The organism is Gordonia araii NBRC 100433 (assembly GCF_000241265.1).
Lineage (GTDB): Bacteria > Actinomycetota > Actinomycetes > Mycobacteriales > Mycobacteriaceae > Gordonia > Gordonia araii.
This window is the reverse complement of the sequence record NZ_BAEE01000051.1, coordinates 1-43,218: the sequence shown is the minus strand read 5'-3', so window position 1 is coordinate 43,218 and position 43,218 is coordinate 1. Positions and strand designations below refer to the sequence as shown.

46 protein-coding genes are annotated in these 43,218 nt (G+C 68.6%); 23 read left to right on the top strand and 23 right to left on the bottom strand.

Going from position 1 to position 43,218, the window contains the following annotated elements; translation table 11 throughout:
* From GOARA_RS20215 to GOARA_RS09660, 5 genes are all read left to right on the top strand, one after another.
* Window positions 1-614, top strand: a 614-nt coding sequence (locus GOARA_RS20215; protein ID WP_007322176.1) for a hypothetical protein, incomplete at its 5' end; no start/stop codon positions are given.
* Complete coding sequence (locus GOARA_RS09675; RefSeq protein ID WP_007322175.1) at window positions 611-1,189, top strand: hypothetical protein; 579 nt, start codon at window positions 611-613, stop codon at window positions 1,187-1,189. The genes GOARA_RS20215 and GOARA_RS09675, both read left to right, overlap by 4 nt.
* On the top strand, window positions 1,186-2,097 hold the full coding sequence (locus tag GOARA_RS09670; RefSeq protein WP_007322174.1) for a M23 family metallopeptidase: 912 nt from the start codon (window positions 1,186-1,188) through the stop codon (window positions 2,095-2,097). The genes GOARA_RS09675 and GOARA_RS09670 overlap by 4 nt, the downstream gene beginning before the upstream one ends.
* Window positions 2,094-3,824, top strand: coding sequence for an ABC transporter transmembrane domain-containing protein (locus GOARA_RS09665; protein WP_007322173.1), 1,731 nt, complete (start codon window positions 2,094-2,096; stop codon window positions 3,822-3,824). The genes GOARA_RS09670 and GOARA_RS09665 overlap by 4 nt, the downstream gene beginning before the upstream one ends.
* Window positions 3,821-5,554, top strand: coding sequence for an ABC transporter ATP-binding protein (locus tag GOARA_RS09660; RefSeq protein WP_007322172.1), 1,734 nt, complete (start codon window positions 3,821-3,823; stop codon window positions 5,552-5,554). Before GOARA_RS09665 ends, GOARA_RS09660 begins: the two co-directional genes overlap by 4 nt.
* On the opposite strand, the gene GOARA_RS20210 is transcribed toward GOARA_RS09660, so the two are convergent.
* The 5 genes from GOARA_RS20210 to GOARA_RS09640 all read right to left on the bottom strand — a co-directional run bounded on the left by GOARA_RS20210 (window position 5,535) and on the right by GOARA_RS09640 (window position 10,273).
* Window positions 5,535-5,699 (bottom strand): hypothetical protein, encoded by a 165-nt coding sequence (locus tag GOARA_RS20210; RefSeq protein ID WP_170265635.1) that lies wholly within the window; start codon window positions 5,697-5,699, stop codon window positions 5,535-5,537. The genes GOARA_RS09660 and GOARA_RS20210 overlap by 20 nt on opposite strands.
* Window positions 5,684-6,460: a crotonase/enoyl-CoA hydratase family protein gene (locus GOARA_RS09655; RefSeq protein ID WP_007322171.1), complete on the bottom strand. Its 777-nt coding sequence runs from the start codon at window positions 6,458-6,460 to the stop codon at window positions 5,684-5,686. Before GOARA_RS09655 ends, GOARA_RS20210 begins: the two co-directional genes overlap by 16 nt.
* Before the next feature lie 9 nt (window positions 6,461-6,469).
* Window positions 6,470-7,375, bottom strand: a complete 906-nt coding sequence (locus GOARA_RS09650) for an oxidoreductase (RefSeq protein ID WP_040522554.1) — start codon at window positions 7,373-7,375, stop codon at window positions 6,470-6,472.
* A 97-nt stretch (window positions 7,376-7,472) separates the two neighbouring features.
* Window positions 7,473-8,600, bottom strand: coding sequence for an NAD(P)H-dependent flavin oxidoreductase (locus GOARA_RS09645; protein WP_007322169.1), 1,128 nt, complete (start codon window positions 8,598-8,600; stop codon window positions 7,473-7,475).
* A 32-nt stretch (window positions 8,601-8,632) separates the two neighbouring features.
* Entirely contained in the window at window positions 8,633-10,273 is a 1,641-nt protein-coding gene (locus tag GOARA_RS09640; protein WP_007322168.1) for an acyl-CoA synthetase, read from the bottom strand.
* A gap of 69 nt (window positions 10,274-10,342) precedes the next feature.
* Between GOARA_RS09640 and GOARA_RS09635 the strand changes: the two genes are divergently transcribed.
* Complete coding sequence (locus GOARA_RS09635) at window positions 10,343-11,149, top strand: crotonase/enoyl-CoA hydratase family protein (RefSeq protein ID WP_007322167.1); 807 nt, start codon at window positions 10,343-10,345, stop codon at window positions 11,147-11,149.
* 479 nt (window positions 11,150-11,628) lie between these two features.
* Here the strand turns inward: GOARA_RS09635 and GOARA_RS09630 are convergent, their stop codons facing one another.
* On the bottom strand, window positions 11,629-12,468 hold the full coding sequence (locus GOARA_RS09630; protein ID WP_007322166.1) for an SDR family NAD(P)-dependent oxidoreductase: 840 nt from the start codon (window positions 12,466-12,468) through the stop codon (window positions 11,629-11,631).
* A 71-nt stretch (window positions 12,469-12,539) separates the two neighbouring features.
* On the opposite strand from GOARA_RS09630, the gene GOARA_RS09625 reads away from it, so the two are divergent.
* Window positions 12,540-12,884 carry a DUF4873 domain-containing protein gene (locus GOARA_RS09625; RefSeq protein WP_007322165.1) on the top strand — a complete coding sequence of 115 codons (345 nt, stop codon included), beginning with the start codon at window positions 12,540-12,542 and terminating at the stop codon, window positions 12,882-12,884.
* 8 nt (window positions 12,885-12,892) lie between these two features.
* Here the strand turns inward: GOARA_RS09625 and GOARA_RS18955 are convergent, their stop codons facing one another.
* The gene (locus GOARA_RS18955) at window positions 12,893-13,588 is read right to left on the bottom strand and encodes a TetR/AcrR family transcriptional regulator (RefSeq protein ID WP_050947232.1); all 696 of its coding nucleotides are present in this window, start codon (window positions 13,586-13,588) and stop codon (window positions 12,893-12,895) included.
* A 171-nt stretch (window positions 13,589-13,759) separates the two neighbouring features.
* On the opposite strand from GOARA_RS18955, the gene GOARA_RS09615 reads away from it, so the two are divergent.
* From GOARA_RS09615 to GOARA_RS09590, 6 genes are all read left to right on the top strand, one after another.
* Window positions 13,760-14,740 (top strand): diiron oxygenase, encoded by a 981-nt coding sequence (locus GOARA_RS09615; protein WP_007322163.1) that lies wholly within the window; start codon window positions 13,760-13,762, stop codon window positions 14,738-14,740.
* A gap of 80 nt (window positions 14,741-14,820) precedes the next feature.
* Entirely contained in the window at window positions 14,821-15,837 is a 1,017-nt protein-coding gene (locus GOARA_RS09610; protein WP_007322162.1) for an AurF N-oxygenase family protein, read from the top strand.
* A gap of 3 nt (window positions 15,838-15,840) precedes the next feature.
* Window positions 15,841-16,908, top strand: a complete 1,068-nt coding sequence (locus GOARA_RS09605) for a ferredoxin--NADP reductase (protein WP_007322161.1) — start codon at window positions 15,841-15,843, stop codon at window positions 16,906-16,908.
* Between the two features lie 84 nt (window positions 16,909-16,992).
* Window positions 16,993-18,015, top strand: a complete 1,023-nt coding sequence (locus GOARA_RS09600) for a Zn-ribbon domain-containing OB-fold protein (RefSeq protein WP_007322160.1) — start codon at window positions 16,993-16,995, stop codon at window positions 18,013-18,015.
* Window positions 18,015-19,070 (top strand): thiolase family protein, encoded by a 1,056-nt coding sequence (locus GOARA_RS09595; protein WP_007322159.1) that lies wholly within the window; start codon window positions 18,015-18,017, stop codon window positions 19,068-19,070. The genes GOARA_RS09600 and GOARA_RS09595 overlap by 1 nt, the downstream gene beginning before the upstream one ends.
* The gene (locus tag GOARA_RS09590) at window positions 19,070-20,248 is read left to right on the top strand and encodes a thiolase family protein (RefSeq protein ID WP_007322158.1); all 1,179 of its coding nucleotides are present in this window, start codon (window positions 19,070-19,072) and stop codon (window positions 20,246-20,248) included. Before GOARA_RS09595 ends, GOARA_RS09590 begins: the two co-directional genes overlap by 1 nt.
* A gap of 172 nt (window positions 20,249-20,420) precedes the next feature.
* Here the strand turns inward: GOARA_RS09590 and GOARA_RS09585 are convergent, their stop codons facing one another.
* The 12 genes from GOARA_RS09585 to GOARA_RS09530 all read right to left on the bottom strand — a co-directional run bounded on the left by GOARA_RS09585 (window position 20,421) and on the right by GOARA_RS09530 (window position 28,752).
* The gene (locus GOARA_RS09585) at window positions 20,421-20,741 is read right to left on the bottom strand and encodes a hypothetical protein (RefSeq protein ID WP_007322157.1); all 321 of its coding nucleotides are present in this window, start codon (window positions 20,739-20,741) and stop codon (window positions 20,421-20,423) included.
* Entirely contained in the window at window positions 20,693-21,151 is a 459-nt protein-coding gene (locus tag GOARA_RS09580) for a hypothetical protein (RefSeq protein WP_007322156.1), read from the bottom strand. The genes GOARA_RS09585 and GOARA_RS09580 overlap by 49 nt, the downstream gene beginning before the upstream one ends.
* 264 nt (window positions 21,152-21,415) lie before the next feature.
* On the bottom strand, window positions 21,416-21,967 hold the full coding sequence (locus GOARA_RS09575) for a carboxymuconolactone decarboxylase family protein (RefSeq protein WP_040522547.1): 552 nt from the start codon (window positions 21,965-21,967) through the stop codon (window positions 21,416-21,418).
* A 93-nt stretch (window positions 21,968-22,060) separates the two neighbouring features.
* Complete coding sequence (locus tag GOARA_RS09570; protein WP_007322154.1) at window positions 22,061-22,969, bottom strand: NAD-dependent epimerase/dehydratase family protein; 909 nt, start codon at window positions 22,967-22,969, stop codon at window positions 22,061-22,063.
* Window positions 22,969-23,595 (bottom strand): hypothetical protein, encoded by a 627-nt coding sequence (locus tag GOARA_RS18950; RefSeq protein ID WP_007322153.1) that lies wholly within the window; start codon window positions 23,593-23,595, stop codon window positions 22,969-22,971. Before GOARA_RS18950 ends, GOARA_RS09570 begins: the two co-directional genes overlap by 1 nt.
* Window positions 23,596-24,084 carry an RNA polymerase sigma factor gene (locus GOARA_RS09560; RefSeq protein WP_007322152.1) on the bottom strand — a complete coding sequence of 163 codons (489 nt, stop codon included), beginning with the start codon at window positions 24,082-24,084 and terminating at the stop codon, window positions 23,596-23,598.
* A 40-nt stretch (window positions 24,085-24,124) separates the two neighbouring features.
* Window positions 24,125-24,574 carry a flavodoxin family protein gene (locus tag GOARA_RS09555; protein ID WP_007322151.1) on the bottom strand — a complete coding sequence of 150 codons (450 nt, stop codon included), beginning with the start codon at window positions 24,572-24,574 and terminating at the stop codon, window positions 24,125-24,127.
* 10 nt (window positions 24,575-24,584) lie between these two features.
* A complete protein-coding gene (gene sigJ, locus GOARA_RS09550; RefSeq protein WP_007322150.1) occupies window positions 24,585-25,481 on the bottom strand; it encodes an RNA polymerase sigma factor SigJ in 897 nt (298 codons plus the stop codon).
* An 8-nt stretch (window positions 25,482-25,489) separates the two neighbouring features.
* On the bottom strand, window positions 25,490-26,644 hold the full coding sequence (locus tag GOARA_RS09545; protein ID WP_007322149.1) for an NAD(P)/FAD-dependent oxidoreductase: 1,155 nt from the start codon (window positions 26,642-26,644) through the stop codon (window positions 25,490-25,492).
* Window positions 26,645-26,726: 82 nt separating this feature from the next.
* Complete coding sequence (locus GOARA_RS09540) at window positions 26,727-27,044, bottom strand: helix-turn-helix domain-containing protein (RefSeq protein ID WP_007322148.1); 318 nt, start codon at window positions 27,042-27,044, stop codon at window positions 26,727-26,729.
* 44 nt (window positions 27,045-27,088) lie between these two features.
* Window positions 27,089-27,526, bottom strand: coding sequence for a nuclear transport factor 2 family protein (locus GOARA_RS09535; RefSeq protein ID WP_007322147.1), 438 nt, complete (start codon window positions 27,524-27,526; stop codon window positions 27,089-27,091).
* Entirely contained in the window at window positions 27,523-28,752 is a 1,230-nt protein-coding gene (locus tag GOARA_RS09530) for a cytochrome P450 (RefSeq protein ID WP_083834838.1), read from the bottom strand. The genes GOARA_RS09535 and GOARA_RS09530 overlap by 4 nt, the downstream gene beginning before the upstream one ends.
* A 221-nt stretch (window positions 28,753-28,973) precedes the next feature.
* Here GOARA_RS09530 and GOARA_RS09525 point away from each other — a divergent pair, with 221 nt between their 5' ends.
* Both GOARA_RS09525 and GOARA_RS09520 read left to right on the top strand, forming a co-directional pair.
* Complete coding sequence (locus GOARA_RS09525) at window positions 28,974-30,137, top strand: steroid 3-ketoacyl-CoA thiolase (RefSeq protein ID WP_007322145.1); 1,164 nt, start codon at window positions 28,974-28,976, stop codon at window positions 30,135-30,137.
* Window positions 30,138-30,147: 10 nt separating this feature from the next.
* Window positions 30,148-30,627, top strand: a complete 480-nt coding sequence (locus tag GOARA_RS09520) for a nitroreductase family deazaflavin-dependent oxidoreductase (RefSeq protein WP_007322144.1) — start codon at window positions 30,148-30,150, stop codon at window positions 30,625-30,627.
* Window positions 30,628-30,675: 48 nt separating this feature from the next.
* Here GOARA_RS09520 and GOARA_RS09515 read toward each other — a convergent pair whose 3' ends face one another.
* Window positions 30,676-31,287: a TetR/AcrR family transcriptional regulator gene (locus GOARA_RS09515; protein WP_007322143.1), complete on the bottom strand. Its 612-nt coding sequence runs from the start codon at window positions 31,285-31,287 to the stop codon at window positions 30,676-30,678.
* A 121-nt stretch (window positions 31,288-31,408) separates the two neighbouring features.
* Here GOARA_RS09515 and GOARA_RS09510 point away from each other — a divergent pair, with 121 nt between their 5' ends.
* Both GOARA_RS09510 and GOARA_RS09505 read left to right on the top strand, forming a co-directional pair.
* A complete protein-coding gene (locus tag GOARA_RS09510) occupies window positions 31,409-32,662 on the top strand; it encodes a cytochrome P450 (RefSeq protein ID WP_007322142.1) in 1,254 nt (417 codons plus the stop codon).
* A 31-nt stretch (window positions 32,663-32,693) separates the two neighbouring features.
* Window positions 32,694-33,251 carry a sugar O-acetyltransferase gene (locus GOARA_RS09505; protein WP_007322141.1) on the top strand — a complete coding sequence of 186 codons (558 nt, stop codon included), beginning with the start codon at window positions 32,694-32,696 and terminating at the stop codon, window positions 33,249-33,251.
* Window positions 33,252-33,283: 32 nt separating this feature from the next.
* Here GOARA_RS09505 and fadD8 read toward each other — a convergent pair whose 3' ends face one another.
* On the bottom strand, window positions 33,284-34,891 hold the full coding sequence (gene fadD8, locus GOARA_RS09500; protein WP_007322140.1) for a fatty-acid--CoA ligase FadD8: 1,608 nt from the start codon (window positions 34,889-34,891) through the stop codon (window positions 33,284-33,286).
* Window positions 34,892-35,064: 173 nt separating this feature from the next.
* Between fadD8 and GOARA_RS09495 the strand changes: the two genes are divergently transcribed.
* Window positions 35,065-35,724, top strand: a complete 660-nt coding sequence (locus tag GOARA_RS09495; RefSeq protein ID WP_007322139.1) for a GNAT family N-acetyltransferase — start codon at window positions 35,065-35,067, stop codon at window positions 35,722-35,724.
* Window positions 35,725-35,805: 81 nt separating this feature from the next.
* Here GOARA_RS09495 and GOARA_RS09490 read toward each other — a convergent pair whose 3' ends face one another.
* Together GOARA_RS09490 and GOARA_RS09485 are read right to left on the bottom strand one after the other, a co-directional pair.
* Entirely contained in the window at window positions 35,806-36,702 is an 897-nt protein-coding gene (locus tag GOARA_RS09490) for an SDR family oxidoreductase (protein ID WP_007322138.1), read from the bottom strand.
* Between the two features lie 53 nt (window positions 36,703-36,755).
* Window positions 36,756-37,568 carry an SDR family oxidoreductase gene (locus GOARA_RS09485; RefSeq protein WP_007322137.1) on the bottom strand — a complete coding sequence of 271 codons (813 nt, stop codon included), beginning with the start codon at window positions 37,566-37,568 and terminating at the stop codon, window positions 36,756-36,758.
* A gap of 82 nt (window positions 37,569-37,650) precedes the next feature.
* Between GOARA_RS09485 and GOARA_RS09480 the strand changes: the two genes are divergently transcribed.
* From GOARA_RS09480 to GOARA_RS09460, 5 genes are all read left to right on the top strand, one after another.
* Window positions 37,651-38,427 carry an enoyl-CoA hydratase family protein gene (locus GOARA_RS09480; protein ID WP_007322136.1) on the top strand — a complete coding sequence of 259 codons (777 nt, stop codon included), beginning with the start codon at window positions 37,651-37,653 and terminating at the stop codon, window positions 38,425-38,427.
* 37 nt (window positions 38,428-38,464) lie between these two features.
* Window positions 38,465-39,355 (top strand): CoA transferase subunit A, encoded by an 891-nt coding sequence (locus GOARA_RS09475; protein ID WP_007322135.1) that lies wholly within the window; start codon window positions 38,465-38,467, stop codon window positions 39,353-39,355.
* The gene (locus GOARA_RS09470; RefSeq protein WP_007322134.1) at window positions 39,352-40,107 is read left to right on the top strand and encodes a CoA-transferase subunit beta; all 756 of its coding nucleotides are present in this window, start codon (window positions 39,352-39,354) and stop codon (window positions 40,105-40,107) included. Before GOARA_RS09475 ends, GOARA_RS09470 begins: the two co-directional genes overlap by 4 nt.
* A complete protein-coding gene (locus GOARA_RS09465; protein ID WP_007322133.1) occupies window positions 40,104-41,192 on the top strand; it encodes an NAD(P)H-dependent flavin oxidoreductase in 1,089 nt (362 codons plus the stop codon). The genes GOARA_RS09470 and GOARA_RS09465 overlap by 4 nt, the downstream gene beginning before the upstream one ends.
* 79 nt (window positions 41,193-41,271) lie before the next feature.
* Window positions 41,272-43,218: acetoacetate--CoA ligase (locus tag GOARA_RS09460; RefSeq protein ID WP_007322132.1), on the top strand; the 1,947-nt coding region annotated here is incomplete at its 3' end.

Sequence of the window (43,218 nt, the reverse complement as noted above, 5' to 3'; positions counted from 1 at the left end):
CCATCGTCGTCGTCGCGCATTCGTTCGCCGCACTGCTCGCGCTCCGCGACCCCGACAGCCAGCTCGTCGCCGGCCGCTCACCGGACGCCCTGCTGCTTCTCGACGCCGTCACCCCGCAGATGGTTTCGGAGGTCCGGATGAACAAGTTCGCGCTCGGCAGGCTGCGCCGCTCGTTCGAAATCACCACGTTCTCGACCGCGCTGGGCCTCGGCCCGTTGTCCGAGCTGCTCGACGGCCCCTATCGCTTCTATCCGAAAGCGGTCCAGCGCCGTTGCAGGAGGTTCCGGTACAGCCCGCGCAACGCGCGCCAGGCGCAACGCGAGTTCAACCGCGTGATCCGCGACGACGAGGCGGCGACACCCGTCGACCTGCCCGACCTCACGCTGGTCGTTCACGCCGAATCCGGACTGCCCGACCCCGAGGGCTACGCCGCCTATCAGCACACGCTGGCCGGCGAACTCGCACTGCCCGAGTCGGCGGTCGTCAAGGTCGGCCAGGTGCGGCAGAAAGGGATGCTCACCTCGCCGGCCGCGATGAACAGCGTCGCCGCGGTGATACAGAACGTGCGGCACGACAACGGCCTCGGATCGACGGTCTCAGGCGGTGAAGGTTGAGCGGCGTCTCCGTCAAGACACTCTCGCGCGGCGCGCTGCTGGCCTGGATTCTCGCGACCGTCGTCTACAACCTCCCCGGCGATCAGGCCAAGCTCTACCACCTGTTCCGGCGGTGCGGCCTGCCGTTGCCCACCTGGAAGTTCTTCGCTCCGGTGCCCGCGACGACCGATCTGGTCCTCGCCTATCGCGACCTCACCGCCGACCGCGATGCGCAGACGCCGTGGAAGACCGTCGACATGAACCGCGCTCGCGGCCGCGACATCTTCTGGCCGCCGCCGAGCCGCGACCGCAAGGCCTACTCCGACCTCACCCAAGAGATGCGGCGGGCCCATTCGGAGTACGACAACGATCTGACCGCGATCCGCGAACTCCCCGTCTACGCGGTCATGACGCGGTTCGTGCGCGGCCTGCCCCGGCTGTCGACGCAGGCGGATCTGCGCGAATTCATGATCGTCGAGGCCCACACCAGCATCGACGATCCGACGGTGGTGCCCCTCTTCTTCTCGGACGCGTTCGAACTGCCGAAGGCGGCGACCGAGTCGGAGCTCAACAGAACGGAGTCGGAGACCCGATGATCAGCAAGCTCGTAGGTGAGTTTCCCCGACCGCGCACGATCGTCGCGCTGAACGCCGGATCGTGGGCCATCCTCTCGGCGTTCTGGATCTATCGGGCCTGGACGGCGGCCGATTTCGCCGCATGGTTCAGCGTGACGGCGGTGGGTGTCGCCGGCATCCTGTTCCTCGCCGTCCTCTCGTCGCCGCCCGGGTGGCTCTTCGGAACGCGCGTCGTCATCGCCCTGCGGTGCGCCGTCATCGTCGCCCTGCTGGCGTCGGCCATCCGGTTCCGGTCGGTCGAGCACATCGGCGACCTAGCCGGACCCGTCGCGGTCACCGTCTTCTGCTCCGCGCTCGTTAGCACCGCCTGGCTGCTGTTCCGCTCGTCCGGGAAAGCCCAGCTGGACCTGCGCTCCCCGGTCGCGGCAGAACTGATCGTGGTCCAGGGCGGACGGTTCGGCAACCATCACAAGCCCTCGGCCGAGCAGCGCTGGGCGGCCGACCTGCTGGCGCTCGGTCCCGGTGGACGGCGCGCGTCGCGGATCGTGGCGACGGAAGCGCAGCAGTGCGTGATCTACGGGATGGATGTGCACGCCCCGTGCGACGGGGTCGTCGTCGAGTGCGGCGACGGGCGACCGGACAATCTCGACCTGGACGCGCCCCCGGCCTTCTCCGACGCCCGCGGCAACTTCGTGTCGATCCGAACGGGTGACGACGTCACCGTGCTGCTGGCTCACCTGCAACGCGACTCGGTCGCCGTCCAGGTCGGCGATCGTGTCGTCGCCGGTCAGCTGATCGGCCGCTGCGGCAACTCCGGCCGGACCACCGAGCCGCACGTGCACCTGCATTGCGAGGTCGACGGCACGGGCGTGCCGTTCACCGTCGACGGGCAGAAGATGTTCCGCGGTGCGAGGCTGCACCGGCGGTGAGCCGTCCGACTGAGCGCGCCGGGGGGAACCGTCGTCTTCTCGCGCTCGTCCGCCTGTGCCTCGACCGCCGCCTGGTGCTGTTGATCGCGGCGACCGTCGCGCTTCAGTCGGCCGCCATCGCGTTCGAACTACTGCTCCCCGTCCTCTACGGCCGGCTGATCGACGGGGGTCTGCTCGTCGGGGACGCGTCGCACACGTTGACCATCGGTCTCTGGATGCTGCTCGCCGTCGTCGCCCAGGCGGTCGTCGCCTACGGCGCAGTCCGGCTGGTCGCGCTGGCGACCATCGCCGTCGGCACGACCCTGCGCCGCAGACTCGTCGACGGGATCGTCGCCGGCGAGAACCATGCCGAACTCGAAGCCGGTGGAATGGTGACGCGTGCCTCGCGCGACGTGATGCAGATCCAGGCGCTCGTCTCCACAGCGCTCAGTTCCTGGTACGCCTCGGCCGCTCTCAGCGTCTTCGGGCTGGTGACCCTGTTCCTCATCGCCCCGAAAGCCGCGCCCCTGGCCGGCGCCTTCGCGGTGGCGTTCGCCATCGCCGGCTACCACTTCGCGCGTCGGATGGCGCCCCGGATGAGAACCATCCTGGGTGTCTCCGATCGGGTGAACACCGCCTTCTCCGACCGGATCCGGGGTAGCCGCACGCTGCGCGTGTTGCCGCGGTTCGGCCCGGTCGTCGATCCCTTCACCTCCCTCAACAAGCGGCTGCGCGACGAGGAGCTCGGGCTGGGCAGGGTCCTGGCGCTGGTCGTGCCGACATCGACGGTCATCACCGCCGCCGGCGCGGTCGCCGTCATCGCCGCCGGTGCGACCGCCGTACACACCGGCAGCATGCAGGTCGGCCACCTGTCGGCGTCGATCACCATCTTCCTCCAGGTCCTCTTCGGCCTCTCCGCGCTTCTCGCGAGCATCATGTCGCTCCCGATCTACCTGGCCAGCGTCGATCGGGTGCACGGGGTAGTCGGCGACGGTGACGACGAGCCCCCCGGGGAGACACCGTCGACCGAGAATCGCGGCCACGCGTTGACGCTGGAGAAGGTGACCGTCGTCGATCCGGCGACCGGACGTCTGGCACTCGACATCCCCGCGCTCGAGATTCCCGCAGGCAGCCGCGTCGGAATAACCGGGCCGATGGGCGCCGGGAAATCGCTGCTGGCCCGAACGATCGCCGGCCTGGTCTCGCCGCACGGCGGCCGGGTGACCGCGACGGCGGCATCGACGGGCGAGGTCGCCAGGCCGTTGACGATCTGCGGGTATCAGGGGCAGGACCCGTACCTGACGACGGGGACGATCCGGACCAACCTGTGCCCCGGCGACGCGATCGCGGAACCCGGCCAGGCCCTGCGCATCGCCGCGATCGACCACCTGGTCGACCAGCGCGGTCTCGACGCTCCCGTCACCGGGGGCGGCGCGGAATTCTCCGGCGGCGAACGGCAGCGCCTCGCGCTGGCCGCCGCGCTGCACCAGTCCCGGGGTCTGGTCGTGCTGGACGAGCCGGTTTCAGCCGTCGATCCGGCCACGCGCACGAGGATCGCGGACGACCTGTTCGACGGCGAACACGGCACGGTCCTCGTCGCGACGACAGACGCGGAGATCCTCGCGCGGTGCGATTCGGTCGTGTTCCTGGAGCGGGGATCGGTGATCGACGTTGCGCCGCACCGGGACCTGCTGGACCGCCATGACGACTACCGGCTTCTCGTCGGCGCGAGGGAATCACAGTCATGAACGGGTCATCGGAGAAGGGGACCAGGCACACCGTCCGGGCGCTGATCGGCCTGACGCGCGCCGACGTCGCCGGGATCCGGGGACGCGTCGCGATAGTGCTCGTGCTGTCCGTCAGCCTCGTCGGGCCGGCCGTCGCGACGCCGTATCTGCTCGGAGCGGCGACCGACATCGTGATCCGCAGCCTTCCCGGCTCAGCCGGGAACGACCCTCTCATCGGCCCCCTCGCCACCGTCTTGGGCGCCGTCGTCGGGATCGCCCTGGTCGCCGCCCTCGTCAACTTCACCCGCGACCGCATTCTCTTCCGGCTCATCGAAGACTGGAACCGCGCGGTTCGGGCCAGACTCGTGGACATCTTCAACCGGAGCCCGGCGAGCCTCGACCGGACACCGCCGGGAGATCTGCTCTCCCGGTGCGTCACCGACCTGGACAACCTCACCCGGACGGCGACGCAATCGCTGTCGTCGGCCGCGACCGCCGTCGTGTCGATAGTCGGGTCGCTCGCCGTGATGCTGTGGCTCGATCCGTGGTTCCCTATCATCGCGATCGCCACGCTCGCCGCGACGGCTTTCGTCGGCCAGGTATTGGCCCGGCGCGCCCGCCCTCACTTCGAGCGCCAGATGCAGGAGTACGGGAACCTGACCGGCGTCGTCCTGGACGCGTACCGCGGCCGGGACTCCTACCGGATCGGCCGCAACGCGGCCGGGCTGAACGCACAGCTGACCGACGTCGACGAGCGCCTTTCGGCGAACGCTTTCCACGCCGCACGCCTCTCCGGCGCGGTCGGGCCCGCGGCAGCCGTCCTCGACAGCATCGGTTTCGTCGTCATCGTCGTGCTCGGCGCCTTCCGGATCGCATCCGGGTCGCTGACCGTCGGCGAAGTGCAGGCGTCCATCCAGTACTTCCGCCAGGCCACCGGGCCGGTCGGCACCCTAACCGCCCTGCTTTACTCGCTGCAGCAGGCGATGACCTCGGCACGCCGGGTCCTCGAGGTGCTCCGCTGCGGCGACGACCCCGCGGCGGATACCGGCGACCCGGCGGTTGCCGAGCAGGCAGGTCCGCTGACGGTCTCCTTCGAGGACGTCTCCTTCGGCTACGACGGTGTGCCCGTGCTGGACGGCTTCTCGCTCGTGCTGCCGGCCGGCTCGCACACCGCGCTCACCGGTCCCTCCGGAGCGGGCAAGAGCACCCTGATCAACCTGCTGCAGAGGCTGCTCCGGCCCACCGGCGGCGTGATCCGTCTGTCCGGGCAGAACCTCGACGAGATGCCGCGCGAGCAGCTGGTCGAGCAGGTGGCAGTGGTACCTCAGGAACCGTGGATCTTCACCGGAACGATCGCCGAGAACATTCGCTGTATGCGTTCGGCGATCACGGCCGAACGCGTCCGCGAAGCCGGTGGCCGGTGCGGCCTCGACCGGTACGTCGCGGCGCTGCCCGACGGCTACGAGACCGTCGTCTCGGCCGACGGGCACGAACTCCCGGGCAACGCTCGGCGCCTGGTGGGGATAGCCCGCGCGCTGGCCGGCACGCCGGGTCTCGTGCTCCTGGACGAGCCGACGGCCGGGATGGATCCGTTGTCCGCGGCCGAGGTCGAATCGCTGATCGCCGATCAGTTCCGCGACGTCACCGTGCTGGTCGTCTCGCATCGGGGCTCGACCGTCGCCGCCCTGGATCGCACAGTCCTCCTTGAGAACGGCCGCGTGGTCTCACCCGCTACGGCCGACGAGCAATAACGACTCCCGCGACCGTGCCCACATTCCCGCCGACCGTGCCCAGTTTTCCGCCGACCGTGCCCAGTTTTCCGCCGACCGTGCCCACATTCCCGCCGACCGTGCCCAGAATCTCGCCGACCGTGCCCATGACTACTCGGTCCGCCACTTGGCGATGCGCGCCTCGTGCTCGGGATCCAGATGCGCGAGCGGTTGCATCGCGGCGGCCATGCCGAGCACGGATTCCAGCGAGCCGGCCTGCGACTCCTGCAGCAACCGCTTGGCCATGCGGAGCGCCTCGCCCGGGTTCTTCGCGATCCGTTCGGCGAGCTGATCGGATTCGGCGATCAGATTCTCGTGCGGTACGACGCGGCTGACCAGTCCCCAGTCCAAGGCGGTCGCGGCGTCGATCCGGTCGCCGGTGAAGGTCATCTCCGCCGCCCGCTCCCATCCGATCGCGCGCGGCAGGAACCACGTCCCGCCGTCGCCCGGGATAAGCCCGATCGACACGAAACTCTCGGCGAAGGACGCGCGGTCGGAGGCGATGCGGATGTCGCACATCATCGCCAGGTCGAGGCCGGCCCCGATGGCTGCGCCGTTGACCGCCGCGATGATCGGGACCTCAAGGCGTTGCAGCGCGCGCGGGATCCGCTGAATCCCGGTGACGTACGCGCGCCGCTTCGCCCGCTCGTCGACGCCGAACATGCCCCGGCCGTCGGCCATCTCCTTGACGTTGCCGCCCGCGGAGAAAATCTTGCCCGCCCCGGTGAGGATGATCGCGCGGATCGCGGTGTCGGCGTTGGCCTCGTCGACCGCGTTCTCGATCGCTTCGATCACGTCGAGACCGGTGATCGCGTTGCCGACCTCGGGCTGATTGATCGTCCAGATCTGGATGTGGCCGGCCGTCGCGACGTCGAGCGGCGTACTCATCGGACGACCTCAGCGCGCGGCGTCGTCGACCGCGCGGGGCAGCCGGTAGGTAACGCCGGTCATGCGCTCCGATTCCTCCCAGAGCTGTCGCCACAGCTCTCGGTTCTGCGAGAGCTTCGACGACGGGGCCGAACGCACCGGTCCGCGGGACTGGCCGATCCCGCCGGTCGGTCCCCAGTACTTGTGCGGATCGGCGTCGGGCTCGGTCGCCCCGAAGAGGATCGACTCCGCGGCCTTCTTCGGCGCGTGGCCCCACACCGCGGCGAAGCCCTTGCCGACCAGGTCGACCGGCGTTTCGGTGTGGGTGAACAGATCCGTCCCCGACACCCCCGGGTGTACCGCGTAGGACCGCAGCGGCGAACCGGCCTCGTCGAGGCGGCGCTGCAGTTCACGGGCGAACATCAGGTTCGCGAGTTTCGACTGCGCATAGGCGAGATTTCGCTGGTACCGACGATTCTCGTAGTTGAGGTCGTCGATCCACAGCTTCGGCGTCTGGCGATGCGCGATGCTGGCGACGGTCACCACCCGGTCGCCGATCTGGTTGAGGAGCAGCCCGGTCAACGCGAAGTGGCCGAGATGGTTGATGCCGAACTGCATCTCGAAACCGTCGGCCGTGCGCCGCAGCGGGAGGTTCATCACGCCCGCGTTGTTGACGAGGACGTCGAAGTCCCCGATCCGGGCGGCGAAGTCGCGGACCGAGGCCAGATTCGCCAGGTCGAGCGGCTTCGTCCGGACGTCGCCGGAGATGCCCTCCGCGATGAGTTCCGCCTTCGCCGTATCGCGACAGGCCATGATGACCGTCGCTCCGCGCTCGGCCAGAGCCCTCGTCGCCACCTCGCCCAACCCGCCGTTCGCGCCGGTGATGACCACCGTCCGTCCGGTTTGATCACCTATCTGGTCAATCGACCATGCCATCGGATTCCCCTTCCGCCGTGCGCGCCCGCGGAGGTCTCCGCGGCGCTGCTTCTGGGGTAATTCGACCACATCACCACGACCGGTGGGCAGATTGCGCCTACAGCGTGGCGTTCATCCGGGCGACCGCGGCCTCATACTCCGCGACGAGATCGGCGATTAGATCGGCCACCGGGGTGATGGCGTTCATCCGGCCGACGATCTGCCCGGCAGGCATCGCGATGACCTCGGGATCGTCGGACGAGGAGATGCGCGCGTGCGCCTCGCCGACGAGAAGGTTCTGCAACGGCATCGGCAGCGGATCCGGCGCGTTCGGGGCATCCCACGCGTCGGTCCAACGCGTCTTGAGCAGACGAGCCGGCTTGCCCGAGTAGATGCGCCTGCGGACCGTGTCGCGCGACGTCGCCTTGAGCAGCGCCTCCTGCACCGTCGACGGTCCGTCGCCGGTCGCCCCGAGCTTGTACTCGGCAGCTGTCAGCCAATAGGTGCCCATCCAAACCCCTTGGGCGCCAAGGGCGATCGCTGCCGCGATCTGCCGTCCGCTGCCCACGCCGCCTGCGGCGAGGACCGGTGCGGTGTCGCCCATGGCATCGACGATCTCCGGCCACAGCACCATCGAGGTCACCTCGCCGGTGTGCCCGCCGCCCTCGTAGCCCTGCGCGATCACGATGTCGACGCCGGCCTGCACGTGGTGCAGCGCATGCTCTTTGGCCCCGGCGAGCGCGGCCACCGCCACCCCGTTCTCGTGGGCGAGCGCGATCACGTCGTCGGGAGGCGAACCGAGCGCGTTCGCGATCAGCTTGATCTGGCCGTACTTGCGGGCGTGCTCCATCGCGACGTCGACATGCGAGCGCGCCACCGAGTGCAGCCAGCCGAGCACACCGGTGTTGACGCGGCTGCCGTCGGGCAACGGCGGTACCCCCAGGTCGTCGAGGACGCGCTCGACGAACGCCCGGTGCTCCGGCGGGATCATCGCGTCCAAGTCGACCTTCGACCCCTCGGTGGGGATCTTCGCCGGCATCACGACGTCGACCCCGAAGGGCTTGCCCTCGGTCAGTTCGCGCATCCGCTCGAGTACCGCGTCGAGCTCGTCGGCCTCGTTGAACCGCACGCAACCGAGCACGCCCAGCCCGCCGGCCCGGCTGATGGCCGCCGCGACATCCTCACTCGGCGTGAAACCGAAAATCGGGTACTGAATACCAAAGCGTTCGCTGAGCTGGGTTTTCATCGATATTCCTGACGTTGTTGGGACCGGCGGGCCTATTCGGCTTCGTCGGCGGGGCGGGACTCGGTGACCGAGGCGGCCCAGCGGTAGTCGGGCTTTCCGGCCGGCGATCGTTTGATCTCGTCGACGAACCACACCGCGCGCGGCACTTTGTAGCCGGCCATCTCGGCGCGGACCGCCTCGCCCAGGGTCGCCAACGCGGGCCGTGCCCCGTCACGCGTCGCGACGACGGCGGCGACGCGCTGGCCGAACCGCTCGTCGGGAACCCCGACGACGGAAACGTCGAACACGTCGGGATGCGCCTTGAGCGCCGCCTCGACCTCTTCGGGGAACACTTTCTCGCCGCCGGTGTTGATCGACACCGATCCGCGACCGAGCATCGTGATGGTGCCGTCGTCCTCCAGCATCGCGAAGTCGCCGGGCAACGAGTAGCGCACGCCGTCGTAGGTGACGAAGGTCTTCGCCGATTTCTCCGGATCGTTGTGATAGCGCAGCGGCACATGCCCGGAGCGGGCCAGCACGCCGACCTCACCGCCGCCGGGCGTGACCGGCGTGCCGTCCTCGCGCAGCACATGGGTTTCCGGGTCTGCCTTCACCTTTGGCGCACCGACGTGGCTCTCCCCCTTGACGACGACGCTCATGCCGCCGAACCCGGTCTCCGACGACCCGATGGCGTCGATGACGATGGCGTTGGGGAAGGCCGCGACGTAGCGGTCCTTGATGGTCGGCGAGAACAGCGCCGCCGACGAGGCGATCGAGACCAGCGTCGACGTGTCGTAGTCGCCGGACTCGAAGGCCTCGATCATCGGGCGCCCCATGGCGTCGCCGGTGATGAAGACGACGTTCACACCGTGGCGCTCGATGACGCGCCAGACCTGCTCGGCGTCGAAATCCGGGTAGACGACGGCCTTTCCGCCCGCGAACAGCGATTGGAAGACGGCCCACTGCGAGCCGCCGTGGATGAAGGGCGGGATCGGGAAGCGAACGAGCTGGCCACCGGCCGCACCGCCCTTGGCGAGCTGCCACTCGTCGGCCACCGGCTCGCCGGAGTACCAGTCGATGCCGCCGCCGAGGACCCGCCACACATCCTCTTGCCGCCACACCACGCCTTTCGGCTTGCCGGTCGTGCCGCCCGTGTACAGCATGTACAGGTCGTCGTCGGTGCGGTCGGAGAAGTCTCGCTCCCCCGATGCCCCGTCGAGCAACTCCTCCAGCGGATGGGCGGTGACGCCGGCGACGCTGCCCTGGTCGGCCGAGCCGGACCCCGACGAGGACTCGTCGTCGATGACCACCCGATCGGTGATCGCCGTTTCGCAATTCTGCAACGTGTTGCAGACGCGCTCGGTGTAGCGCTCCTCGTGGATCAGCACCTTCATGCCCGAGTCGGTGAAGATGTGTTCGAGTTCGGCCTCGACGTAGCGGTAGTTCACGTTGACCATGACAGCGCGGGCCTTGAAGATGGCCAGCATCGCTTCGACGGCCTCGATGGTGTTTCGGCTGTACAGGCCTACCGCGTCACCCGGCTGCACCCCGAACCCGATGAGGGCGTGCGCCAGTCTGTTGGCCCGCTCCTCCAGTTCGGCGTAGGTCCGGGAGTGGTCGCCCGATTCGAGCGCGACGCGTTCGGGCATGAGGTCGACGGCGTGCTCGAACAGGTCGGCGATGGTATAGGCCATGCATAGAAACTAGAACGTGTTACTGTTTTCGGCAAGCGGTTGCCAATCCCCGTCTGCCTCGGAGGAACCATGTCCACCACTGCCGAACGCGCCCCGGAATGCCTCGTCGAAAAGCGCGGGCACACGTTGATCGTCACCATGAACCGGCCGGAGGCCCGCAACGCGCTCTCCAGCGAGATGATGGCGATCATGGAAGAGGCGTGGGACACCGTCGACGCCGATCCGGAGATCCGGGTCGCCGTGCTGACCGGCGCGGGCGGCTACTTCTGCGCCGGCGCCGATCTCAAGGCGATGAACAAGACCGCTCCCGGCGACCGGTTCGCCAAGGAGAGCGGATGGGATCTGACGAAGCTGCCCGCGCTGCTGAAGGGCCGGCGCCTGACCAAGCCATTGATCGCCGCGGTCGAGGGTCCGGCGATTGCCGGGGGAACCGAGATCCTGCAGGGCACCGACATCCGCGTCGCCGGTGAGAGCGCGAAGTTCGGCGTCTCCGAGGCGCGTTGGGGTCTGTTCCCGCTCGGCGGCAGCGCAGTGCGGCTCGTCCGCCAGATCCCCTACACCGTCGCTTGCGACATCCTCCTGACCGGCCGGCACATCACCGCGGTCGAGGCGAAGGACTACGGATTGATCGGCTACGTCGTGCCGGACGGGTCCGCCCTCGACAAGGCGCTGGAACTGGCCGACCAGATCGCGGCCAACGGGCCGCTCGCCGTACAGGCGATCCTGAAGACCATCCGCGACTCGGAGGGGCTGCACGAGGAGGAGGCGTTCAAGATCGACGCCGAACTCGGCAAGGCCGTCTTCCAGTCCGCCGACGCCAAGATCGGGCCCCGCGCCTTCGCCAACAAGGAAAAGCCGGTCTTCACCGGCGAGTAGCCGCCCACTCGACGAAGGTCAGGTGCCACTCGGCGAAGGTCAGGTGCCCACTCGGCGGAGGTCAGGTGCCCACTCGGCGGAAATCCGGGCACACTCGACGTCTACTCGGTGGTCGAGTACCCGACGAGGCGCACCTACTCGGTGGTCGACTTTCCCGACAGGGCGCACCTACTCGGTGGTCGACTGTCCGACAAGGCGCACCCATTCGGTGGTCGACTTTCCCGACAGGGCGCACCCATTCGGTGGTCGACTGTCCGACAAGGCGCACCCATTCGGTGGTCGACTGTCCGACAGGGCGCACCTACTCGGTGGTCGACTGTCCGACAAGGCGCACCCATTCGGTGGTCGAGTGCCCGACGAGGCGCCAGCCGAGTCGGGTGTATCGAGACCATCGCAACCGTGGGCACACTCGACGCAAATCTGGGCACACTCGACGCGAATCCGGGCACACTCGGCGGAAATCTGGGCACGCTCGCGGGTCAGGGCAGTTTGTCTGCCGCTCCGCTGAGCTTCGCCAGGCGTCCGGCTATGTCCTCGTAGCGCGGACCGATCACCCGGGGCACCGCGTCGAAGAAGCGGGCGTCGGCACCGATGAGCACGCGCGGCGCGTTGCGCCTGATTCCCCGGACGATGGCCTTCGCTGCGCCCTCGGCACTCGTCATCGCGATCTTGTCGAACTGCCTGCCCGCCTCGGCGACCTCTTCGTCGGTCGCACCGGCACCGCGCCCGTTGACGACGATGTTCGTCTTGATGCCCCCCGGGTGTACACAGGTGACGCCGACGTTGTGCCCGGCGATGATCATCTCCTGCCGCAGCGATTCGGTGAAGCCGCGGACGGCGAATTTCGCCGCGTTGTAGGCGCTTTGACTCGGGATGCCCATCAGGCCGAAGACCGACGACACGTTCGCGATGTGTCCGTCGCCGGAGGCGATGAGATGCGGCAGGAACGCCTTGGTGCCGTACGCGACTCCCCAGAAGTCGATGTTCATCAGCCACTCGAAGTCGTCCCAGGACATGTCCTCGACCGTGGCCGAAAGCGAGACCCCGGCGTTGTTCACCACGACGTTGACCTTGCCGAATTCGGCGATCACCTCGTCGGCGTGGGCGTAGACCGCATCGCGATCGGCGACGTCGAGGCGGTAGCCGACGGCTTTGGCACCGGCCTTCTCGCACCGGGCGACGGTCTCCGCGACGCCGGACTCGTCGACGTCGGAGAGCGCGAGCACCGCGCCGCGGCCGGCGAGGTTCTCCGCCAGCGCGCGCCCGATCCCCGATCCCGCGCCCGTGACCACCGCGACTTTGCCTTCGAAACTCTTCATCGACTGCCCTTCCGCACATCGTTTCCGCGATTACTCGGCACCGATCGCGAGTATCCCATACCATCGGTAGCGTGAGTAGCGTCTTCAGCCACAGCCCGCACGAGGGGTCGGACTATATCGGAGACGCGACGATCATCGTGCGCGGAACCGAGGTACCCGCTCAGGTGGAGTTGCGCGGCTACCGGGAACCGATCGACGGCGTGTACCGATGGATCGGGCGCGTCACCGCGAACGAGCAGCTGAGCGAGATCCTCGGCGACGCTCAGCGCACCAAGGTCATCGTGAAGACCGAGCACAGCGCCCAGCCCGCGTTCATCGGCGACCCCGACCCGTGGAACCGGTACCGGATCATCAGCAAGAGCACACCGCCGTACCACGTCGCCACCGACCTGGCCGAAGTCGAGTCCCAGGACTAACGGACGGGCTAACCGGCGTAGACGGCCGCGAGGTTGTCGGCGATGGAGGCGTCGAAGTCCAGTTCGGCACCGCCGTCGTCGGCCGCGACCTTCAGCAGCGCCCGGATGTAGGGCACGGTGCGGTCCACGAACGACTCCACACTCTCGGTCGGACCGTCGTCGCCCACCCAGCCGTCCGCGGCGAACACGACCGCACCCATGATCATCGCCGCCGCGGTGTCGGTCCGGTCGCTCGCTCCGCCGAATTCCTCTGGCACCAGATCGGTCAGGACGCCGGAGATGTCGCCGGCCATCGTGCGGGCGGTCTCGATCGCGTGGATGCCCGGCGACCCCGGCCCGCCGCTCGCACCGGCGAAGTTCAGTTGCAGGAACCGGAACACGTTGGGGTGCTCGTTGACGAAGTCGGCGTAGCCGGTAATCGCCGAATGGACCAGTTCGCCCAGCGTCCTCGCGGTCAGCTGAGGCGCGGTCACGATCCGCTCGGTGAGCGTGTCCATCACCCGGTCGTTGATGGCGTTGACCAGTTCCCACTTGTCGGTGAAGAAGCGGTAGAGCGTCGGTTTGGGGATCTTCGCCTCCGCGGCGATCTCACGCATGCTGACCGTCGGCCCGTGCTCGTCGATGGCGCGGATCGTCGCGTCGACCAGCGACCGCCGCATCTGCTTCCGATGCTCGGCCCATCGCTCGGTTCGCGCGTCCGCCATGGCGCCCAATCCCCCCTCGACTCGCCGGAAACTCCGACCCCAGTATGAATCAAAACTCCGCCCACGGTAGGAAACATCGCCGCGACGCCGAAAGCGCTTCCACGGCCCTACTCACTTAGGCATACTGGCGGCATCTGATACCGGAGGTCCACTCCGACGGGAAGGATCGCCATGACGACCGAATTCTTCGAGCCGCACACCACCGAGGGCGACCCGGTAGTGCGCCGGCGTTCGATCGTCGACCGGCAGGCGACCGCCCAGCGATTCCTGATGGAAGCCGCCGACGACGTCTACGACGGCGAGCTCGACATCGACTGGGACGCCCCGCCCGTTCCCGGCAAGCCCTGGCTGCCCGACGAGATGGTCACCCTGCACGGCACGAAGACGTGGAAAAAGCTCACCCCGGAACAGCGGGACGACCTCGCCAAGCGCGAGCTGGTCAACCTGCTGACCGTCGCCGTCTACGCCGAAACCGTGCTGTCGATGCTCACCTTCCGCGAGATCGCCGAGGAGCAGCTCCTCGCCGACGACCGGACTCGATGGCAGTTCAAGTGCGTCAACACGCACTCGCGCAACATCACGATGTTCGGGCGACTGATCGACGCCACCGGGCTGCCGCCGTACACCCGCATGCGACTGGCCAAGCGCTTGGAGCGGTACACGCTCCTGCTTCCGGCCGGGCCCGTCACGGCGACCGTCTGCCTCCTGCTCGAGTCGGCCACCCAGGGCCTCATGCGGCTGGCGAGCGAGGACACCGGCGTGCAGCCGCATGTCGCGCAGATCATGATGATCCACCTGATCTCCAGCCGTCGGCACAGCCAGTTCGCGCGCGAGGAACTCGAGGCTCAGCTCGCGGGCAAGAGTGCCGCGCGCGTCGCTGTCGCCTCCGTGATCGGCGCGTGGCTGACCACGGCCGTCGGCAAACTGCTGGTCAACGACGCGGTGTTCCGCGACGCCGAGCTCGACGTGCGCCGCTCCCGTCGCGCCGCGCTGCGCTCGCCGTCGTACCGGCGCCGGATGGACGCCGCCTTCGCCGACGCCATCGATTTCGCGGCAGCCGCCGGCCTGTTCCGCGACCGCGCCAGCCGCGCGATCCTGCGACGCGGACATGCGCCGCTACCCGCTCGCCGCACGACCCGCGCCGCGGGTTAGCGCGCGCCCTTGACTTTCCCCATGTGACGCAGAACACTTGATCCAGCGGTATCCGATACCACCGGTCCACGAGGAGAACCATGACGATCACGGACCCGGCCTCGTCGAAGAGGTCAAGCGATGACCCCGGCCCGCGCTTCTACAAGGGAGCGATCGCGGCGACGGACACGCTGAGCGTCGGCGACCGGCAGAAGACCGCGCAGCGCCTCCTGCGATCGACGGCCGACCGGTCCTACGACGGAGAACTCGACATCGACTGGGACGAACCGCTGGCCGAAGGCGCCCCCTGGGTTCCGGAACACCGCGTCACCCTGCACGGCACCAAGTACTGGGACCGGCTCACCGACGAACAAAAGGCCACGCTGAACAAGCATGAAGCGGTCGCCGTACTCTCCTACGGCATCTTCGCCGAGGTCGGACTTTCGACGAACCTGATGCGCAGCCTGCTCCGGAATCCCGGCCTCGTCGACGACCACATCCGATACGCCCTCGCTGAAGTCGCCGAGGAGTCCCGCCATTCGACGATGTTCGGCCGGCTCATCGACAAGAGCGGCGTAGCGCCCTACCGGCAGCCGAAACGACTGGTGAAGGGCCTGCGGTTGATCGGCTTCTTCCCGATGGGACCGTCGGCCTACGCCGGCACGCTGCTGATCGAGGAGGTGCTCGACCGGCTCCAGCGCGAGGGGATGATGGACGAGACGCTCCAACCGCACTTCCGCCAGCTCATGAAGATCCACATCCTCGAGGAGGCGCGGCACATCACCTACGCGCGCGAGGAACTGGTGCGTTCGGTCCGCGCCCGCGGGCGCGCCTCCAACGCCGCCCACCGATTCGCCTTCGCCCTGATGCTTAACTTCGTGCAAGAGGCGATCATCAATCCGAAGGTGTACCGGTCGGTCGGGTTGCGCCCGCTCCGCGGGATGATCGCCGCCCGGCGCTCGCCGCAGTACAAGCAGAACGCCCAGTTCATGAGCGGACCGCTGCTGGAATTCCTCTACGAGGCCGGAATGATCAAGGGCGCGTTCACCACCCGCCTGTACAAGCTGTCCCGCGCGATGCCTCCGGAATTGGCCGCCAAGGTCGAGGCCGGCGCCTGAGTCATGGCCGGCGAATCCACCGCGGTCGCGACCGCGCCGATCAGTCACGCCCACGAACTCGAAGTCGTCGAGGTGGTGGCCGAGACTCCCGACGCGGTGTCGGTCGTCCTGGACGTCCCCGAGCAGGCCGTCTCGAAGTTCCGCTACCAGCCCGGCCAATTCCTGACCGTCGCGGTCCCGACCGACCGTGAAGGCGGCGCCGCGCGCAGCTATTCGCTGTCGAGCTCCCCGCATTTCGAGAACGACCTGATCATCACGGTCAAACGCACGCCGGGCGGCTACGCGTCGAACTGGATCTGCGACAACGTACGGCCCGGCACGACGCTGACGGTGCTGACGCCGTCCGGTCACTTCACCCCGGCTTCGCTCGACGGTGACATCCTGCTCGTCGGAGCGGGCAGCGGCATCACGCCGCTGATGTCCATCGCCAAGTCGGTGATGATCGGCGGCAGCGGCACCGTGTACCTGCTGTACGCGAACCGGGACCGCCGGTCGACGATCTTCGGCCGCGAGCTCGCGGCGATGACCACCGAGTTTCCCACCCGATTCACCGTCGAGCACTGGTTCGAATCCGAGCGCGGCCTGCCGACCGCTGACGGTCTCGCCAAGTCGCTGGAGCTGTTCTCCGCCTACGACGCCTACCTCTGCGGTCCGGCACCGTTCATGGCCGCCGCCCGCGAGGCGCTGCTGAGCGTGGGGATTCCCGACGGCCACATCGCGATCGAGAAGTACCGGTCGTTGCAGGGCAATCCGTTCGCCGACGTCGTCGTGCACACCCCGGCGGACGGTGAGCGCACCGCCGCGCTGACCGTGCAGATGGAGGGCCGCACCGCCGAACTCGATTGGCCGCGGGAGACGAAGCTGCTGGATCTGCTGCTGTCCCAGGGCTATGACGCGCCCTACTCCTGTCGCGAAGGAGAATGCAGCTCCTGCGCCTGCACGGTCCGTTCGGGCGAGGTCAGGATGCTGAAGAACGACACCCTCGTCGACGACGACCTGCGAGCCGGGCTCACCCTCGCCTGTCAGGCCGTGCCGGTGTCGGACGAGGTGACGATTCACTTCGACCAGTAGAACTTAGAACATGTTCACCGGGTGGCAAACAATCTCCCAACACCTCCTTGCGCGCCAATATTAGAACGTGTTCTAGTAGAGGTTGTGAGTACCAGACCGATCACCGATCCCGTCGCGGAAGTACCCGCGCCCACCTCGACGATCCTGTCCGCGCCGCTGACCAACAGCTTCGACTACACCCGCTCGCTTGGCCCGGTGCTGTCCCAATTCGCCCTCGCCCTGCGCGACGGCCGCATCGTCGGCTCGCGCAGCGCCGACGGCAAGGTCTACGCGCCGCCGGTCGAGTTCGACCCGGCTACCGGCCAGCTCTCGACGGACCTGGTCGAGATCGGTGCCGTCGGCACCGTCACCGGCTGGACGTGGGAGCCCCGCCCCGCCGGTGCGCAGCCGGTTGACTCACCGTTCGCGTGGGCGCTGATCCGCCTCGACGGTGCGGACACCTCGATGCTGCACGCCGTCGTCGTACCGTCGGCGGAGGAGATGAGCACCGGCATGCGCGTGCGGGCGGTGTGGCGTGCCGCGCGCACCGGATTGATCACCGACATCAGCCACTTCGAACCGGGGGACGACTCGTCCGACGCCCCTGCCAACACGGCCGAGCTGCCCGACGAGCCCGGCGGCAACGTCGTCGTGAAGACGCCGATCGCCACCGCCATCACCCACTCGGCCTCCGAGGCCGAGTCGGTCTTCCTGGCGGGGCTGGCGCAGGGCAAGCTGATCGGCAACCGCATGGCCGCCGGCGTCGACGAAGGACGCGTCTATTTCCCGCCCCGCGACGTCAGCCCGGCCGACGGCGCCCCCGCCGCCGAGTACGTCGACCTGCCCGACACCGGCATCGTCACCACCTTCTGCATCGTCAACGTGCCGTTCCAGGGCCAGAAGATCAAGCCGCCCTACGTCGCGGCCTACGTCCTGATCGACGGCACCGACATCCCGTTCCTGCACTTGATCCTCGACTGCCCCGCCGACGAGGTGCGCATGGGCATGCGAGTGCAAGCGGTCTGGTTGCCCGAAGCCGAGTGGGAACACTCGTTGGGCAACATCAGTCACTTCCGTCCGACCGGTGAGCCCGACGCCGACTACGACAGCTACCAGGAGTACGTGTGATGGCGCCCCGAAAGATCGCGATAGTCGGCTTCGCGCACAGCCCCAACATCACCGACTCCCCCGGCACCACCAACGGCGTCGAGATGCTGATCCCCTGCTTCGACAAGCTCTACGCCGAACTGGGAATCACTCGTACCGATATCGACTTCTGGTGCAGCGGATCGTCGGACTACCTTGCGGGACGGGCATTCTCGTTCATCTCGGCCATCGACTCGATCGGCGCGATGCCGCCCATCAACGAGTCCCACCTCGAGATGGACGCGGCGTGGGCCGCCTACGAGGCCTACGTGAAGATCGCCACCGGCGAGGTCGACACCGCTCTGGCGTACGGCTTCGGCAAGTCCAGCGCCTCCGATGCCGACCTGACACTCGCGCTGGAGACCGACCCGTACACCGTCGCCCCTCTGTGGCCGCGCGCGAGTTCGCTCAGCGCCCTGCAGGCCCGCGCCGGAGTGGAATCGGGCGCGTGGAGCGAGGCCGATATGGCCGCGGTGGCCGCTCGTTCCTCCGGCCGTTCGGTCGACGAATTGCTCGCCGCCGACTACGTCGCTACTCCGCTGCGGGCCCACGACATCGCGCCGTACACCGACGCCGGCGCCGCACTCATCCTCGCCAGCGAGGAACGGGCTCGCGAACTCGTCGCCAACCCCGCCTTCATCACCGGCTGGGACCACCGCATCGACTCGCCGAACTTCGGCGCGCGCGACCTGACCGTCTCGCGATCGACGGAATTGGCCGGCGACGGCGCGTTCGGCGATCAGAGCCGCGCGGTGGACGTCGCCGAGATCCACGCCGCCTTCACCCACGAGGAACTCATCGTGAGGAAGGCACTCCGGCTCCCCGATTCGGTCCGGATCAACCCGTCCGGCGGGGCCCTGGCCGGCAACTCGCTGTTCTCGGCAGGGTTGCAGCGCATCGGCTACGCCGCGCACGCCATCTTGACCGGCGACGCGCAGACCGCAGTCGCGCACGCGTCCGGCGGCCCGGTGCTGCAGCAGAACATGGTCGTCACCCTGGCGGCCGCGGATCAACCGACCTCGGGGGGACAGGGCTGATGGGCCACCTCAATCGCGCCGCGGTGCTGGGCACCGGGCAGACCAAGTACGTAGCCAAGCGCCACGACGTGACGATGGCCGGCATGTGCCGCGAGGCCATCGACCGCGCACTGGCCGACGCGAACGTGACGATCGACGAGATCGACGCCGTTGTCGTCGGCAAAGCACCCGACCTGTTCGAGGGTGCGATGATCCCCGAGTTCGCGATGGCCGAAGCACTCGGTGCCGTCGGCAAACAACTGCTGCGCGTGCACACCGCCGGGTCGGTGGGCGGATCGACGGCCAACGTCGCCGCGTCACTGGTGTTCGGCGGCATCCACAAACGCGTGCTGGCCGTCGCGTGGGAGAAGCAGTCCGAATCCAACGCGATGTGGGCGCTGTCGATCCCGGTGCCGTTCACGAAGCCGGTCGGCGCGGGCGCAGGCGGCTTCTTCGCCCCGCACGTCCGCTCCTACATCCGGCGCTCCGGTGCGCCGTCGCACATCGGTGCGATCGTGGCGGCCAAGGACCGGCGCAACGGCGCCAAGAACCCGCTGGCCCATCTGCACCAGCCGGACATGACCGTCGAGAAGATCATGGAATCCCAGATGCTGTGGGATCCGATCCGGTTCGACGAGACGTGTCCGTCGTCGGACGGCGCGTGCGCGGTGGTGATCGGTGCCGAGGACGTCGCCGATTCGGCTGTCGCGGCGGGCAATCCGGTGGCATGGATCCACGCGACCGCGATGCGCACCGAGCCGTTGAACTTCGCGCACCGCGACGTGGTGAGCCCTCAGGCCGGGCGCGACGCCGCCGCCGCACTGTGGAAAGCGGGCGGCATCACCAACCCGATCGAGGAGATCGACGCAGCCGAGATCTACGTGCCGTTCTCCTGGTTCGAGCCGATGTGGCTGGAGAACCTGGGCTTCGCCGCGCAGAACGAGGGCTGGAAACTGACCGAAGCGGGCGAGACCGAGATCGGCGGCAAGATCCCGTTCAACGCCTCCGGCGGCGTGCTCTCGTCGAACCCCATCGGAGCGTCGGGCATGATCCGGTTCGCCGAGGCGGCCATCCAGGTGATGGGCAAGGGCGGCGACCACCAGGTCCCCGACGCCCGCAAGGCGGTCGGCCATGCCTACGGCGGCGGCTCGCAGTACTTCTCGATGTGGCTCGTCGGGGCGGACAAGCCGACCAACTAGTCCGCCGACTGGGCACCTCACCCCCGCCGAGTGGGCACGCGCTGTGTCCACTCGGCGCATGTCAGGTGCCCACTCGGCGCAGGTCAGGTGCCCACTCGGCACAACGTCAACCAAAACACTCCGCGGAACCGGCTGGCTCCGCGGAGTGTTTCGCTTGTGCCGTCGGACTAGTTCACCGGCAGGACTGACTTGGCGAAGTCCAATGCCCGTCCGATCCCGGGTTCGTCTCCGCTGCCCGATCGAGCGCCCGGCCGATGTTCTTGACGGTCGGGTCGCTGTAGGCGGCGTCGACGACCGGTGCCGCGGGAGCCGGCAGGGCTGCCACCAACTCACTGACCGGCGACGACGATGCCTTGGCCGGCGCGTCGGCGTCGACGCGTGCCGGGGCCGATGCGTAGGAGGCACCGATGCCCGCCCCGACGACCGCGCCGATCCCGGCACCGATTACCGCGCCGATGATGGGCGACGCGACGGCGGCCAGGGGCGCACCCACCGCACCGAGCAGCGGAACCCCGATGAGGCAAATGGGGATACCGATTCCGGTCGGCGCGGTTGCAGTCGCGCCGACCGCCGCGACGCCGACGGCGACTGCCCGACGAGGGGCGACACCAAGATTCCGACACCGAACCCGATGACCCCGCCGATGGCGGCGCCGGCCAGGGTGGACAACCCGATGACGTCCGGGCTGGCGACCGTGTGCCGGAACGGCGCGGCCGCCGCGGCACCCGGTCCGCTGACGTAGCGGACACTCTCACCGGCGAACCGCACACCGTTCGCCATCACTGTCGTCGACGTCGACGTGGCAGCGGCTGCGCGTGCCGTGGCCAACTGCCCCGCGCTGACCTGAGCCACGGGCACGGCAGCGGTCGCAGGCGCGGCGGCCATGCCGATGCTCGCGGCCATCGCAATGCTGGCGAATCCGATTGCCGCAGAGCGGATTCCGCCGCGCGGCGGTCTGTCAAAAGTTCGCGGCGCGGATGTCGCTTGCGAACACCTCCCCATCAATGATTCCCCGACCCATGATGTCTACCTTTCGTTGTCCGCGATACGCGGTGCTGAGTGCCGATCTGGCACCGCGATCGTAAAATCGGACACCAGCGGGCGGCTCGCCCAGAAAGGTCATCGTGACGAATGCCATAGCGGCTCAACGAAACCGCGGCAGGAACGCTACGAAGCGCGTCGTTCCGGCAGCGCGCAGGCCTCGCCGTCGGACATTCCGGTCGGGCGGACGCCCAGCGCTTGGTTGAGCCGGGCCCGCTGGTTCTCCCAGGCGATCTCGGCCGCGAGTTCGGCGACCTGTCCCTTGGTGAAGTGCTCGAGCAGTCGTTCGCGGATCTCGGCCAGGTCGTCGCCGACCGCCGGAGTCGCGGTCATGGCCTCGGCGAAGGCCAGCACGAGCTTCTCCACATCGGTGTAGGCATCGCTTTCGGCGTAGACCGGCAAGTCGCGCAATTGCTGTTCGGAGATACCCGCGGTGCGGGCCAGCGCCGATCCGATGTCGAGGCAGAACTCGCAGCTGACCATGCCGGCCGACTTCAGCAGCGCGAGTTCCTTGTACCGCGGGTCGAGGCGGTTGGAGAACAGCAGCGACACCTCGTACCAGCCGGTGGCGAGGAGGATCAGCGGCCGACGGATCAGCCATCGGTAGAGATCCGCCCGATTCCGCTTGGACTGCGAGAAGGCCTTGGCATAGCCCCAGAGACGATGGAATGCGCGCATGATGTCCTCCTGACCGCGCGGGCGGATCTGTCTACCGTTACTTGCGGTCTCCGGCGCCAACCGTAACGCCATCCGAGGCGATTGTGACCGGCGTCACCCCTCGGCCGCCATCTGTGCGTATCCCTCGCGGACGCTGGGATAGCGCGGTGCCCAGTCGGCTTCGGCGCGAAACGCGGCATTGCTGACGCGCAGGGATCGGGTCAACGACGTGAGACGGTCGCCGAGCAGCAGCGCAGCCCTGCCCGGACCGGTGATCAGCGGACGACGCCCGACGGCGCCGGCGAGGGCATCGACGTTCCCGCGCGTGGTCACCGGATCGTCGTCGACGATGTTGTACGTGCCCGCCGGCGCGTCGAGGGCCGCCACTACCGCGGCAGCCGCGTCGGTGAGCTGGATCGACGACAGATAGCTGTCGGGCGGACCGGGGGCGAATCCGATCCCCCGTCGTGCCATCGAGAGGATCTGTTCGCTGTGCGCGGCACCCCAGCCGTAGAACACGCCGAAACGCAAGACCGTCGCCTGCCCGCCCGCCTCGCCGAACCGGCGAGCGCTGGCCTCGGCGGCGAAGTTGCCACGCGCGATCGGGAACTCCTCGACCGGCGCCGATTCGTCGATCCACCGATCGCCCTGGTCGGCATAGATCATGACGACCGACTCCTGGATCACGCGCCGGACGCCTGCCCCGAGTGCGGCGTCGACCACGGCCGCCGACCCCTCGGAACGGATCCGGAGACACTCCTTCCACGCCGAGTAGAAGACGAACTTCGTCGTCGACGGCAGCGCCGAGGCGAGATTGACGACGGCATCGGATCCGGCGAACGCCTCGGTCAAGCCCGGAACGTCGAACAGGGAAACGCGAACGGGCTCGGCGCCATGAGCGGACAGCTTCGCCGCCGCCTCTTCGCTGCGCGCCAAGGCTTTCACCCGGTGCCCGCCTGCGACCAGTGCGGGTACGGCGTAGCCGCCGATCGCGCCGGTTCCGCCGGTGACGAAGACCTCCATCAATCCACCTTCCGTTTCGACCGCCGGCCGGATCGATCACGACCGCGCCACGCGATGACGAAGCTGACCAGCAACGCCACCGCGACGACGCCTTCGGTCACGTGGAGCGCGGCGCCCCACGCCCACACGTTGACCTCGCGGAGTCCGTGGACGCCGAGCATGATTCCCAACGGCACTCCGGCGGCGACGGCCAGAACCACCCACTGCCGATCAAGGGAGGCGACGAGGGCGACGAATCCGACGGCGATCAGCGCGAACCCGCCTTCGGCGACCGCGTGGGGCGCGAAGGGCTCTCCGATGTTCTCCGCGATCCATGCCCCCGACGTCAGGCTGCTGGCGCCCTGGAACATGAGCAACAGGCCCAGAACAGCCGCGGCGATTCGCGGCCAGCGCCACAGATCGCGCCCGGCGACGGTGGAGCGCCGGCGCCGGACCGGAACCGGTCCCGCGGCACGAGACAGACGCGCGGCAACGCGCTCCGTCGTGGCTGCCGGCGGGACGACGGTGAAGGCGGCACTCAGCCATGACAGCGTCGGATCGGTGCGGTCTCCGCCGAGCGCGTCGTCGATGGCGACGTCGAGCGCGTCGGCCGCCGCCTGCTCGTCCGGGTTGACGTTCTCGACCATTCACACCACCGCCTTCCGTAGCTTCCCGACCGCCCGATAGACGAGCATGCGCGCCGCGGGCGCCGAAATTCCCAGTGCCGCACCGATTTCGGGCGACGACAGGCGGGCCCCGAACCGCAACGCCACCGCGTCGCGTTCCCTGCTGGTCAGTATCGATAGACGCGCCCGCACCTCGTGGTCGGCGAGACGGCGCAGCGCGGCAGTCTCCGGGTCGTCGCCCGGCGCGGCCCGGTCGTCGGCGACAGACTCCACTGGGATCTCCCTGCCGTGCTTGCGCCACCAGTCGGCGACACCGTGGCGCGCGATGCCGGTCAGCCACGCACCGACGGTCCCCGCTGCCGGGTCGTAGCGGTCCCACGATCGCATCGCAGCCACGAATACCTCGCTGATCACGTCCTCGGCGTCAGCGTCCGACGGCACGCGCACACGCACGTAGCGCCACAGGGGCGTCACGTGCTCGCGGTAAATGCCCTCGAACCCACCGTCCATCCATCACCCCTTCGCGCGGGACGGCGAAACTGTAACGCGACTATCGCACCAACGTCTGCGCGAATGACTGGGCCGCCTCGAGATCAGTCTCGTCGGGACGACCCCGTTTGGCGCCGCCGAACCAGCCGAACGGGGGCGACGTGTCGTAGCCGCGGCAACAGAACTCGCCGACGACGGTGAACCCGGCTCGCTCCAGCCCGCGCGTGAGCGGCTTCGTGGTCAGCGGCGCGAATCCGCTGGTGCCGTAGACGAACGCCCGGCCCGACATCCCGCCGGCCGGTAACGATGTCACGCACTCGCGCAGCCTCGAGTGGAAGCGCTGGTAGAAGATCCCCGAGCCGAATCCGACGAGGTCGTACGCCGTGAGGTCGTCGGCGCTCACCTCCTCCGGCTCGACGACCTTGGCGTCGAGTGCACCCGCCATCGCCTCGGCGACTCGACGGGTGTTGCCCTGCGAGACCGAAACGCAGATCAGCAATGCCTTGTTCATGATCTCCCCCTCATCGTGCGATGGATCGCGGAGCGGCGAGTCCGCCCAGCTTGTCCGGGTTGCGCATGCCGTAGATGTGCGCGATCTTGCCGTCGACCACGTGGAACCAGAAGGCGCCGCCGGGATCGTCGGTCATCGTGACGGTGAATCCCGGCATCCCGTTGACCCAGAGGTCGCGGGTCGCCATCTCGTGCTTCACCCCGAACCGCACGAAGCCCAGCATCATCCTGGCGATGGCGTCGGCACCGGCGACCGGGCGGCGCGCCGCACTCGCCTTGCCGTCGCTGTCAGCGGTGTACACCGCGTCCGGGGCGAGCACCGCGAGCAGGCCGTCGACATCCCCGGTCACCGCCGCGATCTGGAACGCCCGCGTGACCTCCTCGGCGGTCGCCGCACCGCCCGCGTCGAAGCGCGGACGCCGCGACTGCACGTGGGCGCGCGCCCGGTGCGCGGTCTGGCGGACCGCATCGGCGGATTTACCGACGATCCCGGCGATCTCGTCGTAGCCGAAGCCGAACACCTCGCGCAGCACGAACACCGCCCGCTCGTCCGGGGAGAGCGACTGGAGGACGACGAGCATCGCCGTCGAAACAGACTCCGCCAGCACGACGTCGTCGGCCGGATCGTGGTCGTCGAGCAGGATCGGCTCCGGCAGCCAGGGTCCGACGTACTCCTCACGACGACGAGCGCCGGCCCGGGCCGCGTTGAGCGCCTGCCGCGTCACGACGCGAGCCAAGTAGGCGCGCGGGGATTCGACCCCGGCGAGATCGATCTCCGCCCAGCGCAGGTAGCTCTCCTGCAGGACGTCGTCGGCGTCGGTGGCCGAGCCGAGGATCTCGTAGGCGATGGTGAACAGCAACGGCCGATACTCGCCGAAAACCCTTGCGTGCTCGTCCTTCTCGTCCATCACGCCCCCTATCCGACCGTCTCCGCGACTACGGCTTCCGGCGCCCCGCCCTTGGTCCAGCGGTACAGCCGCGGATTGCGCAGGCCCCACACCGTGGCCCGGCAGACGGCCTCCTTGGTGATCGCGGCGAGCCGGCCGGTGATGATCGTACGGGTCGGCGAGTCGTCGCGGTGACTGAGCTGAATCGTCGCGGCCCGGCGGCCCAGGCTCAGGCACTGCCCGACGAATCCCATGTCGACGTCCTTGGGTTGCGCACCGGACGCCAGCGCCTCGACCGTCGCGGCCGCTTGGGCTCCGAGCGGCAGGGCCGCCTGGCAGCTGTTGCGCAGGTCCATGCCGCCCACCGCCGCGGCGTCACCGGCCCCGACGATCCGCGGATCGTCGCTGCTGACGAGTGCGGCGTCGGTGCGCAGGCGCCCGCTCTCGTCGCACGCGAGCCCGCTGCGACGGGCCAGATCCGGATAGGCGAAGCCGACCGTGACGACCGTGATGTCGCTGCGGATCTCGCCGCCGTCGACGATGCGCACGACAGTCGGCTCGACCGCGTCGACCGGCGAGTTCTCGCGGATGTCGACGCCGAGTCCGCCCAGGGTCGCCCTGGTCGACTCGCGGCCCTTCACCGAGATGCTCGGCGCGATCTCGCCGTCGCTGACGACGGTGACCCGGTGGCCCCGCTCGGCCAGTTCAGCGGCCGTCTCGACGCCGGTGAGGCCACCGCCGACGACGGTGACGGCCTGGCCCGGTGCGGCGGCCAGCCGGGCGCGCAGCCGATCCGCCGATTCCCAGTCGTCGACGCGAAACCCGTGTTCGGCGGCGCCCGGAATGCCCGTGCTGCCCGCGCCACTGCCCAGGGCGTAGACGAGGTAGTCGTAGCTCAGCGTCCCGCCCGACGCCAGGTGCACGGTTCGGGACTGCGCGTCGATGCGATCCGCGGTGTCGACGGCCAGCCGGACGGAAGGCTTCAGAATCGTCGAGTAGTCGTGTGCGGCCGCACCGCTGCCGGCCGCCCACTGGTGCAGGCGGACCCGTTCGATGAAACGGTCGCGGGGGTTGACCAGGACGACGTCGAGCCGTCCGGCGAGCCGGTTGGCCGCCATCGTGCCGGCGTAGCCGCCGCCGAGCACGACCACTCGCCGCTGCGGTTCACTGCTTTGCCCGTTCATGATTGCTCCCTCGGTGTTCAGAGTGTGACAACCCCGAGACACCGGCCGGAGCCGGTTTGTGACAACAGGTGACGAGCACCACTCAGACGTCGTCCTCGCCGACCGGTCCGCCCTCGTCCTCCCAGGCGTCGATCATCTGCACGCTGGTGCGGGTGAACTTGCGCCGCACGCCGACCCCGCCCCGACGGTCCTCCGGGATGAAACGGGCGCCGTAGTGCACGAGCGCGTCGGTCAGGTCCTGGATCTGACCGGGCGTGAGAGTGGTGTCGCCCTTCTCGTAGCGGCGCAGATCCTTCTGCTCGAGGCCCGCCTTCTTGGCGACGGTGCGCACCGATACCTGACACAGGTGCCGCGCCGCGCGCGCCAGAGCACCGTCCATCTCGAACTTGATTGCAGCCATGAGCCCATCGTCGCACGGCGCCACTCGCGCAAACGGTCGCTTGGTCAGGCGGGGCGCAGCGAGTTCATCGTCTTCTCGACTTCCCAGTACGCGCGCAGCGCCGCGAGCTTGCCGTCGGCGTCGGCGCGGTAGGTGAACACCCCGTGCGCCTCGGAGATGTGGCCCGCGATGTGCGTGACGATTTTCCCGATGTAGGCGACCTCGTTCCCGCAGATGATCTCCTCGTCGAAGACGAACTCGAGGTTCTCCGTGGTCCCGATCGTCTTGTCCCAGAACGCGGCGAGTTGCTCGGCGCCTCGGTGGCCCTTGCCCTCCTCGTCGAACATCGACGGCCCGACGGGGTCCTCGACGATCCCGTCGTCGGCGAAGTTGTCCAGCCACGCCTGCTTGTCACGCTTGGCGACGGCCTCGCGGGAGCGGCGGCCGGCGACGACGGCGGGGTTGGTCTCCCGATCGATGTTCAGGTACGCGGGTGTGCTCACTTAGCACCGGTGCCGTAGTCGACCTGCAGTTCCTTGATCCCGTTGATCCAGCCGTGGCGCAGCCGGCGCGGCGCCTCGAGCTTGGTGATGTCGGGGACGATGTCGGCCAGCGCGTTGAACATCAGGCTGATCTCCATGCGGGCCAGGTTGGCGCCGACGCAGAAGTGCGCGCCGTTGCCGCCGAACCCGACGTGCGGGTTGGGGTCGCGCAGCACGTTGAAGGTGAACGGGTCCTCGAAGACCTCTTCGTCGTAGTTGGCCGACCCGTAGAACATGCCGACCCGGTCGCCCTCCTTGATCTTCACGCCGCGAATGTCGGTGTCGCGCACCGCGGTTCGCTGGAAGGAGTTGACCGGCGTGGCCCAGCGGACGATCTCGTCGACGGCGGTCGCCGGACGGTCGCGCTTGAAGATCTCCCACTGCTCGGGGTTGTCGAGGAAGGCGTTCATGCCGTGGCTGATCGCGTTGCGGGTCGTCTCGTTGCCCGCGACGGTCAGCAGGATGAAGAAGTAGCCGAACTCGATCTCGTCGAGCGAGTGCCCGTCGATGTCGGCGGTCACCAGCCTGGTGACGATGTCGTCGGCGGGGCACTTGCGACGCTCGTCGGCCATGTTGTAGCCGTAACCGAGGATTTCGGCCGACGCGACGTCGGGCGGGGTGGTGAACTCCGGGTCGTCGGCGTTCATCATCGAGTTCGACCAGTCGAACAGCTTCATCCGGTCTTCCTGCGGCACGCCGAGGAGGTCGGCGATCGCCATCAGCGGAAGGTCGACGGCGACCTGGTGGACGAAGTCGCCGTCACCGGAATCGGCCGCCTCCTGCACGATCTTGCGCGCTGCCGAGTCGAGCTTCTCCTCCAGCTCGTGGACCGCACGCGGGGTGAACAGCTTGGACACGACCTTGCGCATGCGCGTGTGGTTGGGAGCGTCCTGGTTGATGAGCAGCGCCTTGGTGACTTCCAGCGCCTCGGCGGGCATGTCGTCCTCGAACCGCATGATCACGCCGTTGCGGTTGGTCGACCAGTCCTCGGAGTTCTTGGAGATGTCGCGGATATCGGCGTGCTTGGACACGACCCAGTAGCCGGCATCGTGGAAGCCGCCGCCCTTGCCGGGCTCCTGGGCGTTGAACCAGACCGGCGCGGTCTTGCGGAGGCAGGCGAACTCCTCCATCGGAATACCCTGCGTGAGCAAGTCCGGGTTGGTGAAATCCCACCCCTTCTGCTGCATGAACGGACACTGCGCCGCGGCCGTCTCACCGCTCTGCGAGACTGCCGCCTCATTCGCCTGGGTCACGTCTGTACCTCTTCCACCTGTCCCCGGCCGGGCCGCGACCGAGGAGGAACGTGTTTCAATTCGTATGACTCACACTCTGCCACACTGGCTAGACGGGAACAAGAACTTGTTCTAGTTTTGAAGCGAGATACCTACCAACGGAAGTGAGTTCGCACATGGGCGTTCCGGTAATCGTGGAAGCGGCGCGGACGCCGATCGGCAAGCGCAACGGCTGGCTGTCGGGCCTGCACGCGGCGGAGATCCTCGGCGCGGCGCAGCGCGGGGTCATCGAACGCGCCGGAATCGACCCGGAACTGGTCGAGCAGGTCATCGGCGGCTGCGTCATGCAGGTCGGCGAACAGGGCAACAACGTCACGCGCACCGCCTGGCTGCACGCCGGGCTTCCGTGGCAGACCGGCGCCACCACCGTCGACTGCCAGTGCGGATCGGCGCAGCAGGCGAATCATCTGATCGCGGGCCTCATCGCCACCGACACGATCGACATCGGCGTCGCCTGCGGCATCGAGGCGATGAGCCACGTGCCGCTGGGCGCGAACGTCGGCGAGAACGCCGGTCCGCGACGCCCTGAGTCGTGGGACATCGACATGCCCAATCAGTTCGAAGCCGCCGAACGCATCGCTGAGCGCCGCGGCATCACCCGTGCGGATCTCGACGCTTTCGGCCTGCGCAGCCAGCAGTTGGCCAAGCAGGCGTGGGACGAAGGCCGCTTCGACCGCGAGATCCTGACCGTGATCGCCCCCGAGCGGACCAAAGAGGGCGAACTGACCGGCGAGAAGCTCACCGTCAACCGCGATCAGGGCCTGCGCGACACGACCGCCGAGTCGTTGGCCGGCCTCAAACCGGTGATGGAGGGCGGCCGCCACACGGCCGGCACGTCGTCGCAGATCTCCGACGGCGCTGCCGCGGTCCTGCTGATGGACGAGGACAAAGCCAAGGCCCTCGGCCTCAAGCCCCGTGCGCGGCTGCGGGCTCAGGCCCTCGTCGGCGCCGAGCCCTACTACCACCTCGACGGACCGGTCCAGGCCACCGAGCGCGTCCTGGCCAAGGCGGGTATGTCGATCGGCGACCTCGACCTGGTGGAAATCAACGAGGCCTTCGCCTCGGTCGTGCTGAGCTGGGCCAGTGTGCACAACCCCGACATGGACAAGGTGAACGTCAACGGCGGGGCGATCGCGCTGGGCCACCCTGTCGGGTCGACCGGTTCGCGACTGATCACCACCGCCCTGCACGAGCTGGAGCGGCGCGACGGCGAGACCGCGCTGGTCACCATGTGCGCCGGCGGCGCGCTGTCGACCGGCACGATCATCGAGCGGATCTAGTCCGACCGTCATGGACGCCGGCAAGCGCCCCGACCAGCTCGATTCGCCACTCGTCGCGAAGTTCATCAAGATCGGTTCCCGGCTCAACACGCGCCTGTACCGGGCGACCGGTGGACGGCTGGGCGGGACGTGGCGGGTGGGAGCGGCACTGCGCAAGCCGGCACCGGTCTGCCTGCTGACGACGACGGGCCGCAAATCTGGCCAGCCTCGGACGGCGCCGCTGATCTACCTGCTCGACGGCGATCGGTTCGTCGTCGTCGCGTCGCAGGGCGGATTGCCCCATCACCCCGCGTGGTACCTGAACCTGCGGGAGCACCCGGAGGTGACGATCGAGATCGGCAGCGAGCGCCACGACCTGGTCGCGCGCACCGCGTCGGCTGACGAGAAGACGGCGTTGTGGCCGCGGCTCATCGACCTCTACGCCGACTTCGACACCTACGACGCGTGGACCGAGCGCGAAATCCCCGTCGTCATCTGCGAGCCGCGATAATTTCAGGCGCCACAGAGCCGAACGTGGACGATATGTCCACGATCGGCCCTAGGACGGACGAAATTCGCACATCTCCCGGATCGCCGCGCCGACCCAGCGGTCGAGGAACTCGGCGAGGGCCGTCGGGTCGCGCTCCCCGTCGTCGAGCACGAGGGACTGCAGGGTCCGCAGGATGATCTCCGAGATGTCGGCCAGCTGCGGCTCCTTCAAGCCCCACGACGGCCAGTCGACGGCCATGCGGCCCATCATCGATCGCGCGAACTCGCGGCCGACCTCCGACGTGAAGTCGCCGACAACGGGCAGGCTCAGCTGGTCGCCGCGCAACACCAGGCCGACGTAGTCGTCGGCGGCCAGCCCGTCCATCACCGCGACGAGCCCGGCGACCACGGCTTCGTCGGGGCGCGTGAAGCCGCGCAGCGTCGCCGCGATCCGGTCGAGCAAGCCCCCGACGGCCCCCATCGCGGTGGCGGCGAGCAGATCGCCCGTGCTGGGGAAATAGCGATACACCGTCTGCCGCGTGACACCGAGCTGGCGGGCGACGTCGGCCAGGCTCGTCGATGCGCCCTTCTCGTCGATCACCTCACGCGTTGCGGCCAGGATCCGCGCGACGGCCTCCTCGTCGTCGCCGGGCGGATGGCCGCCCCAGCCGTGGGTTCGCATGGCTGATCAGCCTAGTCGCCTCGGCACCGCCCGCGACCCCCGGCGCATGACCATACAGATAGTTGTTTGGTGTATGGTGTAGTGACCGCTGCCACACAGCCGATCCCGCGCGGAGGAACACATGACCACAGCCGCTGCCACCTGCCCCCTGGGCAAAGGCTTCGACTTCACCGATCCCGACCTGCTCGCGCGCGGAATGCCCGTCGCCGAGTTCGCCGAGCTGCGCCGGACCGCCCCGGTGTGGTGGAACGACCAGCCCGCGTTGAGCCCGATCTTCGGCGACGACGGATTCTGGGTCGTGTCGAAGCACCGGCACGTGCGCGAGGTGTCCAAGGACAGCGGGTTGTGGTCGACCAACGCCAAGGGCGCGATCATCCGCCTGCCCGAGTACATGGAGCCCGATCAGCTCGAGTTCACCAAGGCACTGCTGATCAACCACGATCCGCCCGAGCACACCCGTCTGCGCAAGATCGTCTCGAGGATGTTCACGCCGAAGGCGGTCCACGCGCTGGAGGACAAGCTCGCCGCGACCGCGCGCGAGGTCGTCGAGGAGGCGGTCGCCGCCGGCAGCGGGAACTTCGTCGACGACGTGTCGATCCACCTGCCGCTCAAGGCGATCATGGATTTGCTCGGGGTTCCCGAGCCGGACCGCGGCCGCATCCATCAGCTCGTCGACTCGATCATCAACAGCGACGATCCCGACCAGCCGTTCGACCCGGTCACCGCCAACGCCGAGCTGATGGCCTACGCGTACCAGATGGCCGAGGAGCGGCGGAAGAATCCCACCGACGACATCGTCACCACGCTGGTCCAGGCCGGCGACGACGGCGAGGCGATGACCGAGATCGAGTTCGGCTTCTTCGTGATCCTGCTGATCACCGCTGGCAACGAGACGACGCGCAACGCGACGAGTCACGGCATGAACGCCTTCTTCGACCACCCCGACCAGTGGGAGCTGTTCAAGGCGGAGCGTCCGAGCACCACCGTCGACGAGGTGCTGCGCTGGTCGACGCCGGTCCACGCGTTCCAGCGCACCGCGACCACCGACACGCAGATCGAGGGGGTCGACATCGCCAAGGGACAGCGCGTCGGCATCTTCTACAGCTCGGCGAACTACGACGAAGAGGTCTTCGACAACCCGTTCGCCTTCGACATCACCCGAGACCCCAACCCGCACTTGGCCTTCGGCGGCAACGGCGCGCATTTCTGCATCGGCGCCAACCTCGCACGGATGGAGCTGAACCTGATCTTCAACGCGATCGCCGACGTCATGCCCGACGTGACACGTACCGGCGAGATCCAGCGCGTCCGGTCGGGCTGGCTCAACGGCGTCAAGGGGCTGGGCGTCGACTACGGCTGTCCCGCGCGCACCTGAGCCCGGCTTGGCGGCGGGTAGTTTCGTCGGCATGGGTGAGCAGAAGCGACGCATGCTGTCCGGGGAGCTTTACAAGGACAGCGATCCCGAGCTCGTCGCCGAGCGACGTCGGGCCGCGAAGCTCTGTGCCGCCTTCAACGCGGCCGCTGCCGACGACGACGCCCGTCGCCGCGAACTCTTGGGCGAGCTGCTCGGTGGAATCGGCGAGGGCTCGTGGATCATGCCGCGTTTCCAGTGCGACTACGGACATCTCATCGAGATCGGATCCAACTCCTTCCTCAACTACGACGCGATCCTGCTCGACTGCGCACCCATCGTGATCGGCGACGATTGCTCGATCGGGCCGCGCGTTCAGCTATTGACCGCCCTGCACCCGATGACCGACCATCAGGCCCGCCGTGAGCGCTGGGAGTCCGCCGCCCCCATCCGCATCGGCAACAACGTATGGTTCGGCGGCGGCGTCATCGTCTGCCCGGGAGTCACCGTCGGCGACGACACCGTCGTCGGCGCCGGCAGCGTCGTCACCCGCGACATCCCGGACCGCGTTTTCGCGGCGGGCAATCCGGCGCGCGTGGTGCGGTCCGTATAACGCAACGCCTGGTTTTGCGGACTCTTGCCGGATCAGCCGACGCCGCGCGCCGCACCCTCCCAGAACCGGGCACGCAGCGCCTTCTTGTCGGGCTTGCCCAGCGCGGTAAGCGGCAGCGCGTCGACGAACAGCACCTGCTTGGGCGACTGCACCCCGCCCTTGCGGTCCTTGACGGCCAGCTTGATCTCGTCGGCGATCACGTTGCGCGCGTCGTCGGTCTCACCGGCTCCTTCACGCAGCACGACGACGGCGGTGACCGCCTCGCCCCACTTGTCATCGGGCGCACCGACGACACCGACCTGCGCGACGGCGGGATGCTCGGCGATCACGTCCTCCACCTCGCGCGGGAAGACGTTGAATCCGCCGGAGACGATCATGTCCTTGGTGCGGTCGACGATGAACCAGAAGCCGTCGTCGTCTTCGCGCGCGACGTCGCCGGTGCGCAGCCACCCGTCGGCGGTGAAGGTCTCCGCGGTCTGTTCGGGCAACCCCAGGTAGCCGCCGGCCAGCAGCGGCCCCGACACGCAGATCTCGCCCGGCTCGCCGCGATCGACCTCCTTGCCGTCGGAGTCGAGCAGGGCGGTTCGCAGGAAGGCCGACGGACGGCCGCAACTGCCCAGGCGCGCGGGGTCGTGCTCGTCGCGCCGCAGGTAACTGATCACCATGGGCGCCTCGGACTGCCCGTAGTACTGCGCGAAGATCGGACCCCAGCGGTCGATGGCCTCGGCCAGCCGGACCGGATTGATCGGCGAGGCACCGTAGTAGACCGTCTCCAACGACGAGAGGTCGCGCGTCTGTGAATCCGGGTGGTCGAGCAACGCGTAGAGCATCGACGGCACGAGCATCGTCGCGCTGATCTTCTCCTCCTCGATCGTCTTGAGCACCAGGGCCGGATCGAAGGTCGGCAGCACGATCATCGTGCCGCCCTTCATCAGCGTCGGGGTGAAGAAGGCCGCGCCCGCATGCGAGAGCGGAGTGCACATGAGAAAGCGCGGACGCTCCGGCCACTCCCACTCCGCGAGCTGGATCTGGGTCATGGTCGACATGGCGCGGGCAGTGCCGACCACTCCCTTCGGCTTGCCCGTCGTGCCGCCGGTGTAGGTGATCGAAACGACGTGGTCGGGCGCCAGGCGCGCCGCCCGCAGCGGCTGCGGCGCGAAGCCGGCGGCGGTCGCGATGATGTCAGTGCCGACCTCGGCCAGTTCCGGCGGGACGGGGCCGAGCGTGAGGACCTGCTTGAGGCCGGGCACCTTGGCCAGCAGCTCGACCGTGCGCTCGACGAACTTGGGCACCGGGTCGATGATGATCGTCGTGACACCGGCGTCGTTCAGCACGTACGCGTGGTCGTCGGCCGACCCGAGCGGGTGCAGCGCGGTGCGCCGGTACCCCTGCGTCTGCCCCGCGCCGATCACCAGCAGCACTTCGGGGCGGTTGAGCGCGAGTAGCCCGACGGCCGTCCCGGTCCCGGCCCCGACGGACTCGAAGGCCTGAACGTAGGTGCTTATCGCGTCGGCCATCTCGGCTCCGGTCAACTCGACGTCGCCGAGTTTCAATACGTGCCGGTTCGCGTGGCGGTGGAGGGCGGCAACGAGTAGATCGCCCAAATGGGTGTCGCCGCGGAGGAGGTCGATTTCCGTCATGCCACAAGATTAGGACGTGTTCTAGTTTCAGGGAAGCTCAGCCCGATAACAACCTGTTCACACGGGGTGGCATACGTATCTCACGTATCAAGAACGTGTTACATTTTCGAGCCCGAAAAACTACCCGCCAGTAGACTCACTAGTAACAAGTCTACGGCGTTACGATCGGGCACATGACTGATCTGGACCAGACCACCACCCGCCGCGACATCACCGACGCCCTGCTCACCGCACTCGAACGCCGCCACGAGGTGCTGGACGCCATCGTCGACGCCGAGAACCGCGCCGCCGCCGTCGACGCCATCGCGGAACTGCTCGGCAAGTCGAAGCTGGGCGCGGAGGCGGTGCTGGGAATGTCCTTCTACCAGCTCACGAAAGATCAGCGCCGTCGCAACCAGGCCGAACTCGACGACCTCAACTCCGCGCTGACGTTCACCCTCGCCGAGCGGCCGGCGTCCAGCGGCGACACCCTGGAATTGCGGCCGTTCTCCCCCGACGACGACGCCGACCTCTTCGCGGAGCGCACGGCCGAGCAAGGCTCGGCGGGCGACGGCTCCGGCGCACCGGCCGGCGACCTGGACAACGAGATCGCGGCGGCCGCCGATCGCGTCGATCACGAGGAGGCCATCTGGCTCGTCGCGGTCGAGCGCGACGCCAAGATCGGTCTGGTCATGGGCGAGCTGACCGAGGGCGAGGTCGACGTCCGGATCTGGATCCGTCCCGACCACCGCAAGCAGGGACTGGGAACCGCGGCGCTGCGCAAATCCCGGTCGGAGATGGCGGCGTACTTCCCCGGTGTTCCGATGGTGGTGCGGGCACCCAGCGGGGCCTGACGCAGCCCGCACTCCTCCCGCAGAAATCGACAGATCCCGACGAAATCTCGTCGGGATCTGTCGATTCGTGCGGGTGGAACCTCAGCGCGCGCCGTAGACCGGGACCGGCTTCGGCGATTCGGCGATCAGCCGGCTCACCGCCGGGCCGACCTCGGCGGGAGCCCACCGGGCGCCCTTGTCCTGCGACGCGGCGCGCTGCCAGCCGTCGAGCACGGTGATCGTTCCGCCTTCGACCTCGAAGACGCGTCCGGTCACCTCGCCCGACTCCGCCGACCCCAGCCATACGACGAGCGGTGAGATGTTGGCCGGGTCCATCGCGTCGAAGGAACCATCCGACGGCGGTGCCATCTGGGCCGCCATCGCCTCACCCGCGCCCATCGTCATCTGGGTCCGCGCCGCGGGGGCGATCGCGTTGACGGTCACGCCATAGCCGCCGAGTTCGGCCGCCGCCTGGATGGTCAGTTCGGCGATGCCGGCCTTCGCCGCCGCGTAGTTGCCCTGCCCGACCGAGCCGAAGAGCCCCGCGCCCGACGAGGTGTTGACGACGCGGGCGGCGCGCTGGGAGCCGGCCTTGGACTGGGCGCGCCAGTATTCGGCGGCGTGACGCAGGACGACGAAATGCCCCTTGAGATGCACGCGGACGACCGCATCCCACTCGTCCTCCGACAGTGACACCAGCATGCGGTCGCGCAGGAACCCGGCGTTGTTGACCACCGTGTCGAGGCCGCCGAACTCGCGGACCGCCGTCTGGACCAGTTCGGCGCCGGCATCCCAGTCGGCGACGTCGGCACCGTTGGCCACCGCCTTTCCGCCAGCCGCAACGATCTCGTCGACGACCGCCTGGGCGGCGTCGGCGGCGTAGTCGTTGACGACGACGCTGGCGCCGTCGGCGGCGAACGCCAATGCGTGGGCGCGGCCGATGCCTTGGCCGGCGCCGGTGACGATGACGACGCGGTCGGTGCTGATCTGGGCGGACATGATGCTCCTTCGGTGATCGGGCCGCTCGTCGGCCACGGTGCTGGTGGCGGTGGTTAGACCCGGTTCTCGGCGTTGCCCGCGTCGAGGAAGGCAGGCTTCTCGCCGCCGCCGTGGACGGTCAGGGTCGAGCCGGTGATGTAGCCGGCGAGAGGCGAGAGCAGGAAGGCGACAGCGTTGCCTACGTCGACCGGGTTGGCGAGCCGGCCCATCGGGATCGTCTTGCCGACGGCCGCGACACCGTCGGCGTCGCCGTAGTGCAGGTGGGATTGTTCGGTCTCGACCGGACCGCACACCACCGAGTTGAGCCGCACGCTCGGCGCCCACTCGACGGCGAGGCTCGCGGTGAGGTTGTCCAGCCCGGCTTTCGCCGCGCCGTAGGCCGACGTGCCGGGCGACGGGCGGTGCCCGCTGACGCTGGACACGTTGACGATCGCTCCGCCGCCGGGCTGCTGGGCCATCACCGCGTGCGCGGCACGGGCGACGACGAGCGGTGCGACCAGGTTCAGTTCGATGATCTTGCGAGCGAAATTGTCCGACGCGTCGGCGGCGAGGGCGAACGGCGACCCGCCGGCGTTGTTGACGACGCCGTCGAGACGGCCGTGTTTATCGACGATCGCGGCCACCATGTCGGCGACCGCTCCGGAGTCGCGAACGTCGCAAGCGTGGAACTCGAAGCCGTCATCCCCCGACCCGTCGGGATCCGACCCGCTCGGGGCGTTGCGCGCGCACACGACAGGTACGGCGCCGAGATCGCCGAGCACGCGGGCGATTCCTGCTCCGACGCCACGCACGCCACCGGTGACCAGCAGCACCCGGCCGGCCAGGCCGAGGTCGGGCGTCGACGCCGCGAGGCGGTTCTCAGACATGGGTGCTACCCTACCAAACAACCAAGCATTTGCTTGGTTCGCGTTGATGCCAACGCTCTGACGCAACGACGAGGAGCTTCTCGTGCCCATCACGACCACCCGCGGTGCCCCGGGGTCCGACGACGCCGGCATCGTCACCGTCACCGTCGACTTCCCGCCGGTCAACGCGCTGCCCAGCGCCGCCTGGTTCGAACTCGCCGACACGATCAGCGCGGCCGGCGCCGACGAGAGCACCCACGTCGTCATCCTGCGAGCCGAGGGACGCGGCTTCAACGCCGGCGTCGACATCAAGGAGATGCAGGCGACGAGCGGCTTCGACGCGCTGATCGGCGCCAACCGGGGCTGCGCGGCGGCCTTCTCCGCGGTGTACGACTGCGCCGTGCCAGTCGTCGTCGCGGTCAACGGGTTCTGCGTCGGCGGCGGCATCGGCCTCGTCGGCAACGCCGACGTCATCGTCGCTTCCGACGACGCGGTCTTCGGGCTGCCCGAGGTCGACCGCGGCGCGCTCGGCGCGGCCACCCACCTGGCCCGGCTCGTGCCGCAGCACATGATGCGCACGCTCTACTACACCGCCCAGAACGCGACGGCCCAGCAGCTGCAGCAGTTCGGCTCGGTCTACCGTGTCGTCCCGCGCGAGGAGTTGCTCGACGCCGCACTGGAGGTCGCGCGGATGATCGCGACCAAGGACACCAGGGTCATTCGCGCCGCGAAGGCGGCGATCAACGGCATCGACCCGGTCGACGTGAAGACCAGCTACCTGCTCGAGCAGCGCTACACCTACGAGCTGAACCTGGCCGGTGTGGCCGACGAGCATCGCGACGCGTTCGTCGCGGGGAGCAAAAGCGAGCGGGACAAATGAGCACCGTCGAAATCGGCAAGGCGAAAGGGGCGAAGTAGTGGCCACGGACAAGACTTCGACGCTCGACGACGTGATCGGCGAGCTGCGCGACGGGATGACCATCGGCATCGGCGGATGGGGTTCGCGACGCAAACCGATGGCACTGGTGCGGGCACTGGCCCGCTCGGACGTCAAGGATCTCACCGTCGTGACCTACGGCGGAGCGGACTTGGGGCTGCTCTGCGAGGCCGGGAAGGTTGCCAAGGCCTACTACGGCTTCGTGTCGCTGGACTCGGCTCCCTTCTACGATCCGTGGTTCGCCAAAGCGCGCACGACCGGTGCGATCACCGTCCGGGAAATGGACGAGGGCATGGTCAAGTGCGGCCTGGAAGCCGCCGCCGCACGACTGCCCTTCCTGCCGATCCGCGCCGGTCTCGGTTCCGACGTCCCCACCTTCTGGGAGGGCGAACTCCAGACGGTCGTCTCCCCCTACCCCGATGCCGACGGCCGCACCCAGACCCTCGTCGCGATGCCCGCGCTGCGGCTGGACGCGGCCTTCGTGCACCTCGACCGCGCCGACCGCCACGGCAACGCCGCCTACACCGGCGTCGACCCGTACTTCGACGACCTCTACCTCGCGGCCGCCGATCGCCGGTACCTGGAGGCCGACGAGATCGTGTCCACCGAGGAACTCGTCGGCTCGGTGGAGCGCGAACGGCTGCTGATCAACCGGATGAACGTCGACCGCGTGGTGCACGCCCCGAACGGCGCGCATTTCACCTTCGCGGGCGGCTACGGCCGCGACGAAGCCTTCCAGCGGTTCTACGTCGAATCCGCTGGCGACGAGCAGACCTGGTCGGCGTTCAAGAAGCGCTTCCTCGACGTCGACGAGCAGACCTACCAGGCCGAGGTCGCCTCATGGCAGGCCGAGCAGGAGGACACCAAGTGAGCACCACCGACATCACCCGCGCCGAGTACTGCGTGATCTCCTGCGCCGACATCTTCACCGGCGCCGGTGAGATCATGGCGTCGCCGATGGCCCCGACGCCGCTGCTCGGAGCGCGCCTAGCGCGCCTGACCACCGAGCCCGATCTGCTGATCACCGACGGGGAGGCGCTGATCCTCGCCGACACTCCGGCGATCGGAAAGGTCGGCCCGATCGAGGGATGGATGCCGTTCCGCAAGGTCTTCGACGTCGTCGCGTCCGGCCGGCGGCACGTGGTCATGGGCGCCAACCAGATCGACCGGTTCGGCAACCAGAACCTGTCGGCGTTCGGTCCGCTGCAGCACCCGACCCGTCAGATGTTCGGCGTGCGCGGGGCTCCGGGCAACACGATCAACCATCCGACGAGCTACTGGGTCGCCCGGCATTCGTCGCGCGTCTTCGTCGATTCCGTCGACATCGTCTCCGGCGTCGGCTTCGACAAGGTCGATCCGGCCAACCCGGCCTACGATCACCTGAACATCCACCGGATCGTGACCAACCTGGGCGTCTTCGATTTCGGGGGCGCCGACCACACAATGAGGGCACTGTCCCTGCACCCGGGCGTCACCGCCGCCGAGGTCGCCGAGAACACCTCGTTCGCGATCGAGGGCCTCGATGACGCGCCGGAAACCGCGACGCCGACCGATGAGCAGCTGCGGATCATCCGAGAAGTGCTGGACCCCAAGGGCGTTCGCAACCGCGAGGTGAAGGCGTGACCGCGCCGGCACTCTCCACGCGATTCACCGAACTCGTCGGGATCGAGTACCCGATCGTGCAGACCGGCATGGGCTGGGTCTCGGGACCGGCGCTGACGTCGGCGACCGCGAACGCCGGCGGGCTGGGCATCCTGGCGTCGGCGACGATGACCTTCGCCGAACTCGAAACGGCCATCGCCAAGACGAAGTCGCTCACCGACAAGCCGTTCGGCGTGAATCTGCGCGCCGACGCCACCGACGCTCCGGAACGCATCGACCTGCTGATCCGCGAAGGCGTCAAGGTCGCGTCGTTCGCCCTGGCGCCCAAGCCGGAGCTGATCGCCAAGCTCAAGGACCACGGCATCGTCGTCATCCCGTCCATCGGCGCGGCGAAGCACGCGGTGAAGGTCGCCTCGTGGGGCGCCGACGCGGTGATCGTGCAGGGCGGCGAGGGCGGCGGACACACCGGCCCGGTCGCCACGACGCTGCTGCTGCCGTCGGTGATCGACGCGCTCAGCGAAAAGCCCGGCGAGCCGACGTCGATCCCCGTCGTCGCGGCCGGCGGATTCTTCGACGGTCGCGGCCTCGTCGCCGCGCTCGCCTACGGCGCCGAGGGCGTCGCGATGGGCACCCGCTTCCTCCTGACCTCGGACTCGGCCGTCCCGGATTCGGTCAAGCAGGAGTATCTGCAGCGCGGCCTCGGCGATACGGTGGTGTCGACGAAGGTCGACGGCATGCCGCACCGAGTACTGCGAACGCAGTTGGTCGAGGCGCTGGAGAGCGGATCGAGCGTCCGCGCGCTGGCGGCCGCGGCGCGCAACGCCAACGAGTTCAAGCAGATGACCGGCATGCGCTGGACGACCATGCTGCGCGACGGCCGGTCGATGAAACGCTCGGGCGAGCGCACCTGGCAGCAGATCATCATGGCGGGCAACACGCCGATGCTGCTGAAGGCCGGGCTGGTCGAGGGCCGCACCGATGCCGGTGTCCTGGCGTCCGGGCAGGTGGTCGGCATGATCGACGATCTGCCGTCGTGCCGGGAGCTGATCGAGTCGATCATGGTCCAGGCGCACGAACGACTGGCAGCGTTGAGCCGCTTGGCGTGACTCCGTCACGCGGTCCCGGTCGAGGAAGATTTTCAGTTAATCTCTAGTAACTGAATCCTGCTTCCGTCATAATCACCACATGGCGAACCAGTCTGCCGAACCACTGTGGACACCCGACGCCGATCGGGTGGCGCGGGCACGCGTCACCGAGTTCGCCCGACACGCCGGGCGCGAGTCCGACGACTACGCCGCACTGTGGGAATGGTCGGTCACCGACCTCGACGGCTTCTGGGCGGCGGTCTGGGACTTCTTCGGGCTCGACGCGGTGAGCGGATACGACGCCGCGCTGGCCGACGCGGCGATGCCCGGCGCGCAGTGGTTCACCGGCGCGACGGTCAACTTCGGCGAGTATTTGCTGGCCCAGGGCGAACCCGACGATGTCGCGGTGATCGCCACCGACGAGACCGGCGCGACCACATCGTGGACCCGGCAGCGGTTGCGCGACGAGGCGGGCGCCCTGGCGGCGACGCTGGCCAAGGCCGGCGTCGGGCCGGGCGACGTGGTCGTCGGGTATCTCCCCCACGTTCCCGAGACGATCGCCGCGTTCGCCGCCACCGCGTCGCTGGGCGCGATCTGGTCCTGTGTCGGCCAGGACTACGTCGCCGACGCGGCGATCGACCGCTTCGGCCAGTTGGAGCCCAAGCTGCTGATCACCTCCACCGGCTACCGGTTCAACGGCAAGACGCACGACCGTCGCGACGACATCGTCCGGTTGCGCGACGGGCTCCCGACCCTCCGGGAGACGATCGTGCTGTCCCGGGTCGGTTTCGACGGCGACGACCTCGGCACGCCCTGGGCGCAAGCGGTGGCCGAGCCCGCCGCGCTGACTCCCGTCCGCGTGCCCTTCGACCATCCGCTGTGGGTGCTGTTCTCCTCCGGCACCACCGGAGTCCCCAAGGGCCTGGTCCACGGCCACGGCGGGATTCTCGTCGAGATGCTCAAACAGCTCGGTCTGCATTGGGATCTCGGACCCGGCGACCGGCTGTTCTGGTACACCTCGCCCAGCTGGATGATGTGGAACGCCCAGATCGCCGCACTCGCCGTCGGGGCGTCGGTGATCTGCTACGACGGCTCGCCGTCCTTCCCCGACCCGGCGGCCATGTGGGACCTCGTCGACCAGCACGGCGCCACCTTCTTCGGCACCAGCCCCGGCTATCTGCAGGCGAGTCAGGCCGCCGGTGTGACACCGGTCAGCGGCACCCGCAAGCTCGCGTCGCTGCGCTCCATGGGCAGCACCGGATCGCCGCTTTCGCCCGACGTGCACCGCTGGCAGGCCGAGCAACTCCCCGACGTACCGCTGTGGTCGCTCTCGGGCGGCACCGATGTCTGCAGCGCTTTTATCGCCGGAGTGCCGACGGTGCCGGTGTGGGCCGGCGAGCTCTCGGTGCGCTGCCTCGGTGCGGCCATCGAGGCGTGGGGGCCCGACGGGGCGCCGGTGCCCAACGGCCAACTGGGCGAGCTGGTCATCACCAAGCCGCTGCCGAGCATGCCGGTGAAGCTGTGGAACGATCCCGACGGCGAGCGGTACCGCGACGCGTACTTCGAGATGTTCCCGCACGCGTGGCGGCAGGGCGACTGGATCACCCTGACCGACCGTGGCAGCGTCGTCATCCACGGGCGCTCGGATTCGACGCTCAACCGGCACGGAATCCGCATGGGCAGCGCCGACATCTACGCCGCGGTGGACACCGTCGACGGGATCGTCGAGTCGCTGGTCATCGGCGCCGAGCAGACCGACGGCTCGTACTGGATGCCGCTGTTCGTCGTCCTCGACCACGGCGTCGAACTCGACGACGAGCTGATCGCGGACGTCAAAGCGCGCATCCGCGAGCGGGCGTCGGCGCGCCACGTTCCCGACGAGATCATCGCGGTGCCCGGCATCCCGCACACCAAGACCGGCAAGAAGCTCGAAGTGCCGGTGAAGCGCCTCCTGCAGGGCGCGAAGCTCGGCGACGTCGCCAACCCGGCGTCGGTGGACAATCCCGATCTACTCGCGGTCTACGCGGAGCTGGCCGCGCTGCGCAAG

Excerpts from the sequence above, each read along its gene's own strand:
- GOARA_RS09660 (WP_007322172.1), top strand. The coding sequence starts at position 3,821 with ATGAACGGGTCATCGGAGAAGGGGACCAGGCACACCGTCCGGGCGCTG.
- GOARA_RS09540 (WP_007322148.1), bottom strand. The coding sequence starts at position 27,044 with ATGGCTGCAATCAAGTTCGAGATGGACGGTGCTCTGGCGCGCGCGGCG.
- GOARA_RS09610 (WP_007322162.1), top strand. The coding sequence starts at position 14,821 with ATGACGATCACGGACCCGGCCTCGTCGAAGAGGTCAAGCGATGACCCC.
- GOARA_RS09520 (WP_007322144.1), top strand. The coding sequence starts at position 30,148 with ATGGACGCCGGCAAGCGCCCCGACCAGCTCGATTCGCCACTCGTCGCG.
- GOARA_RS09575 (WP_040522547.1), bottom strand. The coding sequence starts at position 21,967 with ATGCGCGCATTCCATCGTCTCTGGGGCTATGCCAAGGCCTTCTCGCAG.
- GOARA_RS09640 (WP_007322168.1), bottom strand. The coding sequence starts at position 10,273 with ATGGCCTATACCATCGCCGACCTGTTCGAGCACGCCGTCGACCTCATG.
- GOARA_RS18955 (WP_050947232.1), bottom strand. The coding sequence starts at position 13,588 with ATGGCGGACGCGCGAACCGAGCGATGGGCCGAGCATCGGAAGCAGATG.
- GOARA_RS09570 (WP_007322154.1), bottom strand. The coding sequence starts at position 22,969 with ATGGAGGTCTTCGTCACCGGCGGAACCGGCGCGATCGGCGGCTACGCC.
- GOARA_RS09485 (WP_007322137.1), bottom strand. The coding sequence starts at position 37,568 with ATGTCTGAGAACCGCCTCGCGGCGTCGACGCCCGACCTCGGCCTGGCC.
- GOARA_RS09515 (WP_007322143.1), bottom strand. The coding sequence starts at position 31,287 with ATGCGAACCCACGGCTGGGGCGGCCATCCGCCCGGCGACGACGAGGAG.
- GOARA_RS09630 (WP_007322166.1), bottom strand. The coding sequence starts at position 12,468 with ATGAAGAGTTTCGAAGGCAAAGTCGCGGTGGTCACGGGCGCGGGATCG.
- GOARA_RS09580 (WP_007322156.1), bottom strand. The coding sequence starts at position 21,151 with ATGGCCGCGAGCATCGGCATGGCCGCCGCGCCTGCGACCGCTGCCGTG.
- GOARA_RS09510 (WP_007322142.1), top strand. The coding sequence starts at position 31,409 with ATGACCACAGCCGCTGCCACCTGCCCCCTGGGCAAAGGCTTCGACTTC.
- sigJ (WP_007322150.1), bottom strand. The coding sequence starts at position 25,481 with ATGGACGAGAAGGACGAGCACGCAAGGGTTTTCGGCGAGTATCGGCCG.
- GOARA_RS09505 (WP_007322141.1), top strand. The coding sequence starts at position 32,694 with ATGGGTGAGCAGAAGCGACGCATGCTGTCCGGGGAGCTTTACAAGGAC.
- GOARA_RS09545 (WP_007322149.1), bottom strand. The coding sequence starts at position 26,644 with ATGAACGGGCAAAGCAGTGAACCGCAGCGGCGAGTGGTCGTGCTCGGC.
- GOARA_RS09525 (WP_007322145.1), top strand. The coding sequence starts at position 28,974 with ATGGGCGTTCCGGTAATCGTGGAAGCGGCGCGGACGCCGATCGGCAAG.
- GOARA_RS09605 (WP_007322161.1), top strand. The coding sequence starts at position 15,841 with ATGGCCGGCGAATCCACCGCGGTCGCGACCGCGCCGATCAGTCACGCC.
- GOARA_RS09615 (WP_007322163.1), top strand. The coding sequence starts at position 13,760 with ATGACGACCGAATTCTTCGAGCCGCACACCACCGAGGGCGACCCGGTA.
- GOARA_RS09490 (WP_007322138.1), bottom strand. The coding sequence starts at position 36,702 with ATGTCCGCCCAGATCAGCACCGACCGCGTCGTCATCGTCACCGGCGCC.
- GOARA_RS09645 (WP_007322169.1), bottom strand. The coding sequence starts at position 8,600 with ATGAAAACCCAGCTCAGCGAACGCTTTGGTATTCAGTACCCGATTTTC.
- GOARA_RS18950 (WP_007322153.1), bottom strand. The coding sequence starts at position 23,595 with ATGGTCGAGAACGTCAACCCGGACGAGCAGGCGGCGGCCGACGCGCTC.
- GOARA_RS09590 (WP_007322158.1), top strand. The coding sequence starts at position 19,070 with ATGGGCCACCTCAATCGCGCCGCGGTGCTGGGCACCGGGCAGACCAAG.
- GOARA_RS09655 (WP_007322171.1), bottom strand. The coding sequence starts at position 6,460 with ATGAGTACGCCGCTCGACGTCGCGACGGCCGGCCACATCCAGATCTGG.
- GOARA_RS09635 (WP_007322167.1), top strand. The coding sequence starts at position 10,343 with ATGTCCACCACTGCCGAACGCGCCCCGGAATGCCTCGTCGAAAAGCGC.
- GOARA_RS09530 (WP_083834838.1), bottom strand. The coding sequence starts at position 28,752 with ATGCAGCAGAAGGGGTGGGATTTCACCAACCCGGACTTGCTCACGCAG.
- GOARA_RS09650 (WP_040522554.1), bottom strand. The coding sequence starts at position 7,375 with ATGGCATGGTCGATTGACCAGATAGGTGATCAAACCGGACGGACGGTG.
- fadD8 (WP_007322140.1), bottom strand. The coding sequence starts at position 34,891 with ATGACGGAAATCGACCTCCTCCGCGGCGACACCCATTTGGGCGATCTA.
- GOARA_RS09560 (WP_007322152.1), bottom strand. The coding sequence starts at position 24,084 with ATGGACGGTGGGTTCGAGGGCATTTACCGCGAGCACGTGACGCCCCTG.
- GOARA_RS09595 (WP_007322159.1), top strand. The coding sequence starts at position 18,015 with ATGGCGCCCCGAAAGATCGCGATAGTCGGCTTCGCGCACAGCCCCAAC.
- GOARA_RS09495 (WP_007322139.1), top strand. The coding sequence starts at position 35,065 with ATGACTGATCTGGACCAGACCACCACCCGCCGCGACATCACCGACGCC.
- GOARA_RS09555 (WP_007322151.1), bottom strand. The coding sequence starts at position 24,574 with ATGAACAAGGCATTGCTGATCTGCGTTTCGGTCTCGCAGGGCAACACC.
- GOARA_RS09670 (WP_007322174.1), top strand. The coding sequence starts at position 1,186 with ATGATCAGCAAGCTCGTAGGTGAGTTTCCCCGACCGCGCACGATCGTC.